The organism is Streptomyces sp. NPDC058145 (assembly GCF_042884245.1).
Lineage (GTDB): Bacteria > Actinomycetota > Actinomycetes > Streptomycetales > Streptomycetaceae > Streptomyces.
Genome location: NZ_JBHVUH010000013.1, coordinates 266817 through 322768, shown reverse-complemented (window position 1 = coordinate 322768; position 55952 = coordinate 266817). Strand labels below are relative to the sequence as shown.

The following is a 55952-nucleotide window of genomic DNA, read 5'->3' as shown; positions in this document are numbered from 1 at the left end:
GTGGCGGGGCCGGTCCGCGCGGGACGAAGGCAGGAGCGCGGACCGGCCCCGCCACCCCCGGCGCTGCTTCACAGAGCGGGAAGGCATGTGGGGCCGGCTCTGTCTTGAGAGGTCAGGCCTCAGGAGCGACTACGGATCACCACATGCCCACCCGCCCAGGATGCTCGGCCATGAGGCACCGCCAAGCGTCTTCCGGCGCCATTAGGAGCGCAGGCCCGGCCGGGGGTCGGGCCGCGCGCGGGGAGCGGAGCGAGCCGCCTTGAACCCGTGAAGAAAGTTGTTACTCAAGTGCCGTCTGGGATGCGCCACAAGGGCGCGTCGTACTGCTGCGGCCGGCTATCGATGAGCAGCCGCCGCAAGTCGTCGCGCTGAGAGCCGCTGAGATCCAGTGCCTCAGTGATGCGGCGGAACGTTGTGTGGCTGATGCCGTGGGCCCGGGCCTCGCGCTCGAACTCCTCGAGCTGCGGCCAGATAGCGGCTGGGTCCAGCTTGGTCGGCTCTCGGTCGTCGAGCCATAGGGCCTTGTTGCGCTCGTAGTCGATTTCCGACGAGCCGCAGATTTCGCGGCTATGAGCTTCGGCCTCATCCAAGTGCGCTGTTGCCATGATGGCTCGGGCCAGCTCGTTGCGGCTGATGGTGTCGTCCAGGTCGACTTCGTGCACCCGCGGGCTCTCATCCGTGAGCGGCACGGGGAGTCCTGCGTCTCGGATCTCGCATGTGCCTCGTACGCCCCGGGCCGCTGCCGCAAGGAGGGCCGTCGCTTCGGACGGGTGCCACTCCAGGACGGCGCTGATCGCGTCTGCGTCACTTGCGGTGAAGGTGTGGGCGACGGCACCCAGCACGTCCCTCATGTCTTCCGGCTTGAGCTCGCCGTCCATTCCCGGACCCGCGACCAGGAGTCGCACCGGTGCGTTCACCTGGCAGCATGAGGCAAGCGTGAGTGCGTCAGCTAGTGGGCTCCTGAGTGTCGGCTCGTCGCCCCGCGCGAGGATGTCCCCACCGACGTCCAGGAGGTCGATCGTCTCGGGCTCCATGTGGCTCACCAGGTCTTCGAGCTGATGGGTGAGGCCTTCGGCGCCCCCGGAGGGGTCGAGTAGCGCCAAGGTGTGCGGGAGCTCCGATGCGAGTCGGGGGAGCGTGGAGCCTGCGGGTGCGATGGGGCGGGCCCCCGCCGGTACTGCCCAGACGGCCGGGGTGAGACGTCGCAGGCCAGTGAAGTCGGCGGGCCGCCGCGGGCCCGGTAGCGGGTCGATCAGGAGGCGGTCCCAGGCGTACGTGAGGATCACCGCCTGGTCCTCCCCGCCGTAGAGAGCGGCGTGAAGCATTGCGGCGGCGACTGCGTCGCCCCCTCCTCCTGCTGCGACGATCAACCGCGTCATGCGTTCAGACTACGGGTTCACAGGTTGGCCACTCACTCTATAGTGGCTAAAGGCCATAGCCACTTGGACTAGGAGGGGAAGATGCCTCAGATCGAGGAGGCGCAACCGAAGTACCTTCAGATCGCTCACTACATCCGTGATCAGATCCTTCGGGGCGACCTGCGCCCGGGGGACGAGGTGCCCTCGGAGCGGCAGCTCGCCGTTGACTGGAAGGTGTCCCGCCCTACGGCGGCGCGGTCACTGGAGGCGTTGAGTCATCAGGGCCTGGTCGAGAAGCGTCAGGGCTCGGGAACCTATGTGCGCAGTCTGGAAGTGAACCGGCGCGCAAGAGAGTTGTACGGACGGGCGCGGCAGACTGGGAAGATCTATACGCCGGGGGAGTACGCGGTGATTACTTCGGCCGGCTGGCTGGAGGCACCGGACTACGTGGCCGAGGCACTGGGTCTGGTGAAGGATCGTCGAGCCGTGCACCGCCGTCGCGTGACGAACAACCAGGACGGTCCGATCACGCTGTCTACCTCCTGGTTCGCTCCGGAGGTCGGACAGCGAGCGCCCAAGCTCACGGATCCGGAGCGGATCCAGGAAGGGACGCTCATGTACGTCGAGAGGATGACAGGGCGTCAAGGCAGCTACGCCGAAGACCGCATGTGCGCTCGGGCTGCGACGGGCGAGGAGGCAGACGATCTGCGGCTGGAGCTGGGATCTGCGGTCCTCATCGTCCATCACGTCGTCTTCGACCTGCAGGATCGGCCCTTGGAGTTCGCCGAAGCCACCTACCCGCCGCACCGCTGGGCGTTCGAACAGGGATACCCGCTCACCTGACGACTCGCCAGTTACGGCGAACCGCTTGCACTCCACAAGTGGCCAATGCCACTATCCAGAAAGTGGCATTGGCCACTTGAGGAGAAGGGGGCACGACGTGACGAGTCGTCGGCCGGCGCAGGGTGCGCGGTTAGCTTGCCGGGGGTGTCGGGGGCGTGGGTGGAAGCGCGTCGGCTCTCGGACGGAGCTGGCGCTCTCCACGGCCAACGACCGCAGCCGTGCCACGTCGAAGCGGCGCTGCCTCGACTGCGACGGCAGCGGCAAGGAGTGAGCACCCATGGCGTACACGATCGACCGATACCCGTGCCAGGACTCACCGCGACTCGGAGCGATGACCTTGCATCCCGTTCCGGAGTCCGTGCCGCGGGCCCGGCGCTGGTTCCGGAAGTTCATCGCTCCTCACAACCCGAGCTGCTCGGTCGATGACTGCGCGCTGATGATTTCTGAGCTGGTGACCAACGCCATCAGCTACGGCACGTCGGATGACCCCTGGATGGTACGAGTCGAGTGGTTCCGGGAGGGAACCTCGCTCCGCGTCGAGGTGCACAACCCGGGCTTTCCGGCGAACGTGCGGCTGCGGCACCCTGACGCGAACGACGCACACGGGCGGGGGCTGGTTCTGGTCGACTCCATCGCCGACTCCTGGCACTCGGGGCCCAGCTACTTCGGTGGAACTGTCGTCTCCTTCGTGGTGGCCGATGCCTGGCCGGCGTGATGGGATAGCCCACCCCTCCTACTGTCGGTGTGCAAGTGTCGCTAGTCTGGTTGACCAGTTGACTTGGCCAATCCCGACAGGCGGCGTTCATGGCGTATGAAGTGGAGCCACCGAAGTACGTGCGCCTCGCGCAGACGCTTCAGCGTCGTATCGAGGATGGCACCTACGCGCCGGGTACTCGTGTGCCGAGCGAGAATCAGCTGGTGCAGGCCTTCGGGATGTCTCGCCCGACCGTCGTCCGGGCGCTGGAGCTGCTGAAGCGGGACGGTTGGCTCGAGTCCCGGCAGGGGTACGGCACGATCGTCCGCGGTCGTCCGGAGGTCGTCGAGCACAAAGACCGGCGGGGGCGCGAGGCGCTCGAACGCGACGAGTCGCAGGATGCGGGCCGGCTGATCGAAGTCGGACACGTGGCTGTCCCGGCTCGGGTCGCTTCTGCGCTTGGCCTCCCGAGGGGAACTGACGTGCTCGTGCGCCGCTTCCTGGTCGAAGAGGGCGGCGAGGCGGTCGAGTTGGTCTCCTCGTACTTTCCCGCCGGCTTGGCTGAAGGTACTGAACTGGGTTCCGACAAGCCCTTGAGTGGAAGTACCCGTGAGCTCCTCGAGACACGTAAAAAGATCCGTTTTGATCACGTGATCGAGCGGGTGTCGGCTCGGCTGCCCGAAGAGCGTGAGGCCGAACTGCTGGGGCTGCCGGACGGTGTCCCTGTTCTGAGCGTCCTGGTTATCGCCTGCGACGCCTCTGGTCGTTCCCTGCAGGTCTCCGACGTGCTCCTCCCGGCTGACCAGCACGAACTCGAAGACACCTACCGCCTGAGCTGATGCCGCCCTTCGGGCGAACCTCTGGCGGTAGCAACTTGACAAGTCAACCTGGCAACTCTAACTTCGAACTTGCTAAGTCAACCTGTCAGGCCGACAGGTTGATCGACTCTCAGAGGGAGAATCCCTGTGCGTGTGATCCGCATTGACGCCTCCGCCGCCACGATCTTGCTTACTGAGGCCCCGGCGCCGAAGGTGCGCGACCGGCAGACCGGGGAGATCGCCAAGGATGCGTTGACCGGCGAGGCGCTGATGACCGTCGGCGTCGTCTACATCGACGAAGGCGAGTCGTCGCTGATCCAGGTCACCGTTCCGGAAAGCGGAGTGACCGAGGGCCTGACGGTAGGTGCTCCGGTCTCGCTCCCGGGCCTGGTGGCGCGGCCGTGGCAGAGCGTCTTCAACGGCCAGGAGCGACACGGGATCGCCTACCGGGCGACCGCTATCGCTTCGGGTGCCTTCCCGACGGCCCAGGCAGGCTGATCGCTGTGACGGACCTGATGACGTTGGCGGAGCTGGGCGGTCCGCTCGCCGTGATAGGCGGCGCCGACTACGCCCGGCACGCCTACCCGGCGGTGTACTGGTCCACGGTCGGGCTGCCGCTCTCGGTGGCCCGGCTGCTGGCCTCGTACTCCTCGACAATGGATGCCTGCGGCCTCACCGTGGAGCCGTCCCGGTGGCGGGCTCTGGCTGTCCGGGCGACCACCCGCCGTGAGGTGCGGCCGGTGCCTCCTCGTCGGGGGATCATCCGGCCTACGTCGACTGGTCTGCGCATGCGGCTCCGGCTGGTTCCTGGACAGGAGCCGGCGGACGTGGCGGCTTCGGCCGAACGACTTCGGCATGCCTGGGGCGTCCACGCAGTTCATGTCCGGGATGTGAAGCCGGGTGTCGTCGAGTTGCGGCTCGTCGGCTTCGACGTCCTGCAGCAGGTGAGGATGCCCCGCTCCGACAGTCGCCCGCTTCAGGTGCCCGTGGCGTTACGGGAAGACGCGACCGCCTTCGTGCGGGACTACCGGACCGTTCCGCATGAGCTTGTGCTCGGTGCCACGCTCTCGGGCAAGTCCATGTACCTGCGGAACCTGGTGACCGGGCTGGCTGCTCAACCGGTTGTCCTGGTCGGCATCGACTGCAAGCGGGGGGTTGAGCTGGCTCCCTTCGCGTCACGGCTCTCCGCCCTGGCAACCGACCCGGATCAAGCGGCTGAGCTGCTCCCCGTGCTCGTCAAGGAAATGGAGGACCGATACGACCTGATCAAGACGCGACAGGGCATCGCGCCCGGCACCGCTGAAGAACTGATCACCTCGGACATCTGGGGACTTCCGGAGGACGAACGCCCCGCTCCGCTGGTTCTCTTCATCGACGAGGTTGCCGAGCTCTTCATGGTCGCCGCGCGGAAGGAGGAGGAACGGCGGGACGAGATGGTCACCCAGCTCATCCGGCTCGCCCAACTCGGCCGGGCCGCCGGCATCTACCTCGAGGTTTGCGGGCAGCGCTTCGGCGCCGAACTCGGCAAGGGCGCGACCATGCTCCGAGCGCAGCTCACCGGTCGTGTCTGTCACCGCGTGAACGATGAAGCGTCGGCCAAGATGGCGCTCGGTGACATCGCCCCTGAGGCCGTCCAAGCGTCGTGCGCCATCGCCCCCGAGCTGCCCGGCCTGGCTGTCGTCGGCGACACCTCCGGCGGCTGGTCCCGCATCCGTACTCCCTACCTCTCCCTAGCCGACGCTGCGGCCACCTGTCGTGCGACGGCTCACCTTGCGCCCGACGCCCCGGCGCTCAATCCCTTCCGGCCCTACGTCCCGCCGCTGCCGGATGTGGCGCCTGGCTCCATGGCCACAGCTCGCCCGGTCACCGAGTAACCGCACTCACTCCCACGGCTGGCACGGCCGCTCCGTGCCAGGTCCCTACCCCCTCCATGCCTGGAACCGGAAGGAGTCGCGCCGTGCGTGCCCTGCCCATCCGCCTCGACGCCGTACTCGTCCAAGCGGTAATCGCCGCCGCGCTGTCCTTTGCCCACCTGCACGATCTGGCCTCGGCCGCCGGACAGCACGGATGGAAGGCGTGGGCCTACCCGGTCTCCGTCGACCTGCTTCTCGTGGCCGCCTGGCGGCGGCTCCGGTGCGGTGGGGCAAAAGCGGCCGGCTGGTGCTGGTTCCTCGTCGCCCTGACCGCCTCGCTCGGCGCCAATGTCTCCACGGCCGGGCTGCTCGATCTGGGCGCCGTACCCGCCTGGCTGCGCATCCTCGTAGCCGGATGGCCCGCGGTCGCCTTCCTTGGCGGAACGCTGCTCGCTCACGGTGCAACCTCCGTCACCCGGGCGGAGGGGCGCGAGTCGGCCCCGGATCCCATGGCATCAGAAGCTTCCGCCTCTACCTCTCAATTGCCCGCTGCAGAGCCGGAACCGGCTCCGCCCTCGGCTTCTGCGGTTCCGCCGGCGCTCATCACACTCGCGCGCAAGGTCGCCGACGAACACCGGGCCCGGACCGGAACGCCGATCGACATCTCAACCCTTCGAGCCCGGCTCGGCGTTCCGCTGCCGCTGGCCGAAGCCATCGCCACCCAACTCACCTGACCCGGAGGACTCTCCACCGTGCGCCCGTCCACGCTCCGCGCGCTGCAACGCGCCGCCGAGCTGACCCGACAGAACCGCCTCACCGAAGCCGTGCTCATCGCCGAACCGGTGATTCTCGCCGCCGACAGCTACGAGGGCGACGAGATCTTGCGCTGGCTGGCCGAGCACGCCACCGACTTCACCGGCGTAGATCCGAAGGAGACCCGCTGATGACTGCCAATCGCCGCTTCCGCAACGTCATCCGCATAGGGCCAGTCCAGGTTGCCACCTACTACGACGGCCGGGGCCGCGAGAAGCACACCGCAGCCTGTACGGCTCCTCGCTGCGGCTTCGCCACTGACTACGACAGCCGTGCCGCCGCCGAGCTGGCCGCCCGGACCCACCGCTGCGCCGTCCGCTGAGGGAGCTCCCGTGACCGTCTCACTGCCGCTCGTCTTCGTCCTGGGCGTCATCACCTGGGCCGCGATCAAGTTTCTCGGTGTCCGGCTCTGGGTCGCCGTTGCGATCGCGTTGTTCGGCTTCTGGCTCTCGCACACCTTCCTCGCCCCCGCCATCGAATCCGGCACTCGCTCCGGGGTCGGCGTCGTCGACAGCACCCACAAGTGACAAGGAGGTACGCCGTGCTCCGCCCCAAGCTGCCCGACATCCCGACCCTGCCGACGACCGCCATCGCGCCTCAGCCGACGCAGGTTCCGCCCTCCTCGGTCGGCCGCTCGGCCGCCCCGTTCGTGAGCGTCGGTGTCGGCGCGGTCGCCGCCGTGGTCGTCGTCGGAATCGTGCTCACCGCACTCTTGGCGGCAGTCGCCGTCTCGGCCGTATCCGTGGCCATCGCCGCCGTGGTCCTGCGCTCTCTCATCAGCAGCGCCAACAAGCGCTGACCGGCCGCCGGGGCGGCAACAAGCCGCCAAGCATCCCGCCGCCCCGGGGCCGTCCCTCCCAACCGTCGGAACAGCCGAAAGGAACTCCCATCATCTCCCGGCAGACTCCGCCACTGGCGGAACTCTCCATGCTGGCCTCCCTCGGCACCATGCCCGAACTGGCCCGCCAACTGTCCGGACTGGGCGGCTGTACCCGCCCGGTACGCCTCGACGGACACCGCACCGAACATGCGGTGGACCAGACGACCGGCGAAATCGGCCGCGTCCTGCACCACCTGGACTCGTCGAACCTTCCTGCCGGCCAACTGCTCGTCCGCTGCAACAACCGCCGCGCCACCCGATGCGGGGCCTGCGCCGAGACCTACCGCCGCGACACCTACCACCTCATCACCGCCGGACTCCGAGGCGGCAAGGGCACTCCGGAACGGGTCGCCACACACCCGCGCGTCTTCGCCACCTTCACCGCTCCCGGCTTCGGCGCGGTCCACAACCGGCGCTCTGACGGTCGGAACTGCCGTTGCGGCGTCCAGCACGAGGAAGGTGACGCAGTCCTGGGGACGCCCCTCGACCTGGAGACCTACGACTATGAAGCGGCCGTGCTGTGGAACGCGCACGCAGGGGCGCTCTGGCGGCGGTTCTCGATCTACCTCCGCCGCGAAGTCGCCAAGCGGGCCGGCCTCACTCAGCGGGCGTTCCGAGACCACGCCCGGGTCTCTTTCGCGAAGGTGGCCGAATACCAGAAGCGGGGTGCCGTCCACTTCCACGCCGTGATCCGCATCGACGGCCCGGAGGGTGGTGAATCTCCGCCTCCCGCCTGGGCCACAGCCGAGCTGCTGACCGACGCCGTCCGGGCTGCTGCCACCACGGCGCGAATCGATGGACCGGTGATCGGCGAACGGGCCCACGCCTTCGGGTTCGGTCGTCAGCTCGACGTCCGCACCATCCGCTCCGCTGACTTCGACGGCGGCCAGGAGCTGACCGAGCGAGCTGTAGCGTCGTATATCGCCAAGTACGCCACCAAGGGCGCCGAAACTGCCACAGGCACCCTGGACCGGCCCATCAAGTTCCTCGCCGAGCTGGCCCAAGCACGGATCACGGAACACGCACGGCGCATGATCCGCACTGCCTGGGCCCTGGGCGCACGCCCCGAGCTGGCTGACCTCCGTCTCCGGGCCTGGGCCCACATGCTCGGCTTCCGCGGCCACTTCTCCACCAAGTCACGCCGCTACTCCACCACCCTGGGCGCGCTCCGTGAGGCCCGCGCCGACTGGCGTCGGGCTCAGGCGGCTCCGCCCGTACCGCAGGACGGCGAGACCACGCTCGTCCTCGCTCACTGGGTCTTCGCCGGCACTGGCCTGTCCCGCGCCGGAGCCTGGCTTGCCGCATCCCTCGAACCGGCCCCCGGAACGGAAGGAGAACCGACATGGACGCCCGCCGCGACGAACTGATGACCGTTCGCCAAGTCCTGGACGAGCTGGGCGGTGTTTCTCGCCGCACGTTCTACCGCTGGCGTGAGTTGGGACTGGGGCCGGCCGCATTCAAGCTCCCCAATGGTGAGCTGCGGGTGTGGCGTAGTGATTTCGCGTCGTGGCTCCGGCAGATGGAGGAGGCGGCGTGAAGTCTCTCGACGTCAAGGTCTGGGGCGTACGTAAGCGGGACACCAAGACGCCCTCTTACGGAGTGCGCTGGTCTGTGGCGGGCAACGTCTTCTCGGACTCGTTCCGTACCAAGGCGCTCGCTGATCACTACCGAGCGAAGCTCATGAGTGCCATGCGGGGCGGCGAAGAATTCGACACGGAGACTGGCCTCCCGGCCTCGATGGAACAGAAGAAGTCGCCGTTGTCCTGGTACGACTTCGCCCTCAGGTACCTCGCGATGAAGTGGCCCCACGCTGCGCCCAATACGCGCGACGGCATCAACGAATCTCTTACGAGCGTGACCATGGAACTTCTTCTGGAGCGGCCAGGGCGGCCGTTCGACGAGGAGATCCGCAAGGCCTTACGCAACTGGGCCTTCGTGCTGCCAGGGCCCAAAGACCGGGAGGTTCCAGATAACGTCCGAAACGTTCTGCACTGGGTGGCAAAGGCCTGTCGGCCGCTTGCGGATCTCGCCGAACCGGCAACGGCCCGTGCGGTGCTCGACGGGCTGACGCTGAAGCTCGACGGCACCGCGGCAGCCGCCGAGACAGTGCGGCGGAAGCGGCGGACTCTCGTCAACGCCGCGAACTACGCGGTCGACCTGGGGGAACTGCGGGAGAATCCGATCACGGCGGTTCGCTGGCAGAAGCCGAAGGTCTCGAACCAGGTCGATCCGCGCGTTGTTGCCAATCCGGAGCAGGCACGCAACCTCCTGGCGGCAGTGTCCTACGTGGGCGGCTACCGGCGTGCTCGCGGCCGGCGCCTCGTCGGGCTGTTCGCGGCGATGTACTTCGGCGGCCTCCGGCCCGCTGAGGCGGTCGGCCTGGTCGAGACTGACCTTGTCCTCCCGGAGCAGGGCTGGGGCTCGGCGCTGCTCCACCGAACCCGTCCTTCGGTCGGCAAGCAGTGGACAGACTCGGGGGAGACCCACGACGACCGCGGGCTCAAGAATCGTCCGGCTGAGGACGTTCGGCGTGTGCCCATCCCGCCCCAGCTCGTCGCCGTGCTGCGCGAGCACCTGGCCACATTCGGCACGGCGGAGGATGGGCGGCTCTTCTTCAGTGAGAAGGGTTCGGTCGTCCCGTCCTCGACCTACTACCGGGTGTGGCAGGAGGCTCGGCTCCTGGCGCTTCCGCCGGCCGTCGCCGCCTCGCCGCTCGCGAGTAGGCCGTACGACCTTCGGCACTCGGCGCTGTCGACGTGGCTCAATGCGGGTGTGGATCCCACCGAAGTTGCCGAGCGCGCCGGCAACAGCGTTGAGGTCCTGCTGACCCGATACGCGAAGTGCCTCGACGGACGGCAGGACGTCGCCAACCGGCGCATCGAGGACCTGCTCCGCGAGTACGAGTGAAATTCGCTTGAACGAGTCTGAGGCCCTTGGCACTGCCAGGGGCCTCGTCGTTCGTACTACGCGTCAACGTGAACTGGCGCCCTGGGTGCGCTCTGCGGCGAGTAGGCGCTCAAGATTTCCCCTCGCGCTATTGAGCGCCGTAAGCATCTGCCTGCGAGTCTGCTCGAAGTGGGGGTCGACCTCCACGCCGAGATCATGTCGCAGGGTGACCCGTAGCAGCCACACACCATCGGATAGCGGGCCGCTGAACCACGCCTTCGCCCGCTCATAAGCTTCGTTGTGGTCAGGACTGCTAGGCAACTGCTTGACGACTGAGTACCCGACTCCAAGTGCCCTGTTCAGCTTTGAGGCTACTTCCAGGACGTCCTTCGTCAGCGCCATCTGCGCGTGAGAGTACTGGACGGACCAGGCTTCCTTGGCAGCGTCGAGAACCGCCGGGTCGCTGCTTTCACCGCGCTCGGCTGCCTGGACGACGTCTCGGGCAGCGACACGGTACGCACGCGCCGTCGTATTCAAATCGGCGTAGAGATCGCGCTTGGTTTGCAGTACCTGCTCGCGGCGGTCTCGTTCCCGCTCACGATCAGCACGCTCGTCTTGGTCCCTGCTAGCGCGCTGGCTGAGCACTGCCCCACCCAGAGTTCCGCCTAGCGTTCCTCCGACGCTGATGAGCGTGACTGCAAGAGTGGTCACATCCACGAGATCCCCCAACTTGTCCATTCGCTGACCCACTGGCCGCTGGCTGTGACTGTAGAGAGCACGACATCCAGTCGGTCATGCTCGCCATCCACCGCATGGTCTGAGACCGGGACGAAGATAGCGAGGGGTAGGCCTGTACGGCTTCAGCGGGTGGCTTCACCTGCGACAACGCCCCAAGATCTCGTCCACGCCTCGTCCGCAGACCCCGACGTACAACCGCTCCGGGCTGCATACGCCTGCACATACGCGAAGATCCCGGCCCCAGCGTTTCCGCTGGTGATGGGGCCTTTGGGCACCTCATGCTGGGTGCCCCCGGCAGGATTGGCCTGACGCGGCGATGCGCATGCGCAGGCCCCTTCGTCAGTCAGATGGGCTGACCTGGGTAATCGCTCGGCCGCGACCGGCTCCCCGTCGACCCGCGGACGAGCCGGATGTCGCAGTCGCAGGTGATCGCGAGAGGTTTCCTTCGAAACCTGCCGAAAGGTTATTGACTTATGGCACCTGGTGTGCATCGTGGTTAGTAGGCCATAACACCGAAAGAGTTGCAAAGTCGATGAGGACGTCTAGCCGGCTAGTGACTTGGACAGGATGTGGTTCAGGCCCCCAGCAAGCCGGCGCGATACCGATGCAACAGTGACGACTGAAGCTCCAGGACACGAGCAGTACTACTGGGGACTGTTTTTTGCCCTCAAGGCGCGGCTACTGCACTGTGCTCTACCGCGACGGTCAGCCGACCGAGATCGGCTACTGCGGGGCACCGCCGATGAACCCACCCTCAGGCCCCTGGACTCGTCCCGGGGCCTCGCCGTTTGTCGGGGCTGACCTGGGCAGACGCCTCAAGATCCCGTCCACGCCTCGTCCACAGACCCCGGCATACGGTCGTTCCAGGCCGCATACGCCTGCACATACGCGAAGACCCCGGCCTCAGCGTTTCCGCTGGTGACGGGGTCTTTGGGCACCTCATGCTGGGTGCCCCCGGCAGGATTCGAACCTGCGCACACGGCTCCGGAGGCCGTTGCTCTATCCCCTGAGCTACGGGGGCGTGTCGGGCGCTGAGCTGTTCGCTTGCGGCGACGGGTAGAACACTAGCAGGTCCGCAGGGGTGATCAGGAACGGGTTTCCGGGGTGCGTCGGGGGTGGGTTGGGCGGAGGCGGTCAGGGCCGGACGGCGGTGTCGCTCGCGCGGGGTGGAAGTGGGGAAAAGCCGGACGCGGTGGCCGGTGCCGACCTACTCTCGAGTTGTGCCAGGCGCGTCGGGCCGGGTGCTTGTTGTGGACGACAACAAGGTCATCCGGCAGCTGATCAGGGTCAACCTCGAGCTGGAGGGGCTTGAGGTCGTGACCGCGGCCGATGGTGCCGAGTGTCTGGATGTCGTGCATCGGGTTCAGCCCGATGTCGTCACGCTCGATGTCGTCATGCCCCGGCTGGACGGGCTCCGGACCGCCGCGCGGCTGCGTGCGGATCCTCGTACGCACGATCTTCCGCTCGCCATCATCAGCGCGTGCACGCAGTACGAGGTGGAGAACGGGCTCGACGTCGGTGTCGACGCCTTCCTCGCCAAGCCCTTCGAACCCGCGGAGCTCGTCCGGCTCGTCAAGCAGCTGATCGAGCGGAAGCCCGGCCGTGGCCGGCGCGGGGAGGGCGAGGGGGAGGAAGAGGGGGACGGCGACGAGGGCAGTGGCGGAGAGGGCGGGGGCGGTGATGGAGCGGGGGTAGCAGTGGGGTGAATGGGGTGATGGGGAAACGGGTGGGGCGCCCCCTACCCGGGCGCCCCCCGCCCCCTTCCCGTCTCGCACCGTAAAACCGCCTCGCGTACCCACCCCCCACCTCCCCTACGCTTGTCCCGTGACCCCCGTCGAGCTCTCCCGCACCGTGTTGCACTCGGTGCGTGCTGCAGTGGACAGCGGGGAGCTGTGTGTGGACGTGGTGCCCGAGCGGGTTGTCGTGACCGAGCCGGGGCCCGGGGGGTGTGGGGACTACGCCACCAATGTCGCCCTTCAGCTCGCTCGGGCGGCCGGACGGCCACCCTTGGACGTCGCTGAGGTGCTGCGCAAGCGGCTCCTGGAGGCCGACGGCATCGATGACGTCGTCATCACGGGGCCCGGGTTCCTCAACCTCACACTCGCCGACAGCGGTGAGACGGCCGTCGGCCTCGTCACCGAGATTCGCCGGCTCGGCGCCGCCTACGGTCACGGTGACACGCTCGCCGGACAGGTCGTGCTGTTGCGCGTGCCGTACGAGGTGCGGGCCGAGGTCGTGGCCGACGCCGTCGCGCGGATCGTGGCCACCCAGGGCGGCCGGGCCGAGGTCGAGCACGGGGAGCCGGTGAACCTGCGGCCCGTGCCGGCGCCGGAGGATCCCGCGCCGCTCGGGGCCGACGCCGCCCAGTGGGCGCTGCTGTATCCCGCGCAGCACGACCGGCCCCGGATCACCGCCGACCATCTGGTGCAGCGGGAGGGCAATCCGCTGTTCCGGGTGCGGTACGCGCACGCCCGTACCCGGGCCCTGTCCCGCAATGCCGCCCGCCTCGGGTTCGGTGCCGAGCCCGGACCCGTGGCGGCCCGCGAGGTCGTCGCCGCCCTCGCCGACCACCCCCGCATCCTCACCGCGGCCGCCACCCATCGCGCCCCGGACCGTCTTGCCCGGCATCTCGTCACCGTCGCCGATGCCGTGCTGCCCTTTCTGCCCACCGTGCTGCCGCGCGGCGAGGAGAAACCCTCGGCCGCCCACCGTGCCCGGCTCGCCCTCGCCGAAGCCGCCGGGACGGTGCTGGCCGGCGGCCTGTCCCAGCTCGGCATCGACGCACCCGAACACCTCTGAGGCAACCCCAGGACGCCCGGAGAGAGACAGAGAGTCTGAGAGTCACGTCATGAGCCGTTCCGCCCACCCTGCCGGGCCCCGTCACGCCGATGTCCTTCCCGAGGGGCACTACTCCGCCCCGCCCGCCGACCTCAACGCCCTCGACCCCAAGGTGTGGGCGCAGACCGTCGGCCGGGACGAGGACGGTGTCCTCACCGTCGGCGGGATTCCCGCGACCCGGCTCGCCGAGGAGTTCGGCACCCCCGCCTACATCCTCGACGAGGCCGACTTCCGGGCCCGGGCGCGCGCCTGGCGCACCGCGTTCGGCGCCGACGCCGACGTCTTCTACGCCGGGAAGGCGTTCCTGTCCCGGGCCGTCGTGCGGTGGCTGAACGAGGAGGGGCTCAATCTCGACGTGTGTTCCGGTGGGGAGCTCGCCACCGCGCTGTCGGCCGGGATGCCCGCCGAGCGCATCGCCTTCCACGGCAACAACAAGTCCGTGGCGGAGATCGAGCGGGCGGTCGAGGCCGGGGTCGGGCGGATCGTGATCGACTCCTTCCAGGAGATCGTGCGGGTCGCGCACGTCGCGCGGTCGCTGGGCACGCGGCAGCGGGTGCAGATCCGGATCACCGTCGGGGTCGAGGCGCACACCCACGAGTTCATCGCCACCGCCCACGAGGACCAGAAGTTCGGCATCCCGCTCGCGGGCGGTCAGGCCGCCGAGGCGGTGCGGCGGGCGCTCCAGCTCGACGGGCTCGAGGTCATCGGCATCCACAGCCACATCGGCTCGCAGATCTTCGACATGTCCGGCTTCGAGGTCGCCGCCCACCGGGTGGTCGGCCTGCTGAAGGAGATCCGGGACGAGCACGGGGTCGAGCTGCCCGAGATCGACCTCGGCGGCGGGCTCGGCATCGCGTACACCAGTGCCGACGACCCGCGCGAGCCGCACGAGATCGCCAAGGCGCTGACCGAGATCGTCGGCCGGGAGTGCGAGGCCGCCAGGCTGCGCACGCCCCGCATCTCGGTCGAGCCCGGCCGTGCCATCGTCGGGCCGACGGCGTTCACGCTGTACGAGGTCGGCACCGTCAAGCCGCTCGACGGGCTGCGGACGTACGTCTCCGTGGACGGCGGGATGTCCGACAACATCCGTACCGCGCTGTACGACGCGGAGTACAGCGTCGCCCTCGTCTCGCGAGCCAGTGACGCCGAGCCCGTGCTCAGCCGTGTCGTCGGCAAGCACTGCGAGAGCGGGGACATCGTGGTCAAGGACGCGTTCCTGCCCGCCGACCTGGCGCCGGGCGACCTGCTCGCCGTACCCGCCACCGGTGCCTACTGCCGGTCCATGGCCAGCAACTACAACCACGTGCTGCGCCCGCCCGTCGTCGCGGTGCGGGACGGCGAGGCTCGGGTGATCGTGCGGCGTGAGACGGAGGAGGACCTGCTGCGTCTCGACGTCGGCTGACGTACGCCGACGGCGCGGAGGGCGGCTGACGTCGGCGGGGAGGGAGAGCCCGGGGTGCCGGAACCCCTGATTCCGCGGGCGTCGGTGAACCGCGGGAGAAGGGCCGGAAGATCTTCGGTCTTCCCATCCCGGGAAAATGAAATACATGTCTCACGATCCGGACGAAGGGTAGAAACTCCCGTCCGGTGAGTGAGACTGGTCCAACCGTAGACGGTAAGAGGAAACGAGGTCGGATGATGCGTACGCGTCCGCTGAAGGTGGCGCTGCTGGGCTGTGGAGTGGTCGGCTCAGAGGTGGCGCGCATCATGACGACGCACGCCGACGACCTCGCCGCCCGGATCGGGGCCCCGGTGGAACTGGCCGGAGTCGCCGTGCGCCGGCCCGGCAAGGTGCGTGAGGGCATCGACCCGGACCTGGTCACCACCGACGCCACCGCCCTCGTCAAACGCGGCGACATCGACGTCGTCGTCGAGGTCATCGGCGGCATCGAGCCCGCGCGGAGCCTCATCACCACCGCCTTCGAGCACGGCGCGTCCGTGGTCAGCGCCAACAAGGCGCTGCTCGCCCAGGACGGGGCCGCGCTGCACGCCGCCGCCGAGGAGCACGGCCGGGACCTGTACTACGAGGCCGCCGTCGCCGGTGCCATCCCGCTGATCCGGCCGCTGCGCGAGTCCCTCGCCGGTGACAAGGTCAACCGGGTGCTCGGCATCGTCAACGGCACGACCAACTTCATCCTCGACAAGATGGGCTCCACCGGCGCCGGGTACCAGGAGGCGCTGGACGAGGCCACCGCGCTCGGATACGCGGAGGCCGACCCGACCGCCGACGTCGAGGGGTTCGACGCCGCCGCCAAGGCCGCCATCCTGGCCGGTATCGCCTTCCACACCCGGGTGCGGCTCGACGACGTCTACCGCGAGGGCATGAGCGAGGTCACCGCCGCCGACTTCCGTTCGGCCTCGGAGATGGGCTGCACGATCAAGCTGCTCGCCATCTGCGAGCGGGCCGCCGACGGCGGCTCGGTGACCGCGCGGGTGCATCCCGCGATGATCCCGCTGAGCCACCCGCTCGCCTCCGTGCGCGGCGCCTACAACGCGGTCTTCGTGGAGTCCGACGCCTCCGGGCAGCTCATGTTCTACGGCCCCGGCGCCGGCGGTTCCCCGACCGCCTCCGCCGTGCTCGGCGACCTGGTCGCCGTCTGCCGCAACCGGCTCAACGGCGCAACGGGGCCCGGTGAGTCGGCGTACGCGGCCCTGCGGGTCTCGCCCATGGGCGAGGTCGTCACGCGCTACCACATCAGCCTCGACGTCGCGGACAAGCCGGGTGTACTGGCCCAGGTCGCGACCGTGTTCGCCGAGCACGGGGTGTCGATCGATACGGTTCGCCAGCAGGGCAAGGACGGCGAGGCCTCCCTCGTCGTCGTCACCCACCGCGCGTCCGACGCCTCCCTGACCGGGACCGTCGAGGCGCTGCGCAAGCTCGACACCGTGCGGGGTGTCGCCAGCATCATGCGGGTTGAAGGAGAGTAACCAGCAATGACTCACCAGTGGCGCGGAATCATCGAGGAGTACCGGGACAGGCTGCCGGTATCCGACACCACGCCGGTCGTGACGCTCCGCGAGGGCGGCACTCCCCTCGTGCCCGCGCAGGTGCTCTCCGAGCGCACGGGCTGTGAGGTCCACCTGAAGGTGGAGGGGGCCAACCCCACCGGATCCTTCAAGGACCGCGGCATGACCATGGCCATCTCCAAGGCCAAGGAGGAGGGCGCGAAGGCGGTCATCTGCGCCTCCACCGGCAACACCTCCGCCTCGGCCGCCGCCTACGGGGTGCGGGCCGGGATGGTCTCGGCCGTCCTCGTGCCGCAGGGCAAGATCGCCCTCGGCAAGATGGGCCAGGCCCTGGTGCACGGCGCCAAGATCCTCCAGGTCGACGGAAACTTCGACGACTGCCTCACGCTCGCCCGCAGTCTGAGCGAGAACTACCCGGTGGCGCTGGTCAATTCGGTCAACCCGGTGCGTATCGAGGGGCAGAAGACGGCCGCCTTCGAGATCGTGGACATGCTCGGCGACGCCCCCGACATCCACGTCCTGCCGGTCGGCAACGCGGGCAACATCACCGCCTACTGGAAGGGCTACAAGGAGTACGCCGCCGACGGCGTCTCCGCCCGGACCCCGCGCATGTGGGGCTTCCAGGCCTCCGGCAGTGCGCCGATCGTGCGCGGCGAGGTCGTCAAGGACCCGTCGACCATCGCCACCGCGATCCGTATCGGCAACCCCGCCTCCTGGCACTACGCCCTCGCCGCCCGCGACGAGTCCGGCGGTGCCATCGACGAGGTGACGGACCGTGAAATCCTGCGCGCCTACCGGCTGTTGGCCGCACAGGAGGGTGTCTTCGTGGAGCCCGCCTCCGCCGCCTCGGTGGCCGGTCTGCTCAAGGCCGCCGAGCAGGGCAAGGTGGACCCGGGGCAGCGCATCGTGTGCACCGTCACCGGCAACGGGCTGAAGGACCCGGACTGGGCCGTCGCCGGCGCGCCGCAGCCGGTCACGGTCCCGGTCGACGCGGCCACCGCGGCGGAGCGCCTCGGCCTGGCCTGAGCGCCCGCGGCCCGGGAGACCGGGCTCGCGAACCCCGCCCCGCCGGGGCGACCCGCGGCAGGGTGCACGGGAGGTCCACGACACGCATCGTGCGCCTCCTGTGCGCCCTATGTCGCCGCGGAACCTTCCTTCGATAGGCTGTACTGAACCCGCCTACCGCATATGCCCCCGCGTGTGGGCACGGGCCGCGTCGTCTCCGCGACCCGACGGGTCTTCGTACGTCATCGAATGTTCATCGAACCGATCGAGCGGCATTCGACTCCATCGGATGTCCTTCGACACTCACGCAGCTCAAGGAGAGTCTTCGAGCGATGGCCGGTCCAGCCTTCCGCGCCGCCGCCGTCCGGGTGCGCGTCCCCGCCACCAGCGCCAACCTCGGCCCGGGCTTCGACGCCCTGGGCCTCGCGCTGGGGCTCTACGACGACGTCGTCGTCCGGGTGGCCGACTCCGGTCTGCACATCGACATCGCGGGTGAGGGCAGCGAGACCCTGCCCCGGGACGAGAGCCACCTGCTCGTCCGCTCCCTGCGCACCGCCTTCGACCTGCTGGGCGGACAGCCCCGCGGCCTGGAGATCGTCTGCGCCAACCGCATCCCGCACGGCCGTGGCCTCGGCTCCTCCTCCGCCGCCATCTGCGCCGGCGTCGTCGCCGCCCGCGCGGTGACCATAGGCGGCGAGGCCCGGCTCGACGACGCGGCGGTGCTCGAGCTGGCCACCGAGATCGAGGGCCACCCCGACAACGTGGCCGCCTGTCTGCTCGGCGGTTTCACCCTGTCCTGGATGGAGGCCGGCGCCGCCCGGGCCATCAGGATGGAGCCCGACGATTCCATCGTTCCGGTGGTTTTCGTGCCGGGGAAGCCGGTGCTCACCGAGACCGCGCGCGGCCTGCTGCCGCGCACCGTGCCGCATGTCGACGCCGCCGTCAACGCGGGCCGCGCCGCCCTGCTCGTCGAGGCCCTCACCAGGCGCCCCGAACTGCTGCTGCCCGCCACCGAGGACCGTCTGCACCAGGAGTACCGCGCCCCGGCCATGCCGGAGAGTGTCGCGCTGGTGGAGCGGTTGCGGGCCGACGGGATCCCGGCCGTCATCTCCGGCGCCGGACCCACCGTCATGGCGCTGGCCGACACCGACAGCGCCGACAAGGTGTCCCACCTCGCGGGTGCGGGCTGGGCCGCCAACCGGCTGGACCTCGATGTCCAGGGCGCGAGCGTGCTGCCGCTTGCGACCTGAGACACGGTTGCCGGATTTGGAGAGGGGGAATGTTTGTTGGATCCGGTAGTGTTAACCTCAAGTCTGCACCCGACCCCACCATGGCGAGGTGCTTCGTGTCCCCGTCCGGGACAGACATCCTTCCGGGAGCCTCCCACACCACTCCGTGTCTCGTGCGCCGTACCTGGGCAGTACGACGTACGCGGACACTGAGCGGGACGTCGGGCACGCTCCGGAATCGGTGCTACCACGCCACGTGACACTGGATGCCACGGCTCGCGGAAGCGCCATCACCAGAAATTCTCTTTCCGCCGCTTTGGCGGACCACCGCCCCGGCACGGTTCATCGAAGACAGGACCGTAGCCGGACAGCACAACCGGTCGCCGAGCCAGACAGGCCGACGTCCGCTCCAGGGAAGGACCCTTCGTGAGCGACACCACCGATCTGATGGGCGCACGTGTCGAGGAGACCGCTGCCGCGCCCGCCACGGACGCCTCCGCGCCTGCCAGCGGTGCCGGCTCCCGGCGGCGCCGCGGTACCGGCCTCGAGGGCATGGTGCTGGCCGAGCTGCAGCAGGTCGCATCCGGCCTCGGCATCAGGGGCACCGCGCGTATGCGCAAGAGCCAGCTGATCGAGGTCATCAAGGAGGCCCAGGCTGGGGGCACCTCCCAGGCCCTTTCGGGCTCTGGGGGAGGGGGCGCCGCTCCCAAGGCGGAGGCGGCCACCGAGACCAAGCCCAAGCGCCGGGCCACCTCCAAGGCCCGTACCGGTGAGGACGCCGCCGAGAAGAAGGCGGACAAGGCGGCCGAGGCTCCCGCCGAGAAGGCCGTGGCCCAGCAGCAGATCGAGATCCCCGGTCAGCCGGCCGGTGGCGCCGCCCGCGCGAGCGAGGCCGAGCGTGGCGGAGACGAGGCCCCGGCCGAGCGGCGTCGCCGTCGTGCCACCGCCGAGGCGGGCAGCCCGGCCGCCGGCGCCGAGAGCGTCGCCGCCGAGGCGAAGGGTGAGTCCAAGGGCGAGACGGCCGCGCAGCAGCAGGGCGAGGCCCGTGGCGACGCCGGTGACGGCGAGGGCCGTGGCCGTCGTGACCGCCGCGAGCGCGGTCGTGACCGCGACCGCCGGGGCAAGGGCGACGACCAGCAGGGCGGCGGTCGTCAGGACCGTCAGCAGCAGGGCCAGCAGCAGGGCGGCCGGCAGGACCGCAGCAGCGGCCCGCAGGACGACGACGACTTCGAGGGTGGCCGCCGTGGCCGTCGCGGCCGCTACCGCGACCGCCGTGGCCGCCGTGGCCGCGACGACATCGCCGAGCCGCAGGTCGCCGAGGACGACGTCCTGATCCCCGTCGCGGGCATCCTGGACATCCTCGACAACTACGCCTTCATCCGGACCTCCGGCTACCTGCCCGGCCCGAACGACGTGTACGTCTCCCTCGCCCAGGTCCGCAAGAACGGCCTGCGCAAGGGTGACCACATCACCGGCGCGGTCCGCCAGCCGAAGGAGGGCGAGCGCCGCGAGAAGTTCAACGCGCTGGTCCGCCTCGACTCCGTCAACGGCATGGCGCCCGAACACGGCCGTGGCCGCCCGGAGTTCAACAAGCTGACCCCGCTGTACCCGCAGGACCGCCTCCGTCTGGAGACGGACCCGGGCGTGCTGACCACCCGCATCATCGACCTCGTGTCGCCGATCGGTAAGGGCCAGCGCGGTCTGATCGTGGCCCCGCCGAAGACCGGCAAGACCATGATCATGCAGGCGATCGCCAACGCGATCACGCACAACAACCCCGAGTGCCACCTGATGGTCGTCCTGGTCGACGAGCGTCCGGAAGAGGTCACCGACATGCAGCGGTCGGTCAAGGGCGAGGTCATCTCCTCGACCTTCGACCGTCCGGCCGAGGACCACACCACGGTCGCCGAGCTCGCCATCGAGCGCGCCAAGCGTCTGGTGGAGCTGGGTCACGACGTCGTTGTGCTGCTCGACTCGATCACGCGTCTGGGCCGTGCGTACAACCTCGCCGCCCCGGCCTCCGGCCGCATCCTGTCCGGTGGTGTCGACTCGACGGCCCTGTACCCGCCGAAGCGCTTCTTCGGTGCGGCCCGCAACATCGAGGACGGCGGCTCGCTCACCATCCTCGCCACCGCCCTGGTGGACACCGGGTCCCGCATGGACGAGGTGATCTTCGAGGAGTTCAAGGGCACCGGCAACGCCGAGCTCAAGCTCGACCGCAAGCTCGCCGACAAGCGCATCTTCCCGGCGGTGGACGTGGACGCGTCCGGCACCCGCAAGGAAGAGATCCTGCTCGGCAACGACGAGCTCGCGGTCACCTGGAAGCTGCGCCGGGTGCTGCACGCGCTCGACCAGCAGCAGGCGATCGAGCTGCTTCTCGACAAGATGAAGCAGACGAAGTCGAACGGCGAGTTCCTCATGCAGATCCAGAAGACGACGCCGACGCCCGGCAACGGCGACTGACCGGTAGGTACTGGGTAGGAAACGAAGGCCGCCCCCCGTCACCACGTGACGGGGGGCGGCCTTTTGGCGCTGAGAGGTAGGGGAGCGCATCACGCGTCCCACTCACCACATCTCTCCCTGGGGGGAACCGCCTTGCCCACGCCCGAGCCCGGGCGGCACAGACGCCGGATACGTCTTGCCGTCCCCCTTGCCGCGGCCGGTGTCGCCGCCGCCGTGACCGCCGCGCTGATGACGGCCTCCGCCGGTGCGGCCACCGCGCTGCCGAAGCCCGGCACCGCCCCCGCCGTCGCCCAGCCGTCCCAGGCCACGCTGGAGAAGCGCATCGCGGGCGCCTCCGGCACCGAGCAGCCGGCGAAGACCAGCAGCCCCTCGGCCGTCTCGCCGAAGATCATCGGTGGCAGCGAGACCACCATCTCCTCGGCGCCCTGGATGGCCCAGCTCTGGTACTACGACGACAAGAACACCACCGACACCGGCGACGACGTCGGCTTCTTCTGCGGCGGCTCGGTCGTCTCGCCGACGAAGATCCTCACCGCCGCGCACTGTCTCAGGGAAGACAACAGGAACTACGACTGGGCGGCTCACGGCGCCGTCGTGACGGGTACCGACCAGCTGCCCACCACCGACGCCGGCGGCACCACCGACCTGCACGGCGGCCAGGCCACGGGCGTACTGCGTCAGTGGTGGCAACCGGGGTACGACCCGGTGGACAAAGAGACGGGGAAGTACGAGAGCGACCTCGGGGTGCTCACCCTGGGCGTCCCGGTCAAGGCCACGCCGATCCGCATGGTCACCTCCGGCGACACCGCGTCCTACGTCACCGGCACCAGCGCCAAGGTGTACGGCTGGGGCCGCACCAGCTCCACCAGCCAGGACATCTCGCAGACGCTGAGGACGACCGCGCTGACCCTGCACTCCGACAGCGCCTGCGCCGGCGCCTACGACACGGCCTTCGTCGCGGGGCACATGGTCTGCGCGGGCACCCAGAGCGGAAGCGACACCGGTACCAGCGCGACGTGCAACGGCGACTCCGGTGGCCCGCTCGTGGTGGGCGGCCGGATCGTCGGAGTGGTCTCCTGGGGCGTCACGGACTGCGTGAAGAAGGGCTACTACAGCGTCTTCACCAAGGTCGGCGCCTACGTCGGCTCGGCCTACCCCCAGATCGACGACAGCAACCTGAGCTACAAGGACAACAAGGCCGACCTCTTCGTGCGCGCCTCGTCCACGAAGACCGGCTACGAGAAGGACTCCAAGGGCACGTCCTTCGGCTCCCGCATCTCCTGGGGCGACTGGGGCGGGGTCAACCTCGCACTCCAGGCCGACCTGAACCGGGACGGCTACCAGGACGTCGTCTACCGGGTCAGCTCCACCGGCGACGTGTACTGGGAGCACTTCGTCCTCAACAGCGCCCGCACCAGCGGTAGCTGGACCGAGACGAAGATCTTCACCGGCTGGAAGACCCGCACCCGGATCATCATCCCGGGCGACGTCACCGGCGACTATCTGCCCGACGTGGTCTCCGTCGACTCGGGCGGCACGCTGTGGCTGTACGCGGGCAAGGGCAACGGGACCTTCGCCTCCAAGGTGAAGGTGAGCACCGGCTGGGACCAGTACAACTCGGTGCGCGGCCACGGGGACTTCAACGGCGACGGCAAGGCCGACCTGCTCGCCCGCAAGTCGAGCAACGGCGACCTGTACCTGTACAAGGGCACCGGCAAGTCCGGCTCCGGCGCCTTCTCCACCCGGGTCAAGGTGCGCAGCGGCTGGACCGGCTACAACGCCTTCGACGCGGTCGGCGACGTGAGCGGCGACGGCAAGGCCGACTTCCTGGCCCGCACCCCCGGCGGAACCCTGTACCTGTACAAGGGCACCGGAAAGGGCACAAGCGAGATCTTTGCCACAAGGGTCTCGGTCGGCACCGGCTTCCAGGCCTACGACCTCTGGGGCTGAAACCGCAGGTGAGCATGGCTCACCGAGGACCACGCGGTCACGCACGGTGCCCGTCGCCGCACGCGGTGGGCACCGTGCGCTGTGCAACCCTGTGCCGAGTTTCTCCGTCTGACCAGGCAGAGCGACGATGGAGCGGTGACGACCGCGCCTGACCCTGAAAGCAGGGGGTAACCGACAGGACGAGACCTAGGAGTGACGTGTCCGCCGAGAGCACGCCGGAGCCCGGCATAACGGAGCCGGTCACCACCGGCCCGCAGCAGCGAGGCGGGGGCCGCCGCCGCAAGGCCGCCCCCAGCAAGCGTCGCAAGGCCCTGCTCGCCACCGCATGGGCGGCCGCCGGCGTGGTCGTGCTGGGCGGTACGGGTTTCGGGTACGTCTACTTCAAGCTCAACGGCAACCTGAAGAGCGTCGACATCAACCAGGCCCTCGGCGACGAGCGGCCCACGAAGATCGACAACGGTTCCGAGAACATCCTGGTGCTCGGCTCGGACACCCGCTCGGGGAAGAACCGGAAGCTGGGCGGCGGCACGGACGACGGCAGCGCCCGCTCCGACACCGCGATGATCGTCCACGTGTACAAGGGGCACAAGAAGGCCAGCGTGGTCTCCGTCCCGCGCGACACCCTCATCGACCGCCCCGCCTGCACCGACACCAAGGGCGGCAGCCACCCGGCCGCGTCCGGCGTGATGTTCAACTCCGCCTACTCCACCGGCGGCGCCGCCTGTGCCGTGAAGACGGTCGAGTCCCTCAGCGGGATCCGCATGGACCACTATCTGGAGGTCGACTTCGCCGGCTTCCAGAAGCTCATCGACGACCTCGGCGGGGTCCCGGTCACCACGACCAAGGCCATCGCCGACCCGCAGAGCCACCTGAACCTCAAGGCCGGCACCCACACCCTCGACGGTCAGCGGGCGCTCGCCCTGGTCCGCACCCGGCACGGCGTCGGCGACGGCTCCGACCTGGGCCGCATCCAGCTCCAGCAGTCCTTCGTCAAGGCGCTGCTCGACCAGGTCGAGCACGTCGGCGTGCTCAGCAACCCCAAGGAGCTGTACGACCTCGCCGACACCGCCACCAAGGCCGTCACCACCGACTCCGACCTCGGCTCGGTCACCTCCCTCGCGGACTTCGCGGGCGGCCTGAAGGGCATCGGCTCCTCCCACATGAGGATGGTCACGATGCCGGTCCAGTACGACCCGGCCAACCCCAACCGGGTCCTCCTGCAGAAGGCCAAGGCCGAGCTGATCTGGAAGGCCCTGGAGAACGACAGGCCCATTCCCGCGTCGGCCACGAAGGGCACGGCGGCGGGCGAGGCCAAGGGCGTCGTCAGCGGCTGACCCCCGCACCCGGCCGACCCCGCAGCCGGCCGGCCCCAGTCCCTGGGGTTCCCGCAAGCGGCTCCGGAAAGCCGCCGGGAAACGCCCGGGGAATAGAAGGTCCCGCCCCCCGGTTTTGGGGGATGGCGCCAGTCCTGGCAGACTGGTACGTCGGCTCCGGTTCACGCTCTCGCATCCCGCGGCTGCGACCCGGCGCCCTCCCGAAACCTAGGAGACACCTTGAAGCGCGACATCCACCCCGAGTACGTCGAGACGCAGGTCAGCTGCACCTGTGGCGCGTCGTTCACCACCCGCAGCACCATCGAGTCCGGCGCCATCCGGGCCGAGGTCTGCTCCGAGTGCCACCCGTTCTACACGGGTAAGCAGAAGATCCTCGACACCGGTGGCCGTGTGGCCCGCTTCGAGGCCCGCTTCGGCAAGGCCGCCGGCTCCAAGAAGTAGCGAGCCCCAAATCGCCGGTCCACGGTCGCGTCCTCTAGCGGGGCGTGCCCGGGACCGGCGTTTTTGGTCGCCCGCCCTGCCCTCACCGCCGTATCAGGAGCCGAAAGATGTTCGAGGCCGTCGATGAACTCGTCGCCGAGCACGCCGACCTGGAGAAGAAGCTCGCCGACCCGTCGGTCCACGCCGACCAGGCCAACGCGCGCAAGCTGAACAAGCGCTACGCCGAGCTCACCCCGATCGTCGCCACGTACCGCTCCTGGAAGCAGAACGGCGACGACATCGAGACCGCGCGGGAATTCGCCGCCGACGACCCCGACTTCGCCGCCGAGGCCAAGGATCTCGAGAAGCAGCGCGAGGAGCTGACCGAGAAGCTGCGCCTGCTGCTCGTCCCGCGCGACCCCAGTGACGACAAGGACGTCATCCTGGAGATCAAGGCCGGCGCCGGCGGCGACGAGTCCGCGCTGTTCGCAGGTGACCTGCTGCGCATGTACCTGCGCTACGCCGAGCGGATCGGCTGGAAGACCGAGATCATCGACGCCACCGAGTCCGAGCTGGGCGGTTACAAGGACGTCCAGGTCGCGGTGAAGGCCCGCGGGCAGATCGAACCCGGTCAGGGCGTGTGGGCCCGGCTGAAGTACGAGGGCGGCGTGCACCGGGTGCAGCGCGTGCCGGCCACCGAGTCGCAGGGCCGCATCCACACCTCCGCCGCCGGTGTCCTCGTGACCCCCGAGGCCGAGGAGGTCGACGTCGAGATCAACCAGAACGACCTGCGGATCGACGTCTACCGGTCCTCCGGGCCCGGCGGCCAGTCGGTCAACACCACCGACTCCGCGGTGCGCATCACGCACCTGCCGACCGGAGTCGTCGCCTCCTGCCAGAACGAGAAGAGCCAGCTGCAGAACAAGGAGCAGGCGCTGCGTATCCTGCGCTCCCGGCTGCTCGCGGCGGCGCAGGAGGAGGCGGAGCGGGAGGCGGCCGACGCCCGCCGCAGCCAGGTCCGCACCGTCGACCGTTCAGAGAAGATCCGCACCTACAACTTCCCGGAGAACCGCATCTCGGACCACCGAGTCGGCTTCAAGGCGTACAACCTGGACCAGGTCCTGGACGGCGACCTCGCCGCGCTGATCCAGGCCTGCGTCGACGCCGACTCGGCGGCGAAGCTGGCGGCCGCGTAAGAGGCGCGTACGAGTTACACGGAGGACTTGCGTGCAGTCACCAACTGGGGGGCGACCCCCAAGCCCCCGCAGTCTGCTGCTCGCCGAGGTGGCCCAGGCCACCCAGCGGCTGGCCGACGCCGGCGTGCCCTCGCCGCGTACCGACGCGGAGGAGCTCGCCGCGTTCGTGCACGGCGTGAAGCGTGGCCAGCTGCACTCCGTGAAGGACTCCGACTTCGACGCCCGCTACTGGGAGGTCATCGCCCGGCGTGAGCAGCGCGAGCCGCTGCAGCACATCACCGGGCGGGCCTACTTCCGGTACCTGGAGCTCCAGGTCGGGCCGGGTGTGTTCGTGCCCCGGCCGGAGACCGAGTCCGTGGTCGGCTGGGCCATAGACGCCGTGCGCGCCATGGACGTGGTCGAGCCCTGCATCGTCGACCTGTGCACCGGCTCCGGCGCCATCGCGCTCGCGCTCGCCCAGGAGGTGCCGCGCTCGCGCGTGCACGCCGTGGAGCTGAGCGAGGAAGCGCTCCAGTGGACCCGCAAGAACGTCGAGGGGTCCAGGGTCGACCTGCGCCAGGGCGACGCCCTGTCCGCCTTCCCGGACCTCGACGGCCAGGTCGACCTGGTCGTCTCCAACCCGCCGTACATCCCGCTCACCGAGTGGGAGTACGTCGCGCCCGAGGCCCGTGACTACGACCCGGGGATGGCGTTGTTCTCCGGCGAGGACGGCCTCGACCTCATCCGCGGCATCGAGCGCACCGCGCACCGGCTGCTGCGGCCCGGCGGGGTCGTCGTCATCGAGCACGCCGACACCCAGGGCGGCCAGGTGCCCTGGATCTTCACCGAGGAGCGGGGCTGGGCCGACGCGGCCGACCACCCGGACCTCAACAACCGCCCCCGGTTCGCGACCGCCCGCAAGGCGCTGCCGTGAGCACCCCGACGACTTCCAGCTCGCAGTACCCGCATGAGGAGGCTCGCTAGACATGGCACGGCGATACGACACCAACGACGCGACCGACCGTGTGACGGGTCTGCGCGAGGCCGCGTCCGCCGTCCGCCGGGGCGAGCTCGTGGTGCTGCCGACCGACACGGTCTACGGCATCGGCGCCGACGCGTTCTCCGCGGAGGCGGTCGCCGACGTGCTGGCCGCCAAGGGCCGGGGCCGCAACATGCCCACCCCCGTCCTGATCGGCTCCCCGAACACCCTGCACGGCCTCGTGACGGACTTCTCCGAGCTGGCCTGGGAGCTGGTGGACGCCTTCTGGCCGGGCGCCCTCACGCTCGTCGCCCGGCACCAGCCGTCCCTGCAGTGGGACCTGGGCGACACCCGCGGCACGGTGGCCGTGCGCATGCCGCTGCACCCGGTCGCCATCGAGCTGCTCACCGAGGTCGGCCCGATGGCCGTGACCTCGGCCAACCTCACCGGTCACCCGGCGCCGGAGGACTGCGACGCCGCCCAGCGGATGCTCGGCGACTCCGTCTCCGTCTACCTCGACGGCGGCCCGACGCCCGGCAACGTGCCGTCGTCCATCGTGGACGTCACCGGCGAGGTGCCGGTGCTGCTGCGGGAGGGCGCGCTCTCCCCGGAGGAGCTGCGGAAGGTCGTACCCGACCTCGAGGTGGCGAATTGACGGCCCCTGACGCGGGGCGTGGCATAGGCAGGGAGAGCGCCGCGGAGATCACGACGACGTTCGTCGGGCTTCCGCGTGACTGCTTCCGCATCCTCCACGTCAGCACCGGCAACGTGTGCCGCTCACCGATCACCGAGCGGCTGACCCGTCATTTCGTGACGGAGCGGCTCGGTGTGCTCGGCGGCGGGCTGATCGTGGAGAGCGCCGGAACCTGGGGTCACGAAGGCGCGCCCATGGAGGCCAACGCGGAGACCGTGCTGGCCGAGTTCGGCGCCGACGCCTCCGGGTTCACCGGCCGGGAGCTGCTGGACGAGCACGTCATCATGGCCGACCTCGTCCTCACGGCCACCCGCGACCACCGCGCCCAGGTCATCTCCATGGGCCACTCGGCGGGCCTGCGCACCTTCACTTTGAAGGAGTTCACCCGCCTGGTGCGCGCCATAGACCCCGCCACGCTGCCTCCGCTGGAGGACGGCGTGGTGGCGCGTGCGCGCGCCCTGGTGCGCGCGGCGGCCGCGCTGCGCGGCTGGCTGCTGGCGCCGACCGCGGAGGCGGACGAGGTGTACGACCCGTACGGGGCGCCGCTGACCTTCTTCCGCTCGGTCGGCGACGAGATACACGAGGCGCTCGATCCCGTGGTGACCGCTCTGACCGGGGTCCCCGCCCGCGCGTGACGCGGGCGGGCGGCCCCGACCCGCGGGCGCGGAGGGCGGGGCAACCCGCGCGTACCGGACATCGCGGGCCTACATTGGACTCACGTCACCGTCGACCGCCCGGAGCCCGCCATGTCGGTCACCCGCACCCTCGAGACCGATGTACTGCGGGACCAGGATCCCGAGCTCGCCGACATCCTGCTCGGAGAGCTGGACCGGCAGGCGACGACGCTTCAGCTCATCGCCGCCGAGAACTTCACCTCCCCGGCCGTGCTGGCCGCCCTGGGCTCACCGCTCGCCAACAAGTACGCCGAGGGCTATCCCGGTGCCCGGTACCACGGCGGCTGCGAGATCGTCGACGTCGCCGAACGCCTGGCCGTCGAGCGGGCCACGGCGCTGTTCGGCGCCGAGCACGCCAATGTGCAGTCCCACTCGGGCTCCTCGGCCGTTCTGGCCGCCTACGCCGCCCTGCTGCGCCCCGGCGACACCGTCCTGGCCCTGGGGCTGCCCTACGGCGGCCATCTCACCCATGGCTCGCCCGCGAACTTCTCCGGCCGCTGGTTCGACTTCGTCGGCTACGGCGTCGACGCCGAGACCGGGCTCATCGACCGCGACCAGGTCCGCCACCTGGCCCGCAACCACCGCCCCAAGGCCATCGTCTGCGGCTCCATCGCCTATCCCCGCCACCTCGACTACGCCTTCTTCCGGGACGTCGCCGACGAGGTGGGGGCGTATCTGATCGCCGACGCCGCGCACCCGATCGGCCTGGTCGCCGGGGGAGCGGCACCCAGCCCGGTGCCCTACGCGGACATCGTCTGCGCCACCACGCACAAGGTGCTGCGCGGCCCGCGCGGCGGGATGATCCTGTGCGGGGCCGAGCTGGCCGAGCGGGTGGACCGGGCCGTGTTCCCCTTCACCCAGGGCGGCGCGCAGATGCACACCATCGCCGCCAAGGCCGTCGCCTTCGGGGAGGCGGCGACCCCTGCCTTCGGCGCCTACGCGCACCAGGTGGTCGCCAACGCGACGGTGCTGGCCGGCCATCTGACCGCCGAGGGGCTCCATGTGATCACCGGCGGCACCGACACCCACATGATCACCGCCGATCCGGCCCCGCTCGGTGTGGACGGGCGCACCGCGCGCGGGCGGCTCGCGGCCGCCGGGATCGTGCTGGACTGCTGTGTCCTTCCCCACGGTGACGGCCGCGGGCTGCGCCTGGGCACGGCCGCGGTGACGACGCAGGGCATGGGAGAATCCGAGATGGTCCGGATCGCCGCGCTCATGGCCACCACCCTGCGGGGCGAGGCGGAGCCGGCCGCGACGCGGGCCGAGGTGCGTGAGCTGACCGGCGGATTCCCGCCGTATCCGGGGTGAACAGGGGTAGGCGAAAAGTGCGTGCACCCGGACGCGCGCGGTGGCACACAGCCACCCGTGCAACCATCGTCGCTACCCGGAAGTCCTCATCCATATGCGTCCGTCGCTAGGGTGTGGGGCTGTGATGGCCAGCGAGACCTGTGGGGAAGCCCGTGCGTGAATACCTGCTGACGCTCTGCATCACGGCCGCGGTGACGTACCTGCTGACAGGGCCGGTACGGAAGTTCGCGATCGTGGCGGGGGCGATGCCGGAGATCCGGGCACGTGACGTGCACCGGGAACCCACTCCGCGTCTCGGCGGGATCGCGATGTTCTTCGGACTGTGCGCGGGCCTGCTGGTCGCGGACCACATGACCAACCTCAACGAGGTCTTCGCCAAGTCCAACGAGCCGCGGGCGCTGCTCTCCGGGGCCGCGCTGATCTGGCTGATCGGTGTCCTCGACGACAAGTTCGAGATCGACGCGCTGATCAAGCTCGGCGGACAGATGATCGCCGCCGGCGTCATGGTCATGCAGGGTCTGACGATCCTGTGGCTGCCCGTCCCGGGCGTCGGCAACGTGGCGCTGACCCAGTGGCAGGGCACCCTGCTGACGGTGGCGCTGGTCGTCATCACGATCAACGCGGTGAACTTCGTGGACGGTCTCGACGGCCTGGCCTCCGGCATGGTCTGCATCGCGGCGGCCGCGTTCTTCCTGTACGCCTACCGGATCTGGTACTCGTACGGCATCGAGGCCGCCGCCCCGGCGACGCTGTTCTCGGCCATCCTGATGGGCATGTGCCTGGGCTTCCTGCCGCACAACATGCATCCGGCGCGGATCTTCATGGGCGACTCCGGCTCGATGCTGATCGGGCTGGTGCTGGCCGCCGGCGCGATCTCCATCACCGGTCAGGTGGACCCGGACGCGCTGGCCCTGTTCACGGGTTCGGAGAAGGCGGCGGTGCACCAGACCGTGCCCGTCTACATCCCGCTGCTGCTGCCCCTGACGATCATCGCCGTGCCGGCCGCGGACCTGGTGCTGGCCATCGTCCGCCGCACCTGGCGCGGCCAGTCGCCGTTCGCCGCGGACCGTGGCCATCTGCACCACCGCCTGCTGGAGATCGGCCACTCCCACAGCAGGGCGGTGCTGATCATGTACTTCTGGTCGGCGCTGATCGGTTTCGGCGCGCTCGCCTACTCGGTCAACTCGGCGTCGATGTGGATCGTGCTCGGCGTGGTCTTCCTGAGCGCCATCGGCCTGGTCCTGCTCCTGCTGCCCCGCTTCAGGCCCCGGGTACCCGCCTGGGCACAGCACTTCGTACCGCCCCGCTACCGCAGGCGCCGCGGCGCGGCCGAGGACCTGGCGCTGCCCGCGGAGTCCACGGAGACCGCGGCGCGGGAGCCGGCGGCGGCCGAGGAGCGGACCCCCGTCACAGCCGGTACGACAGGGGTCAACGGGGCGACCGCCATCGGCCCTCGTTCGCGTATCGGCAAGGCCACAAGGTAAGAATCTGACTAGAGCATTGCCATCTCGTGGGGGAGCAAAGACCCCCAATACCAGACAAACAGGCCGGGTTTTTGCACAAACGCGCGCCATCACACTCATGTGTGACAGCAAGCACACCCAGCAGGTAAAGACCTCATCAAATAGTTTGTGATACGGTTCACGAGAACCCCGGATAGAGCCGAAGGACCGTAGTGCGACGGTCCGCCGGTGTGAGGTCTCGACTACTCAGCCCGGGACTACGCTCGTCCATGACGACACCTGCCCCCCTGTGAAAGCGGAGTTGCCGCCATGCCGTCCAAAGACGCCCGGAACCTACTGCAGATCGCTGTGCCCGCAGCGGCCGCCGGCGTGATCGCCGTCGCCGTGAGCGCCGCGGTCGCGGGAGGCAAGGGTGCTCTGGGTGCGGCCGTCGGCACGCTGCTGGCCATCCTGTTCATGGGGATCGGCCTCTACGTGCTGCAGTGGACGGCAAAGACGCTCCCGCAGTTGTTCCAGGCCATGGGGCTGATGCTCTACATGGCTCAGTTGCTCCTCCTCCTGATCTTCGTCGCCGTCTTCAAGGGCACCTCTCTCTTCAACGCCAAGGCGTTCGCCGTGTCGCTCGTCGTCACGACCGTCGTGTGGATGGCCGCGCAGGCGCGCGCACACATGAAGGCCAAGATCTTCTACGTCGATCCCGACCCCGCGAAGAGTGAGAAGCACGAGAAGACGGGGCCGCCGTCGTGAGGGGTAGGGGCGGGATAAAGGCCTGTGAGATCTCCTGCTATCGTCCGGTGCCAACTGCGGCATCGCGGGCGCGGGCATCCGAGCTGACGCCTGCTCAAACGCGAGGCTTGATGCCCCTCAGCCGCCCCCACATCCGTAACACCAGTCCGGTGCCGATCAGCGGCCCTGTGCCGCGCCGACACAACGAGGTTGCCGTACCCATGCGTCACGCCGAAGGAGCCCGCGGTGAGTGCTGACCAGACCCAGCTCGCCTTTGACTGGAGTTGTCGGATCATGTCCGACAACGGGTGTGGCTTCCCGGCTCCGGGCCTGCACTCGTTCCTGTTCAAGCCGATGGCCACGGTCGGCGGCTTCGAATTCAACAAGGTGATGCTGCTCGCGCTCGTCACCACGGTCGTCGTCATCGCCTTCTTCTGGGCCGCCTTCGGCAACGCCAAGGTCATCCCCGGCAAGCTGCAGATGGTCGGCGAGGCCGGCTACGACTTCGTGCGCCGCGGCATCGTCTACGAGACGCTCGGCAAGCGCGAGGGCGAGAAGTGGGTGCCGCTCATGGTCTCCCTCTTCTTCTTCATCTGGCTGATGAACATCTGGTCCGTGATCCCGCTGGCCCAGTTCCCGGTCGCCTCGGTCTTCGCCTTCCCGCTCGTGCTCGCCCTGCTCGTCTGGGTCCTGTGGGTCGGACTGACCTTCAAGCGCCACGGCTTCGTCGGGTTCTTCAAGAACATCACCGGCTACGACAAGTCGCTCGGTGCGGTGCTGCCGCTGGTCATGCTCATCGAGTTCTTCTCGAACCTGTTCGTCCGCCCGTTCACGCACGCGGTGCGACTCTTCGCCAACATGTTCGCCGGTCACCTGATGCTGGTGATGTTCACCGTCGCCTCCTGGTACCTGCTGAACAGCTGGATGATCCCGGCCGCCGGCATCTCGTTCGTGATGACCATGGCCATGATCTGCTTCGAACTTTTCGTGCAGGCCGTCCAGGCGTACGTCTTCGTACTGCTGGCCTGTTCGTACATTCAGGGCGCTCTCGCCGAGCACCACTGAGCCCCAACACACCCCCCGGTCGTCCGGTGGTCAACCCCCACCGGTCCGTAAAGAGAAGGAAGAATCAGCATGGCTGCCACTGAGACCCTTGCCGCTGTCACCGGTTCCATCGGTTCCGTCGGTTACGGCCTCTCGGCCATCGGCCCCGGCATCGGCGTTGGCATCATCTTCGGCAACGGCACCCAGGCCCTCGCCCGTCAGCCCGAGGCCGCCGGCCTGATCCGTGCCAACCAGATCCTGGGCTTCGCCTTCTGTGAGGCGCTCGCCCTCATCGGCATCGTCATGCCGTTCGTGTTCGGTGTGAAGTAAGACTCCATACCGACACGCATCGACGAAAGGCACTGATGTGATCGCCAACCTGGCACAGCTGGCGGCCGAGAAGGAGCAGAACCCGCTCATTCCGGCCGGTCCCGAGATGCTCGTCGGCACCATCGCCTTCGCCATCGTGTTCTTCTTCTTCTGGAAGAAGCTGCTTCCGAACATCAACAAGGTTCTGGAGGAGCGTCGCGCGGCGATCGAAGGCGGCATCGAAGAGGCCGACGCCATGAAGGTCGAGGCCCAGAGCGTCCTTGAGCAGTACAAGGCTCAGCTCGCCGAGGCCCGGCACGAGGCCGCGCGTCTGCGCCAGGAGGCGCAGGAGCAGGGTGCCACGCTCATCGCCGAGATGCGGGCCGAGGGCCAGCGTCAGCGCGAGGAGATCGTCGCCGCCGGTCACTCCCAGATCGAGGCCGACCGCAAGGCCGCCGCGGGCGCGCTCCGTCAGGACGTCGGCAAGCTCGCCACCGACCTGGCCGGCAAGCTCGTCGGCGAGTCCCTCGAGGACCACGCCCGGCAGAGCCGTGTGATCGACCGCTTCCTCGACGAGCTCGAGGAGAAGGCCGAGGCCGCGCGATGAACGGAGCGAGCCGCGAGGCCCTGGCAGCCGCACGTGAGCGTCTCGACGCGCTGACGGACTCCACGTCCGTGGACGCGACGAAGCTCGCGGACGAGCTGGCGGCCGTCACCGCGCTGCTCGACCGGGAGCCCAGCCTGCGTCGGGTCTTCACCGACCCGGCGCAGCCCGGTGAGGCCAAGGCCGAGCTGGTCCGGAGGCTGATCGGCGGTCAGGTCGGCACGACCACCGTCGACCTGGTGTCCGGCATGGTCCGTGTCCGCTGGTCGCAGCCGCGCGACCTGGTGGACGCCCTGGAGGAGCTGGCGAACGTCGCCGACCTCACCTCGGCGCAGAAGACGGGCACGCTCGACGACGTCGAGGACGAGCTGTTCCGGTTCGGCCGGATCGTCTCCTCGAACACCGAGCTGCGTGCCGCGCTCACCGACCGTTCGGCGAGCGCCTCGGCCAAGGCCGAGCTGCTGCGCCGGCTCCTCGGCGGCCGGGCCAAGCCCGCCACCGAGCGTCTGGTCGCGCGCCTCGTGATCGCGTCGCGGGGACGTAGCCTGGAAGCGGGACTGGAGTCCCTGTCCAAGCTCGCCGCCGACCGCCGGGACCGCATGGTCGCCGTCGTCACGTCGGCCGTGCCGCTCAGCGACGGACAGAGGCAGCGCCTCGGCGCCGCCCTGACCAAGCTCTACGGCCGCCCGATGCACCTCAACCTGGACGTCGACCCCGAGGTCGTCGGCGGGATGCGGGTGCAGGTCGGTGACGAGGTCATCAACGGTTCCCTCGCGGACCGGCTGGAGGACGCGGCCCGCCGCATGGCGAGCTAGCCGCACCTCGGCAATCGAGAAAACGCAAGACGTGCTTACGGCCCTGGTTGGGCCGTGCAGAGGATTCACCTCATTCAGGGGGGAGTCCCCATCCCCCCAAAGTGAAACTTCGGGCCCAACAAGGAGAGCAGGGAACCCAGATGGCGGAGCTCACGATCCGGCCGGAGGAGATCCGGGACGCGCTGGAGAACTTCGTCCAGTCGTACAAGCCGGACGCGGCCTCGCGCGAGGAGGTCGGTACGGTCACCGTCGCCGGCGACGGTATCGCCAAGATCGAGGGCCTGCCCTCGGCCATGGCGAACGAGCTGCTGAAGTTCGAGGATGGCTCCCTCGGTCTCGCGCTGAACCTGGAAGAGCGCGAGATCGGTGCTGTCGTACTCGGTGAGTTCAGCGGCATCGAGGAGGGTCAGCCGGTGCACCGCACCGGTGAGGTCCTCTCCGTCGCGGTCGGCGAGGGCTACCTCGGCCGCGTCGTCGACCCGCTCGGCAACCCGATCGACGGCCTCGGCGAGATCGAGACGTCCGGCCGCCGCGCCCTCGAGCTGCAGGCCCCCACGGTCATGCAGCGCAAGTCGGTGCACGAGCCGATGGAGACCGGCTACAAGGCCGTCGACGCGATGACCCCGATCGGCCGTGGTCAGCGTCAGCTGATCATCGGTGACCGCCAGACCGGCAAGACCGCCCTGGCCGTCGACACGATCATCAACCAGCGCGACAACTGGCGCTCGGGCGACCCGAAGAAGCAGGTCCGCTGCATCTACGTCGCCATCGGCCAGAAGGGCTCCACCATCGCCGGTGTGCGCCGCGCGCTGGAGGAGAACGGCGCTCTGGAGTACACGACCATCGTCGCCGCCCCGGCGTCCGACCCGGCCGGCTTCAAGTACCTGGCGCCGTACACCGGTTCGGCCATCGGTCAGCAGTGGATGTACGAGGGCAAGCACGTCCTGATCATCTTCGACGACCTGTCGAAGCAGGCCGACGCCTACCGCGCCGTGTCGCTGCTGCTGCGCCGCCCGCCGGGCCGTGAGGCCTACCCGGGTGACGTCTTCTACCTGCACTCCCGCCTGCTGGAGCGCTGCGCCAAGCTCTCCGACGAGATGGGTGCCGGCTCGATGACCGGTCTGCCGATCGTCGAGACCAAGGCCAACGACGTCTCGGCGTTCATCCCGACCAACGTCATCTCCATCACCGACGGCCAGTGCTTCCTGGAGTCGGACCTGTTCAACGCCGGTCAGCGCCCCGCGCTGAACGTCGGTATCTCCGTCTCCCGAGTCGGTGGTTCCGCGCAGCACAAGGCGATGCGCCAGGTCTCCGGCCGCCTCCGTGTGGACCTCGCCCAGTTCCGTGAGCTCGAGGCGTTCGCCGCCTTCGGTTCCGACCTGGACGCGGCCTCCAAGGCCCAGCTGGAGCGCGGCCAGCGCATGGTCGAGCTGCTGAAGCAGGACCAGTACCAGCCGATGTCGACCGAGGACCAGGTCGTCTCCGTCTGGGCCGGCACCAACGGCCGCATGGACGAGGTCCCGGTCGCCGACATCCGCCGCTTCGAGCGGGAGCTGCTGGACTACCTGCACCGCAAGGAGTCGGGCCTGCTCACCTCCATCCGTGAGGGCGCCAAGATGTCGAACGACACGATCCAGGCGATCGACGACGCCGTCGCGGAGTTCAAGAAGCAGTTCGAGACCTCGGACGGCAAGCTGCTCGGCGAGGACACTCCTGCCGCTGCCGCCAAGTGACGTAAGGAAGGGACCTGACTCATGGGAGCCCAGCTCCGGGTCTACAAGCGTCGCATCCGATCCGTCAGCGCGACCAAGAAGATCACCAAGGCGATGGAGATGATCGCCGCCTCGCGCGTCGTCAAGGCGCAGCGCAAGGTGGCGGCCTCCACTCCGTACGCGACCGAGCTGACGCGTGCGGTCACGGCGGTCGGTACGGGTTCGAACACCAAGCACCCGCTCACCACGGAGGCGGACAACCCGACCCGTGCCGCGGTCCTGCTCCTCACGAGCGACCGCGGTCTGGCCGGCGCCTTCAACTCCAACGCCATCAAGGCGGCGGAGCGGCTGACCGAGCGCCTGGAGCGCGACGGCAAGCAGGTCGACACGTACATCGTCGGCCGGCGTGGTGTCGCCCACTACAACTTCCGTGAGCGCAAGGTCGCGGAGTCGTTCACGGGCTTCACCGACGAGCCCTCGTACGCGGACGCCAAGAAGGTCGCGGCGCCCCTGATCGAGGCCATCGAGAAGGAGACGGCGGACGGCGGCGTGGACGAACTCCACATCGTCTACACCGAGTTCGTCTCGATGATGACGCAGACCGCGCTCGACTCAAGGCTGCTGCCGCTGCGTCTCGAAGAGGTCGCCGAGACGGATCGATCTGCCGCTGACGCGGCGGGCGCCCCCAAGGGCGAGATCCTCCCGCTGTACGACTTCGAGCCGTCGGCGGAGGACGTCCTCGACGCCCTGCTGCCGCGGTACGTGGAAAGCCGGATCTACAACGCGCTGCTCCAGTCGGCCGCTTCGAAGCACGCCGCCACGCGGCGCGCGATGAAGTCGGCCACCGACAACGCGGGCGAGCTGATCAACACGCTCTCCCGTCTTGCCAACGCGGCCCGCCAGGCCGAAATCACCCAGGAAATCAGCGAGATCGTCGGTGGCGCCAGCGCCCTGGCCGACGCGACCGCGGGGAGTGACCGATAATGACCACCACTGTTGAGACCGCGACGGCCACGGGCCGCGTCGCCCGGGTCATCGGCCCGGTCGTCGACGTGGAGTTCCCCGTCGACGCGATGCCGGACATCTACAACGCCCTTCACGTCGAGGTGGCCGACCCGGCCAACGCCGGCGAGAAGAAGACGCTGACCCTGGAGGTCGCCCAGCACCTGGGTGACGGCCTGGTCCGCACCATCTCCATGCAGCCCACCGACGGTCTGGTCCGCCAGGCCGCGGTCACCGACACCGGCAACTCCATCACGGTGCCGGTCGGCGACTTCACCAAGGGCAAGGTGTTCAACACCCTCGGTGAGGTGCTGAACGTCGACGAGCAGTACGAGGGCGAGCGCTGGGGCATCCACCGCAAGGCCCCGAACTTCGACGAGCTCGAGTCGAAGACCGAGATGTTCGAGACCGGCGTCAAGGTCATCGACCTGCTGACCCCGTACGTCAAGGGCGGCAAGATCGGTCTGTTCGGCGGTGCCGGCGTCGGCAAGACGGTGCTCATCCAGGAGATGATCTACCGTGTCGCCAACAACCACGACGGTGTCTCCGTGTTCGCCGGTGTCGGTGAGCGCACTCGTGAGGGCAACGACCTGATCGAGGAGATGTCGGACTCCGGCGTCATCGACAAGACCGCGCTGGTCTTCGGCCAGATGGACGAGCCCCCGGGCACCCGTCTGCGCGTCGCGCTGGCCGGCCTCACCATGGCCGAGTACTTCCGTGACGTCCAGAAGCAGGACGTGCTGTTCTTCATCGACAACATCTTCCGCTTCACGCAGGCCGGTTCCGAGGTCTCCACCCTGCTCGGCCGTATGCCGTCCGCGGTGGGTTACCAGCCGAACCTGGCCGACGAGATGGGCCTCCTGCAGGAGCGCATCACCTCGACCCGCGGTCACTCGATCACCTCGATGCAGGCGATCTACGTCCCCGCCGACGACCTGACCGACCCGGCCCCGGCGACCACCTTCGCCCACCTCGACGCGACGACGGTTCTGTCCCGTCCGATCTCCGAGAAGGGCATCTACCCGGCCGTGGACCCGCTGGACTCCACGTCCCGGATCCTGGACCCGCGCTACATCGCCGCGGATCACTACAACGCGGCCATGCGCGTGAAGACGATCCTGCAGAAGTACAAGGACCTCCAGGACATCATCGCGATCCTCGGTATCGACGAGCTCGGCGAGGAGGACAAGCTCGTCGTCCACCGTGCCCGTCGCGTGGAGCGCTTCCTGTCCCAGAACACCCACGTCGCCAAGCAGTTCACCGGCGTGGACGGTTCGGACGTGCCGCTGGACGAGTCGATCGCCGCGTTCAACGCGATCTGCGACGGCGAGTACGACCACTTCCCGGAGCAGGCGTTCTTCATGTGCGGTGGTCTTGAGGACCTCAAGAACAACGCCAAGGAGCTGGGCGTCTCCTGAGCCCCGTGCTCTCGGTGAGGGGGCGGGTGCGTCCCGCCCCCTCACTCACGCCCCCTAGAATTGACCCCAACACCCGGCACCCCCGCCGGGTGGTGACCCGAGGAGCCACCCTTGGCTGCTGAGCTGCACGTCGAGCTGGTCGCCGCCGACCGTCAGGTCTGGTCCGGCGAGGCCACCCTGGTCGTCGCGCGTACCACGTCCGGCGACATCGGCGTCATGCCCGGTCACCAGCCGCTGCTCGGTGTGCTGGAGTCGGGCCCCGTGACCATCCGTACGAGTGATGGTGGAACGGTCGTCGCCGCGGTGCACGGCGGTTTCATCTCGTTCGCGGACAACAAGCTGTCGCTGCTGGCGGAGATCGCCGAACTGTCGGACGAGATCGATGTCCAGCGCACGGAGCGCGAGCTCGAGCGCGCGAAGGCGGAGGACGACGCGGAGGCACAGCGCCGCGCCGACGTCCGTCTGCGGGCGGCGACGGCGGCGCGTTGATCCAGCGCGCGGTGTGATGACGTCACTCAGCCGCGGTCGGTCCGGAGCAATCCGGTACCGACCGCGGCTGAGGCAGATGTGGGTGTTTTTTGGGTTTCATTACTGAGTTGTTAGCGCAGTGACACTGTCTGGGAGACGAGGAGGTCGGTGCCGATGGTCCTCGCTCTGACTGTGTGCGGGATCGTGGTCGCGCTCGTGGTGGTGGCACTGTTCCTGTTCGGGCTGCGGCGCAGACTGATCCAGCGCTCCGGCGGAACCTTCGACTGTTCCCTGCGCTGGGACGTGCCCGAGAAACCGGACACGGGCGGCAAGGGCTGGAGCTACGGCGTCGCCCGCTACAACGGCGACCGGATCGAGTGGTACCGGGTCTTCTCCTACGCCCTGCGCCCGCGCCGTGTCCTGGAGCGCGCCGCCATCGAGGTGGCCGGCCGCCGGCTCCCCGAGGGCGAGGAGGAACTGGCGCTGCTCTCCGACGCGGTGATCCTCGCCTGTGCCCACCGCGGCACGCGCCTCGAACTGGCGATGAGTGAGGACGCGCTGACCGGATTCCTCGCCTGGCTGGAAGCGGCTCCGCCCGGTCAGCGAGTGAACGTGGCGTAGCGACATTGACGCTCCCCCGGACGAGATCCGGGGGAGCGTCAATGTCGCTTCAGAGTACTTACAGGTTGTTGCTGATGGCGCTCACCAGCTCGCCGTTGCTGGTGTCACCGCTGAACTCCCAGAAGAACGCGCCGCCCAGGCCCTGGTTCTTGGCCCAGGTCATCTTGCCGGCGATGGTGGCGGGGGTGTCGTAGGACCACCAGTTGCCGCCGCAGTGCGCGTACGCCGTACCCGCGACGGTGCCGGTGGCCGGGCAGGACGTCTTGAGCACCTTGTAGTCCTCGATGCCCTGCTCGTAGGTGCCCGCCGCCGGGCCCGTGGCCGTGCCGCCCGGGGCGTCCTGGGTGACACCGGTCCAGCCGCGGCCGTAGAAGCCGATGCCGATGAGCAGCTTCTTCGCGGGGACGCCGATCGCCTTGAACTTGGCCAGCGCGTCGGCGGTGGTGAAGCCCTCCTTAGGGATGCCGGAGTACGAGCTGAGCGGGGAGTGCGGGGCGGTCGGGCCCTTGGCGTCCCAGGCGCCGAAGAAGTCGTAGGTCATCACGTTGTACCAGTCGACGGAGCTCGCGGCGCCGGCGTAGTCGGCGGCCTCGATCTTGCCGCCGTTCGAGCCGTCGGCGGTGGTGGCTGCGGTGACCAGGTTGCCGGCGCCGAACTTGGCGCGCAGCGCGGCCATCACGTTCTTGAAGGCGGCCGCCCCGCTGGTGTCGCAGCTGAGCCCGCAGGCGTTCGGGTACTCCCAGTCGATGTCGATGCCGTCGAAGACGTCGGCCCAGCGCGGGTCCTCGACCAGGTCGTAGCAGGACTGCGCGAAGGCGGCCGGGTTCTTCGCGGCCTCGCCGAAGCCACCGGACCAGGTCCAGCCGCCGAAGGACCACAGCACCTTGATGTTCGGGTACTTGGCCTTGAGCTGACGGAGCTGGTTGAAGTTGCCGCGCAGCGGCTGGTCCCAGGTGTCGGCGGCGCCGCTGACGGACTGGTCGGCGGTGAACGCCTTGTCGTAGTCGGCGTAGGAGTCGCCGATCGCGCACTTGCCGCCGGTCACGTTGCCGAAGGCGTAGTTGATGTGCGTGATCTTCGAGGCGGAGCCGGACGTCACCAGGTTCTTGACGTTGTAGTTGCGCCCGTAGATGCCCCACTCGGTGAAGTAGCCGAGCTTGACCTTGTCGCCGGTGGGCGGGGGAGTGGTGCCGCCGCCGGTGGTGTGCACGGCGGCCGCGCCGCTCACCGGTCCGGTCTGGTCGGCGGTGTCGCGGGCCCGCACGGTGTAGGAGTAGTCGGTGCCGGCGCTCAGCGCGGTGTCGGTGTACGAGGTGGCCGTCACCGTGGAGACGACCTTGCCGTCGCGCAGGACGTCGTAGTTCTTGACGCCCTTGTCGTCGGTGGCCGCGCCCCAGGCGAGTTTCACCGAGGTGTCGGTGATGCCGGAGGCGGTCGGGGTGCCTGGGGCGGAGGGCGCCGCGTCACCGGGGACGGTGGTGCCGTCGCAGCTGTCACCGTTCAGCTTGCAGTTGGACGGGGAGCCGGGGCCCGCGCCGTTGAAGCCGAAGGAGACGGAGGCACCGGGGGCGATGCCGCCGTTGTAGGACTTGTTCTTGGCGGTCCAGTGGGTGCCGGAGTTCGTGACGTCCGCGTCCCACGCGGAGGTGACGGACGTACCGGAGGGGAAGTCCCACTCGACGGTCCAGGAACTGATCGCGCTGGTACCGGTGTTCTTCACGGTCCACTGACCGCCGAAGCCGGTGCCCCAGTCGCTGGTCTTGGTGAAGCTCGCCGTCGCGTTGGCCGCGGCCTGGGCGGGGCTCGCGAGACCGACCAGGCCGGCCAGGGGGAGCAACAGGGTCGCGAACCCTGCCGCGGCTCTGTGTCTGAAGCGCATGCTGCGCCTCCCTCTTCGTTGGGGGTGTCAGGGGCATGACTGAGCCTTCACGCCCACAGTGCCGCGAGAATAGAAAGGTCTGGACCACATGGTCAATAGGTCTGGACCACTTGTCCCCGGCTCCGGCTGGATCCCCAACTCCTCGGCCAGGACCGCCGCTTGCGCCGACTGCGCGGCTCCAGATTCCCCAGCGGACGGCTGACGTGCGTCTTCACCGTGCCCGGCCTCCTGTGGGGCGCCGGGGACACGGCGCGGCCCGCGCCCTCCAGGAGTGGAGGGTCGCGGGCCGCTGGGTCCTCGCCGTGCCGGTCGTCCCGGCCCTGCCGCAGGGGGCAGGTTCGGTCAGCGTTCGCCGCCCGGCACCCACAGGACGTCGCCCTCGGCCTTGTTCGCCGTCCGGGCCAGGATGAACAGCAGGTCGGACAGGCGGTTGAGGTAGGTCGCGGTCAGCGGGTTCATCACCTCGCCGTGCGCCTCCAGCGCCGCCCAGGTGGAGCGCTCGGCCCGGCGGACCACCGTGCACGCCTGGTGCAGCAGGGCGGCGCCGGCGGTGCCGCCCGGGAGGATGAAGGAGCGCAGCTTCTCCAGCCGCTCGTTGAAGCGGTCGCAGTCCGCCTCCAGTCGGTCGATGTAGAACTGCTCGACCCGCAGCGGCGGGAACTCCGGGCTCTCCTTCACCGGCGTCGACAGGTCCGCGCCCACGTCGAACAGGTCGTTCTGGACGCGGGTGAGGACCTGGACGATCTCCGCGTCCAGGCCGCCCAGTGCGATCGCCGTGCCGAGCACCGCGTTCGCCTCGTTGGCGTCGGCGTACGCCGAGATCCTGAGGTCCGTCTTGGCGACCCTGCTCATGTCGCCGAGGGCGGTGGTGCCCCGGTCGCCGGTCCTGGTGTAGATGCGCGTCAGATTGACCATGTGACCAGCGTAGTTATGCCCCGGCCGTCCGGAACACGCGTGTGCCCACTGTCACGGTCAGCACGGCGAAACCGACCGCGACGAGACCGCCGTACAGCATGTGCGCGCTCGTGTACCGGCCGATATAGGCGTCGCGGACCGCGTCCACCAGATAGCGGAACGGCACGCAGTGCGAGAGCACGTCCAGCCAGGCCGGCGCGAGGGTCATCGGGAGCATCAGGCCGGACAGCAGCATCGACGGCATCGACACCGCGTTGATCAGCGGCCCGAACTCCTGCGGGGTGCGCACCTTCATCGCCAGCGCGTACGACAGCGAGGCCAGCGACACGGTGAGCAGGGCGACGAAGGCGAAGCCGATGAGGACGCCCGGCAGGGGTGCGCGCAGGCCCATCACCAGCGCGGCCAGCACCAGCAGCACCGCCTGAAGGACGAAGACCGTGGCGTCCCGCAGGACCCGGCCGAGGAGCAGGGCGAGACGGCTGACGGGGGTCACCCGCATCCGCTCCAGCACCCCCTGGGCGTTCTCCATGATGACCGTGAAGCCCGCGAACAGGGCTCCGAACAGGCCGAGTTGGAGCAGCAGTCCGGGCACCAGCACCTGCCAGGAGCTGCCGTCGCCGCCCAGCGGCAGGCCGGTGAGCAGCGGGCCGAAGAAGAGGAGGTACAGCAGAGGCGTCAGTACACCGAAGAGCAGGGCGAAACGCGAGCGCAGGGACTGACGGAGATAGCGGCCGTAGACGAGGGCCGTGTCGTGCAGGAGCATGCGGGCGTCCTATACGGCGATGGGGGCGGCGTCGGCAGGGGCGGGGCCGCGGCCGGTGATGGCGAGGAAGGTGTCCTGGAGGGTGGCGTCGATCGAGCCGCCGTGCGCCAGCTTGAGCGCGCCCGGCGTGCCGTCGGCCACCACGACACCCCGGTCGACGACGACCAGGCGGTCGGCGAGGGCGTCGGCCTCGTCCAGGTAGTGGGTGGTCAGGCAGACGGTCGTGCCGTGCCGGTCGCGCAGCCCGCGGACCAGGTCCCACAGGTCGGCGCGGCTGCCGGGGTCGAGGCCGGTCGTCGGCTCGTCCAGGAACAGCACCTTCGGGCGGTGGGTGAGCGCCATCGCGATGTCCAGACGGCGCCGCTGGCCGCCGGAGAGCGCGGCCGTCCTGCGGTCGAGCAGCTCGGTGAGATCCAGCTCGCGGGCGAGTTCGGCGGTGCGCCGCACCGCCTCGGCCTTCGGCAGACGGTACATCCGGGCCTGGGTGACCAGCTCCTCCCGGACGGTGATCTGCGGGTCGACCCCGCCGGACTGGGCGACGTAGCCGGAGACCCGGCGCACTCCGGCCGGGTCGGTGGCCAGGTCGTGCCCGGCGACGGTCGCCGCGCCGCCGGTGGGCTTCAGCAGGGTGGTGAGCATCCGCAGGGTGGTGGTCTTGCCGGCGCCGTTGGGTCCGAGGAGGCCGAGGACCTCGCCCTCGCGGACGACGAGGTCGACGCACCGTACGGCCTCGACCGGTCCGGCTTTCGTCTGGAAGGTGCGGGCCAGGCCGGCCGCGCTGATGACTGCTGCCATGGCGTACAGAAAAACAGAGTCCCTGAAATTTTGCAATGACCCCAAGTTTTCATCGGACCCAGCGAAGTTAGGATGCGGGCATGGCTGAGGGACTCAGGGAGCGGAAGAAACGGCAGACCAGGCAGTACATCTCGGATGTCGCCACGGGACTGTTCGTCGAGCGCGGGTTCGACACGGTGACGGTCGCGGAGATCGCCGAGGCGGCCGATGTCTCCGTCAACACCGTCTACAACTACTTCCCCGCCAAGGAGGACCTGTTCTTCGACCGCTCCGCCGGCATGGTCGACCGGCTCGCCCGCTGGGTGCGCGGCCGCCCGGCCGGTGAGTCGGCGGTCGCCGCGGTGCTGCGCGAACTGCGCGAGGAGGTCGAGGCCGTGTCCCCGCGGGTCGGGCTCATCCCCGGATACGCGGCGTTCATGAGGGTCATCGAGGAGGCGCCCGCCCTGCGCTCCCGGCTGTGGGCCATCGGCCAGGAGGTGCAGTCCACCCTGGAGCGGGAGCTGCGCGCGGAGACCGGCGCCGCGGACGAGGACGACCTGCCGCACCTGATGGCCGGCCAGATCGGCTGGGCGCACAGCACGGTCATGGCGGTCATCGGCCGCGAGATGGTCAAGGGGCGCGAACCGCGCGAGGTATCGCGGGAGGTGCTCGCCCTCCTCGACGACATCGAGGACCTGCTGAGCGAGAAGGTTTTCGCGTACGCGGTGCGCCCCGGGTCCTGAGCGGCCTGAGGGGTCCTGAGCGACCTGGGTCCGGCGACCGGCCGCCTCAGCCGATGGCGATGCGCGGGTGGGCGGCGGGCCGGATCCAGGACATGATGCCGTCCATCGTGGCGCGCGGCACCGACACACAGCCGGCCGTCGCCCCCGACCCGTTGACGTGCAGGAAGATCCCCGCACCCCGGCCCGGGGTGGCCGGCCACCGGTTGAAGTTGACGACGAGGGCCTTGGCGTACTGGGTCGGGTAGTTGATCAGGTGCTCGCTGCCCCGGTCGCCGGACTCCGTGAGCGGGAAGTCGGCGCCCGCATCGCTGTGCATCGAGTTGTAGTACTTCGACTCCGGGTCCTCCACCCACCAGTCATGGGACCCGACCACGTGGTACGGCATGCTCGTGCCGCCCGCCTGGACGCCGAACCCCTCGGTGATGGTGTAGGTCCCGGACGGCGTCGTGTACGTGCCCTGCCGCCGGGTCGACCCGTTCGTCACGCCGTTCGACCCGACCCGCCCGGCACTCGTGCTGAACTGCGCCTTCCAGCCGGAGGCTCCCTTGGCCCAGGCCGTGACCGTGGCGTAGGAGCCGCTCGCCTTGACGGTGATGACCTGGGTGGCGTCGCCGACCTCGACGGGGACGGGAAAGTCTGGCGCGCTCCCGGTGGCCGAAGTCCGCGTACCTCCGTCGGAGCCGCCGCCGGAGCGGGCGGAGGCGCCGGAGGCGGGCGCCGTCTCCTTCGAGGAGGCACCGGTGCTCGGTCCGGCCGACGCGGACGACGAGGTGGAGGCCGAAGCGGAGGCGGATGCCGACGCCGAAGCGGACGCGGACGCGCTCGCGGACCCGGTGGCCGAGGCGCCGGGCGTGGCGGTGGCCTCGGCGGCGACCTGCTCGGCGGGGCCGGCGGCGGCGTCGCCGCTTCCGCAACCCGGCACGAGGAGCAGCGCACCGCCGGCCGCGGCCGTGGCGAGGAGCCTGCGAGAGCGGGCCGGGGCGGGCCGAGAGGCGAACGGAACGGATGTTTCGGGCAGCACGAGGTGACCCTTCATCGAGGTGAGGGTGGGGGAGGCGGGGAGCGCGGCGGCGGCCGGCGCGGTGGGGCTCAGCCCTGCTTCGGGCCTTCCGGGGCGGGAAGGGCGCCGGAGCAGGTGGCACGGCCGAAGTTCCCCGTGGCGGTGGCGCTCTGGACGTGGTGGCCGCGGACGGCGAGTGCGCAGCGCGCGGTGCCGCCGTCCTTACCGAGCACGATGCTGATGAGCGGGTCCCGGCCGACCGGGACCTCGACGGTCCGGTGCCAGGGCAGCCGGGCGGCCCGGACCACGGTGGCCGTCCCGGACTCGCTGCGGGCCTGGAAGGTGAGGTCGGCGGTGCCGGTGCCGGTCACCTCGTAGGTGACTGAGGCGGTGGGGGTCCGGTGCCGGGCCGGGGTGCCGTCCCCGTCGCCGCCGAGGACGCCGTACAGCACGAGCCCGCCGCACGCGGCCAGTACGCCACCGGCGACGAGCAGGCCGGCCCGGTCCGGGCGGCGGCCGGCACCGGTGGACGGCGACTGGTCCTTCTCCGGTGTGCTCGCGGACTCCGCGCTTTCCTCGCCGGTTTCCGTATTTTCCTCGGCAGGCTCCGCCGACGGCTTTTCCTCGCCCATGAACAATCCCTTTCAGCTCCGGAATCGGCCCCTTATACGTGATGGCGAGCGGCGGTCGCAAGCGAGGAGACAAATCGGGCGGCGAAATTGCGCGAGTGCCGAAGTTTCGGACTTGCGAAGTTACTTGACACAGCATCACCCGGCTGATTACAACCACGGCGCCGCTATGTCTGACCTGCCTCTTCTTAGAAGTCTGGTCTGCACGTTGCCGGTTTTTACGACGTCAAACACGATGAAAGGGTTGCGGTGAAACCCAAATTGGGCAGGCTTGTCGCGTGCCTTGTGGTCTCCGCGGTGGTCAGTACCGCGTTGCCGCAGGTCGCATATGCGGCAACGGACTCCGGCGACGGTGGTGGAAAGGGGATAGTCGACACCGTAAAGGGCTGGTTCGGTGCTGACGACGACGACGAGCACGAGCTCGCGGCGCCCCCGTCGCACGACGAGCTGGAGGTCGCCGACCGGCAGAAGCTGCCGAGGGGCAAGCGGGCGGTGAAGGCGAAGCGGGTCGCGGAGCTGAAGAACCGGCGTACGTCGAGTGCGCGGTTCTGGCGGATGTCGGACGGCCGGGTGCAGGCGGAGCTGTCGGCGGTGCCGACGTCGTACCGTTCGGGCTCGGGCGGGAAGGCTTCCTGGAAGCCGATCGACACCGCCGTCCACGCGACGGGTGCGGAGGGCTTCGATTTCGCCAACACGGCGAACGAGGGCCGGAGCTGGTTCGGTTCGCGTGCGGACCGGTTGGTGAGGTTCCAGTCGCCGGACGGCCGTTCGGTCACCCTCGGGCTCAGGGGCGCCGACGCCTTGAGGCCGACGGTGAAGGGCTCCACGGTCACGTACAAGGACGCGGTCGACGGGGCCGATCTGGAGTACGGCGTGGGCCGGGGCCGGGTGAAGGAGAACATCACCCTGGCGAAGCGCCCGAGTGGTCCGGTGCGGTTCACGTTCACGCTGGACACCGACGGGCTGGTGCCGAAGGCACGCGAGGACGGTTCGATCGCGCTGTTCGGTGAGCTGCCGAACACGCCGGTGATGGTGATCCCGGCGCCGTTCATGACGGACGCGAAGAAGGCCGGCAAGTCGGTCTTCGGTAAGACCTACAGCACGCGCGTCTCGCAGAAGCTCACGAAGGACGGCAAGTCCTGGAAGCTGACCGTCACCCCGGACGCGAAGTGGCTGGCGTCGAAGGACCGTCAGTACCCGGTCGTGATCGATCCGACGATCACGATCGCCCCGTCGCCGACGGACTCGCAGGACACGATGGTCCTGTCGGACCAGGCGTCGACGAACTTCAACACCACGTGGAAGCTGTCGGCGGGCAAGACGGACACGGGTATCTCGCGTTCGCTGATCAAGTTCCCGCTGAATGAGATCCCGTCGGGTACGGAGGTCGACTCGGCCCGGTTGGAGATGTACTTCGACCAGGCGCACACCACGAACGCCAACGATGTCACGATCGGTGCGTATCGGGCGACGGGTGCGTGGGACGAGTCGACGGCGAACTGGACCAACACCAGTGGCCTGGTGGGCGAGCTGTCCGGTACCAGCGTCCAGGTGGACGACGGGGACGCGGGGACGACGGCCGCGGTGGGTTCCTGGAAGCCAGGGTCGACTTCGTACGGCATCGACGGCGACTACCTGTACAACAAGGACGCGGTCCTCGGGGACTCCTACACCTGGCAGCCGAATCTGCCGGAGGCCGCGTCGTACCGGGTGGACACGCATTACGTGCAGGCCTCCGACCGGTCGACGGCCGCTCCGTTCACGGTGACGAGCAGTGATCCGTCCGCGACGTACACGGTGAACCAGACGGCCGGTACGAACGGTGTGTGGGCGTCGCTGAACGGCGGCTCGCAGATCAACTTCGCCAAGGGCACCGCGGGCAAGGTCGTCCTGAAGGACACCGACAGCACGCATGCGGTGATCGCGGACGCGATGCGCTTCGTGAACCCGGCGTCGATCGTGAAGAACACCGGTGAGTACAACCAGTGGCACAAGTTCCCGGTGACCGACACGGTCCAGCAGTGGGTGGACGGCACGTCCACCAACAACGGCTTCGTGCTGAAGGCCACCGACGAGTCGGCGACCGCGCCGACCGGCGGCCCCCGCTACGAGTCGGGTGATGGTGACTACGGCGGCGAGACGGCGACGATCCCGCGGCTGACGGTGACCTACGGCAAGGTCGGCACCACGCTGAACTCGCCGACCGTGGTCCACGGCACGGGCCCGGAGCTGTCCTGGAAGGCGTACTCCAACACCACCGGTGACACCGGTCTCGACATCGCCGAGTACCAGCTCCACCGCTCCACGCAGCAGACGTTCACGCCGTCCGCGGCCACTTTGGTGGCGCCGATCGACAAGTCGACGACGGCGTACACGGACACCACCGCGACCCCGACGCCGGACTCGTCGTCGGCGGAGATCGGCCGGTCGTACTACTACCAGCTCGCCGTGAAGACGAAGAACGGCCAGCTTCTGGGCTCGCCGACCCGCATCGTGGGTGTGCCGAAGGCGGGCCGCACGATGCGGCTGATCCAGGGCACCTCCGGGGTGACGGACACGACCCTCTCCTCCGGGCAGCCGACCACCAACGAGGACACCATTTCCTCCTTCGGTGTGGGGCAGAAGTGGCTGGAGGTGGGCAACAACTCCACCACCTACGGCAAGGCCCGCGCGGGCCTGAAGTTCTCCACCAGCGCGATCCCGGCCACGGCCACCGTGCTGGAGTCCCGGCTGTTCATGTGGGGCGCGGAGACGACGACCGATACGAACGGCGCGATCTACGAACTGCACGGCCTGAGCAAGGACTTCAACGAGACCCAGGCCACCTGGAACAACGCCACCTCCACCACGGCGTGGACGACGGCCGGCGGTGACTACTCGGGCACGGTGTCGGACACGATCGCGCAGGTCTCCGAGGTCGGCCGGCACTGGTGGGACGCGACGTCCCTGACCCAGGGCTGGGTCAAGACGCCCACCAGCAATCACGGCGCGCTGGTCAAGCTGAAGGACGAGACGACCACCGGGCCGCAGGAGCGGTCGCTGTTCCTGTCCTCGGAGGCGCCCGACCCGCAGCTCGGCCCGCTGCTCCGGGTGATCTACGTCGACTCCACGACCGCGGACACCTACTACGCGCCGCAGACCCCGGCCCGGATGACCCCGAACTCCACGTACACGGTGGACTTCACGGTCACCAACACCACGTCGAGCGCGTGGGCGGCCGGTGAGCGACAGCTGTCCTACACCTGGCAGCTCCCGGACGGCACGGACGTGACGACGGGCGGCAACCAGGCCGCGACCGCGATCCCGGCGCTCAGCCCCGGTCAGTCGGCGACGATCCAGGCGACGGTGAAGACGCCGATCAACTCCGACTCCGGCAACAAGCGCACGGACTACGTCCTCGGCTGGGACGTCAAGAAGGTCTCCGACGGCACCTGGCTGTCGGCAGGCACGGGTGGCATACCGCCGCTGAAGCAGAACGTGGCGGTGGAGGACCCCACCTCCAACGCGCTGGGCCTGGAGAAGTTCTACTCCTACACGGGCAAGAACACCGGTGCCGGTTCGACGGTGATGAACAACCTCGGCTCCGGCAACAGCGTGTGGTCCTACAACGCGTTCACCAACCCCGGCCGGGGTCTGACCACGTTCGCCCGTGTCTCGTACAACTCGCTGGACACGTCCGACACGGTGTCCGGTGCGGGCTGGTCCGCGCAGCTCGCCGGGCCCATCCGACTGGGCGCCGCGTTGGACTTCCACCCCAACCCGGTGCAGAACGCCACCGAGATCCGTCTGCCGGACGGGGACGGCACCACGCACGTCTTCACCAAGCAGGCGGACGGCAGCTGGAAGGCCCCGGCGGGCGTCCACTACCGCATCACGATGAAGGCGGGCCTGGACTGCACGCCGAACAAGGACCCGATCCCGGACGCCTGGACGCTGCTGCGCCCGGACGGCACCCGTTTCCTGTTCGGCTGTGACGGTTACATGACGTCGGTTGTCGACAAGAACGGCAACACGCAGTCGTACACCTATGAGGAACGGAAGTCGAACAACAAGCCGACCAAGTTCCTGACCTACATCACGGATCCGGCCGGCCGGCAGTCGCTGACGGTCGACTACTACGAGAAGGGCGACGCGTCGTACGACTACATCGACGACACGGGCGCCAAGGTCAGCGACACCAACCTGACCAACTCCAAGATCTACGACCACGTGAAGTCCATGACGGACATCTCGGGCCGGAAGGTCTCCTTCTTCTACACGACGAAGGGCCTGCTCGGTCAGTTCACCGACGGTGACGGCTCGTCCCAGCCGAAGGTGTTCAAGTTCACCTACGACGCCACCCAGGGCAACAAGAACGTCAAGCTGGTCAAGGCCACCGACCCGCGCGGCCACGGCACCCAGCTCGCGTACTTCGAGCCGAAGGCGGGTGATGACCCGAAGTACCACTGGTGGACGAAGACCGTCACCGACCGCCTCGGCGGTGACACCGGCTTCGCCTACGCGGCCGACACGGCGAACACCAAGTTCACCGACACCACGGTCACGGACGCAGAGACGCACGCCACCAGCTACGTCACGGACGACTTCGGCCGTCCGGTCCAGACGACCAACGCCAAGTCCGAGACGTCGAAGATGTCGTGGGACGCGGACAACAACGTCACGTACCTGGAGGAGGACAACGGAGCGAAGACCGCGTACTGCTACGACCAGAAGACGGGCTACCCGCTCTGGCAGCGCGACGCGGAGAACAACAAGGCGGGCGTACCGGACCAGACGACCACCTGCGTGACGGACAGCTCCAAGTGGCCGGCGAACGCGTCGAAGTACGAGTACCAGACGCGTGCGGACGGCTTCTCGGCGGACCTGTTCCGCAAGACGTCACCGGAGGGCCGCGCCTGGCAGTTCGGCTACGACTCGTTCGGCAACATGAAGACGGTCACGGACCCGAAGGGTGTCGCGACGACGTCGGTGCCTGACGACTACACGACCAAGTACGACTACGACAGCTACGGGCAGCTGACCAGGGCCACCGACGCCAATGGCAATGCCACCGTCAACTCCGACTTCGACGTCGTCGGCTACCCCAAGACGATCACCGACGCGGAGAGCCACGCCACCTCGTTCGTCTACGACGAGCGCGGTGAGGTCACGTCGGTGACCGACGCGCTGGGTACTACCACCACCCAGACCTACGACACCTTCAAGCGTCCGCTGGCCAACAAGCTGCCCAAGGAGCAGGCACAGGGGGTGTTCATCACCACTCCGGCCCCGGTGTACGACGCCAACGACAACGTCACCACCAGCACCGCCGCGGACGGCGTGGTGTCCACCGCGCTCTATGACTCCGCGGACCAGGTGACCGAGATGACCGGCCCGGACAACAACCTGAGCGGTCGCACGACGCGCTACACCTACGACAAGGTCGGCAACCTCAAGACCACGACCGAGCCCAAGGGTGTGGCGACGACCTCCGTCCCGGACGACTACGTCACCACCAACAACTACAACGAGATCTACCAGCTCATGTCGGTGGTGAACGCCCAGGGCGACAAGGTCTCCTACGAGTACGACAACGTCGGCAACGCGGTCACGGTCATCGACCCGAAGAAGAACGCCACCGCCTACACCACCGACTACACCAGCAAGAGCGCCTACGACCTCAACCACCGCGTCACCAAGGTCACCGACGCGGCGGGCAAGTACGCCACGCGCGAGTACGACAAGGACTCGCTGATGGTCAGGAGCACCGACAAGGAGGGCAACACCAGCGAGGTCGTCTACGACGAGCGCGGCAAGACGATCGAGCAGCGGGTCCCGTACTCGGGCACCACTCTTCGCACCACGAAGTTCGAGTACGACCAGATGGGCAACACCACCAAGGTGATCAGCCCGCGCGGCACCGCCACCGCGGCCGCGGACGACTTCACCAGCCGCACCGAGTACGACAAGCTCAACCGTCCGGCCAAGCAGTACCAGCCCTACGACCCGGCGGACTCCCGCTACAACGACCCCAACGTCTACACCCAGACGACGTACGACGAGGTCGGCCGCGTCTCGCGGGTCTCCGCGCCGCCGTCGGCGGGTCAGACGGTCCGCAACGACACCGACTACACCTACTTCGACAACGGTTGGACCAGGACGTCCACCGACCCGTGGGACATCGTCACCTCCTACGGCTACAACCAGACCGGCCAGCAGGTCTCGCGCACCCTTACCTCCGCCGGCGGCTCGAGCTCCCGGACCCAGGGCTGGGCGTACTACCCCGACGGCAGCATCCAGGCCCGCTCCGATGACGGCGTGCCGGTCGGCGCCCACGTGGTGGTGGCCGACAACTCCGACACCCAGACCACTTCGGCGACCGGCACCTGGGCCACGGCTTCGGCCACCGGCCAGCAGGGTTACGACCACCGCACCCACGCGGCGGGGACGTCGACGGACACGTTCACCTGGACTCTGAACGTTCCGCAGGACGGCAGCTACACCGCCTATGCGAAGTACCCGACGACCTCGGGCGCCTCCACGGCGGCGAAGTACACCGTCACCCACGACGGCGGCACCACCGACAAGACGGTCAACCAGACCACCGGCGGCGGCACCTGGGTCTCCCTGGGCTCGTTCACCTTCAAGCAGGGGAACACGTCCAAGATCACCCTGGCGCCCGACGCCTCCGGCAAGGTCGTCGCCGACGCGGTGAAGATCGTCCGCACCGTCACCGAGACGGACAACGAGAAGAAGGACTTCACCTACTCGTACGACCTCAACGGCAACCTCGCCTCGATCGCGGACGCCTCCTCGGGTGCCAAGATCGACAAGTACACGATGACCTACACCGGGCTGAACCAGGTCCAGAAGGTCAGCGAGTCGCTGTCCGGCACCGAGAAGAAGGCCACGTCGTTCACCTACGACGCCAACGGCCAGAAGGAGACGACGAGCCACTCGGACCAGTACGCGCAGTACTTCTACGACGTGCGTGACCTGGTCAAGACGGTGAAGATCGGCAAGTCCGCCTCGGACGCCTCGCCGGAGACCACCGACTACACCTACACCGACCGCGGCCTGCGGCTGAAGGAGACCAAGGCCAACGGCAACGCGGTCGACTACACCTACTACCTGAACGCGGCGCTGAAGACCCAGACCGAGAAGAAGCCCAACGGCACCCTGGTCTCCTCGCACACCTACGCCTACGACGCCAACGGCAACCAGGCGCAGGACGTCGCGTCCAAGATGAACGCCGACAACCACGGCGCGTACCTGAACTCCACCACGGACTACACCTACGACCCGGTCAACCGGCTCGCCCAGTCCGTGAAGACGGGAACTGGCGCGGGCACTGAGACCTACGTTCACGACGCCAACGCCAACGTCGTCACCCAGACGATCAAGAACGTCACGACCAACTACACGTACGACCGCAACCGGCTCCTCAGCTCGAGCATCGGAGCCGCCACCAACAACTACAACTACGACCCGTACGGCCGACTGGACACGGTCGTCGCGGGTGGCAAGATCGTCGAGGACCGGGACTACGACGGCTTCGACCACGTGGTCAAGAACGCCAAGCTGCAGACCGACGGGGTCACGACGAAGACCACCACCTATGTCTTCGACCCCCTGGACCGCACGGCATCCAAGACGGAGGCCGGCAAGACCACCGACTTCAACTACCTCGGTACCTCCAGCGAGGTTCTCAACGAGGCCGTTGCCGGCGAGGTCACCAAGTCCTACCAGTACAGCCCGTGGGGCGAACGCCTGACACAGCTGAAGCACAACACCGACGGCTCCGAGGAGCTCGGCGTCTACGGCTACAACGGCCACACCGACGTCGAAACCCTCACCGACAGCAGCGGTGACACCAAGTCCACCTACGGCTACACGGCCTACGGCACCAACAACGACGCCGAGTTCACCGGCATCGACAAGCCCGACACCGCCCAGCCGGACAAGGAGGCGTACAACCCCTACCGCTTCAACGCCAAGCGCTGGGACGCCGCCAGCGGCACGTACGACATGGGCTTCCGTGACTACAGCCCCGGCCTGAACCGCTTCACCAGCCGGGACATGTACAACGGCGCCCTGGCCGACATGCAGCTGGGATCGGATCCCTTCACCGGGAACCGCTACGCCTTCACCGGCGGCAACCCGATCAGCAGTGTCGAGCTCGACGGACACAACTGGTGCGAAGGGGGCGCCCTCTGCCCCTGGGACGACAACTTCGCCTCTGCCTGGGTCGGTACCGTCGAGACCGTCGCCGACACGCTTGCCAGCCCCGTGATCGCCGCGGAGCCGATTCTTCGGGAGAAGTGCCCTGGGTGCTTCGGAACCCCCGGCGATCCCAATGGAGTGGATCTGGGATTCGAATGGGTCTCGGGCCGCGGCCCCAAGCATCGGGACTTCGGCGGAAACGACGCCTTCACGCAGTCGCTCATGGACCACTACCACGTCCAGCGGGTGCGGGAGATCGCGGCTGACAACATCAACGGCGGAAACTACAATCTGGGCAAGAATGTCCACCAGTACACAGATGATTCGGGGGTCGTGCAGAACAACGGCCTGGATCAATCGCTGAACACCAAGTCCCTCATCAAGGACTTCACGTCGAACATGTCCGCGGCGTTCCTCGGTTCCTACACCATGGACTACACGGTCAAGTCGGTCGACAAGAAGGCGGGGACGGCGACCATCCAGTTCCATGCGCACAACAGCAGCACCATGAACTCTGGAACGCATATTGCCCCGGCGCTCGGCGGGTACAGTGATTGGTGGACTGAGCACATCGCCAAACCCCTCAACAAGTATTACGATACGGGGCGTTTCAGCACGAAAACGCAGGACATCACGTGGACGGAGACGGTGGACCTCGACCATCCCAAGGCTCCGTCGGCGTCCTCGGGGTCATCGGGCTCATCGAGCTCATCGAGCTCATCGGACTCGTCGTCCGGCTTGCTGGAAGGCATCACAAGTTGGGTCTCCAGTCTCTTCTGACGGCAGCCTGACGCGCTCGTCCCGCCGGTCGTCCGGCCGGGATGCGCCCTGAAAAACGGCGGGGCCGCGCCCCCGGATGCCGGGGGGCGGCCCCCCCGCCCCGGACGGCGGGGAGCCGAAGGGGGGGAGCTCGGCGGCTTTGGCCACGGGGCAGGGCGGGCAG

At 68.8% G+C, this 55952-nt stretch carries 49 protein-coding genes and 1 tRNA gene; 41 read left to right on the top strand and 9 right to left on the bottom strand.

Annotated features, from left to right (window positions below; genetic code table 11):
• Window positions 1-284 precede the first annotated feature (284 nt).
• Complete coding sequence (locus ACFVVO_RS28925) at window positions 285-1379, bottom strand: DUF1152 domain-containing protein (protein WP_390058723.1); 1095 nt, start codon at window positions 1377-1379, stop codon at window positions 285-287.
• An 81-nt stretch (window positions 1380-1460) separates the two neighbouring features.
• Here ACFVVO_RS28925 and ACFVVO_RS28920 point away from each other — a divergent pair, with 81 nt between their 5' ends.
• The 13 genes from ACFVVO_RS28920 (at window position 1461) to ACFVVO_RS28860 (ending at window position 10166) form a co-directional block, all read left to right on the top strand.
• Complete coding sequence (locus tag ACFVVO_RS28920) at window positions 1461-2201, top strand: GntR family transcriptional regulator (RefSeq protein ID WP_390058721.1); 741 nt, start codon at window positions 1461-1463, stop codon at window positions 2199-2201.
• Window positions 2202-2478: 277 nt separating this feature from the next.
• A complete protein-coding gene (locus tag ACFVVO_RS28915) occupies window positions 2479-2916 on the top strand; it encodes an ATP-binding protein (protein ID WP_390058720.1) in 438 nt (145 codons plus the stop codon).
• A gap of 89 nt (window positions 2917-3005) precedes the next feature.
• Window positions 3006-3734, top strand: coding sequence for a GntR family transcriptional regulator (locus ACFVVO_RS28910; protein ID WP_390058719.1), 729 nt, complete (start codon window positions 3006-3008; stop codon window positions 3732-3734).
• Window positions 3735-3860: 126 nt separating this feature from the next.
• Window positions 3861-4211, top strand: coding sequence for a hypothetical protein (locus tag ACFVVO_RS28905; RefSeq protein WP_390058718.1), 351 nt, complete (start codon window positions 3861-3863; stop codon window positions 4209-4211).
• Between the two features lie 5 nt (window positions 4212-4216).
• Window positions 4217-5587: an FtsK/SpoIIIE domain-containing protein gene (locus tag ACFVVO_RS28900; protein ID WP_390058716.1), complete on the top strand. Its 1371-nt coding sequence runs from the start codon at window positions 4217-4219 to the stop codon at window positions 5585-5587.
• 83 nt (window positions 5588-5670) lie between these two features.
• Window positions 5671-6300 (top strand): DUF2637 domain-containing protein, encoded by a 630-nt coding sequence (locus ACFVVO_RS28895; RefSeq protein WP_390058714.1) that lies wholly within the window; start codon window positions 5671-5673, stop codon window positions 6298-6300.
• A gap of 18 nt (window positions 6301-6318) precedes the next feature.
• Window positions 6319-6510: a hypothetical protein gene (locus ACFVVO_RS28890; RefSeq protein WP_123436666.1), complete on the top strand. Its 192-nt coding sequence runs from the start codon at window positions 6319-6321 to the stop codon at window positions 6508-6510.
• Window positions 6510-6701, top strand: coding sequence for a mobile element transfer protein (locus tag ACFVVO_RS28885; RefSeq protein ID WP_390058712.1), 192 nt, complete (start codon window positions 6510-6512; stop codon window positions 6699-6701). The genes ACFVVO_RS28890 and ACFVVO_RS28885 overlap by 1 nt, the downstream gene beginning before the upstream one ends.
• Window positions 6702-6711: 10 nt before the next feature.
• Window positions 6712-6906, top strand: a complete 195-nt coding sequence (locus tag ACFVVO_RS28880; RefSeq protein WP_333772390.1) for a hypothetical protein — start codon at window positions 6712-6714, stop codon at window positions 6904-6906.
• 14 nt (window positions 6907-6920) lie between these two features.
• On the top strand, window positions 6921-7178 hold the full coding sequence (locus ACFVVO_RS28875; RefSeq protein WP_390058711.1) for a SpdD protein: 258 nt from the start codon (window positions 6921-6923) through the stop codon (window positions 7176-7178).
• A 128-nt stretch (window positions 7179-7306) separates the two neighbouring features.
• A complete protein-coding gene (locus ACFVVO_RS28870) occupies window positions 7307-8626 on the top strand; it encodes a replication initiator (RefSeq protein ID WP_390058709.1) in 1320 nt (439 codons plus the stop codon).
• A complete protein-coding gene (locus tag ACFVVO_RS28865; RefSeq protein WP_390058708.1) occupies window positions 8602-8796 on the top strand; it encodes a helix-turn-helix transcriptional regulator in 195 nt (64 codons plus the stop codon). The genes ACFVVO_RS28870 and ACFVVO_RS28865 overlap by 25 nt, the downstream gene beginning before the upstream one ends.
• Window positions 8793-10166, top strand: a complete 1374-nt coding sequence (locus ACFVVO_RS28860; RefSeq protein WP_390058707.1) for a tyrosine-type recombinase/integrase — start codon at window positions 8793-8795, stop codon at window positions 10164-10166. Before ACFVVO_RS28865 ends, ACFVVO_RS28860 begins: the two co-directional genes overlap by 4 nt.
• 63 nt (window positions 10167-10229) lie before the next feature.
• On the opposite strand, the gene ACFVVO_RS28855 is transcribed toward ACFVVO_RS28860, so the two are convergent.
• On the bottom strand, window positions 10230-10883 hold the full coding sequence (locus ACFVVO_RS28855; protein WP_390058706.1) for a hypothetical protein: 654 nt from the start codon (window positions 10881-10883) through the stop codon (window positions 10230-10232).
• Between the two features lie 949 nt (window positions 10884-11832).
• A tRNA-Arg gene (locus ACFVVO_RS28850) sits at window positions 11833-11904 on the bottom strand.
• A gap of 151 nt (window positions 11905-12055) precedes the next feature.
• Between ACFVVO_RS28850 and ACFVVO_RS28845 the strand changes: the two genes are divergently transcribed.
• The 26 genes from ACFVVO_RS28845 to ACFVVO_RS28720 all read left to right on the top strand — a co-directional run bounded on the left by ACFVVO_RS28845 (window position 12056) and on the right by ACFVVO_RS28720 (window position 40104).
• Entirely contained in the window at window positions 12056-12589 is a 534-nt protein-coding gene (locus tag ACFVVO_RS28845; RefSeq protein WP_390058741.1) for a response regulator, read from the top strand.
• A 118-nt stretch (window positions 12590-12707) separates the two neighbouring features.
• Window positions 12708-13682 (top strand): ArgS-related anticodon-binding protein NrtL, encoded by a 975-nt coding sequence (gene nrtL / locus ACFVVO_RS28840; protein WP_390058704.1) that lies wholly within the window; start codon window positions 12708-12710, stop codon window positions 13680-13682.
• A 49-nt stretch (window positions 13683-13731) separates the two neighbouring features.
• Window positions 13732-15123: a diaminopimelate decarboxylase gene (gene lysA, locus ACFVVO_RS28835; protein ID WP_390058702.1), complete on the top strand. Its 1392-nt coding sequence runs from the start codon at window positions 13732-13734 to the stop codon at window positions 15121-15123.
• A 233-nt stretch (window positions 15124-15356) separates the two neighbouring features.
• Window positions 15357-16649 (top strand): homoserine dehydrogenase, encoded by a 1293-nt coding sequence (locus ACFVVO_RS28830; RefSeq protein WP_390058701.1) that lies wholly within the window; start codon window positions 15357-15359, stop codon window positions 16647-16649.
• A 6-nt stretch (window positions 16650-16655) separates the two neighbouring features.
• Entirely contained in the window at window positions 16656-17714 is a 1059-nt protein-coding gene (gene thrC / locus ACFVVO_RS28825) for a threonine synthase (RefSeq protein ID WP_390058700.1), read from the top strand.
• A 311-nt stretch (window positions 17715-18025) separates the two neighbouring features.
• Complete coding sequence (gene thrB, locus ACFVVO_RS28820) at window positions 18026-18943, top strand: homoserine kinase (protein ID WP_390058698.1); 918 nt, start codon at window positions 18026-18028, stop codon at window positions 18941-18943.
• 405 nt (window positions 18944-19348) lie between these two features.
• Window positions 19349-21385, top strand: coding sequence for a transcription termination factor Rho (gene rho / locus ACFVVO_RS28815; RefSeq protein WP_390058697.1), 2037 nt, complete (start codon window positions 19349-19351; stop codon window positions 21383-21385).
• A gap of 228 nt (window positions 21386-21613) precedes the next feature.
• On the top strand, window positions 21614-23335 hold the full coding sequence (locus tag ACFVVO_RS28810; RefSeq protein ID WP_390058740.1) for a trypsin-like serine protease: 1722 nt from the start codon (window positions 21614-21616) through the stop codon (window positions 23333-23335).
• Window positions 23336-23532: 197 nt separating this feature from the next.
• Window positions 23533-24669: an LCP family protein gene (locus tag ACFVVO_RS28805; protein WP_390058696.1), complete on the top strand. Its 1137-nt coding sequence runs from the start codon at window positions 23533-23535 to the stop codon at window positions 24667-24669.
• Between the two features lie 219 nt (window positions 24670-24888).
• Window positions 24889-25110 (top strand): 50S ribosomal protein L31, encoded by a 222-nt coding sequence (rpmE, locus tag ACFVVO_RS28800; RefSeq protein ID WP_161291551.1) that lies wholly within the window; start codon window positions 24889-24891, stop codon window positions 25108-25110.
• A 107-nt stretch (window positions 25111-25217) separates the two neighbouring features.
• A complete protein-coding gene (prfA, locus tag ACFVVO_RS28795; RefSeq protein WP_390058695.1) occupies window positions 25218-26285 on the top strand; it encodes a peptide chain release factor 1 in 1068 nt (355 codons plus the stop codon).
• 73 nt (window positions 26286-26358) lie between these two features.
• Window positions 26359-27198, top strand: a complete 840-nt coding sequence (prmC, locus tag ACFVVO_RS28790) for a peptide chain release factor N(5)-glutamine methyltransferase (RefSeq protein ID WP_390058738.1) — start codon at window positions 26359-26361, stop codon at window positions 27196-27198.
• 52 nt (window positions 27199-27250) lie between these two features.
• Window positions 27251-27898, top strand: coding sequence for an L-threonylcarbamoyladenylate synthase (locus tag ACFVVO_RS28785; RefSeq protein ID WP_250400766.1), 648 nt, complete (start codon window positions 27251-27253; stop codon window positions 27896-27898).
• The gene (locus tag ACFVVO_RS28780) at window positions 27895-28572 is read left to right on the top strand and encodes a protein-tyrosine-phosphatase (RefSeq protein WP_390058693.1); all 678 of its coding nucleotides are present in this window, start codon (window positions 27895-27897) and stop codon (window positions 28570-28572) included. The genes ACFVVO_RS28785 and ACFVVO_RS28780 overlap by 4 nt, the downstream gene beginning before the upstream one ends.
• Window positions 28573-28683: 111 nt before the next feature.
• Entirely contained in the window at window positions 28684-29922 is a 1239-nt protein-coding gene (gene glyA, locus ACFVVO_RS28775; RefSeq protein WP_390058692.1) for a serine hydroxymethyltransferase, read from the top strand.
• A 152-nt stretch (window positions 29923-30074) separates the two neighbouring features.
• Window positions 30075-31406, top strand: a complete 1332-nt coding sequence (locus ACFVVO_RS28770; RefSeq protein ID WP_390058690.1) for an MraY family glycosyltransferase — start codon at window positions 30075-30077, stop codon at window positions 31404-31406.
• Between the two features lie 288 nt (window positions 31407-31694).
• On the top strand, window positions 31695-32132 hold the full coding sequence (locus ACFVVO_RS28765) for a hypothetical protein (protein WP_390058689.1): 438 nt from the start codon (window positions 31695-31697) through the stop codon (window positions 32130-32132).
• Window positions 32133-32405: 273 nt separating this feature from the next.
• Entirely contained in the window at window positions 32406-33176 is a 771-nt protein-coding gene (gene atpB / locus ACFVVO_RS28760) for a F0F1 ATP synthase subunit A (protein ID WP_390058737.1), read from the top strand.
• Window positions 33177-33245: 69 nt separating this feature from the next.
• On the top strand, window positions 33246-33485 hold the full coding sequence (locus tag ACFVVO_RS28755; RefSeq protein ID WP_333776138.1) for a F0F1 ATP synthase subunit C: 240 nt from the start codon (window positions 33246-33248) through the stop codon (window positions 33483-33485).
• Window positions 33486-33522: 37 nt separating this feature from the next.
• On the top strand, window positions 33523-34071 hold the full coding sequence (locus tag ACFVVO_RS28750; protein WP_390058688.1) for a F0F1 ATP synthase subunit B: 549 nt from the start codon (window positions 33523-33525) through the stop codon (window positions 34069-34071).
• Entirely contained in the window at window positions 34068-34883 is an 816-nt protein-coding gene (locus ACFVVO_RS28745; RefSeq protein WP_390058686.1) for a F0F1 ATP synthase subunit delta, read from the top strand. The genes ACFVVO_RS28750 and ACFVVO_RS28745 overlap by 4 nt, the downstream gene beginning before the upstream one ends.
• A gap of 140 nt (window positions 34884-35023) precedes the next feature.
• A complete protein-coding gene (atpA, locus tag ACFVVO_RS28740; protein ID WP_390058685.1) occupies window positions 35024-36616 on the top strand; it encodes a F0F1 ATP synthase subunit alpha in 1593 nt (530 codons plus the stop codon).
• Window positions 36617-36637: 21 nt separating this feature from the next.
• Entirely contained in the window at window positions 36638-37579 is a 942-nt protein-coding gene (locus tag ACFVVO_RS28735) for a F0F1 ATP synthase subunit gamma (RefSeq protein ID WP_390058683.1), read from the top strand.
• Window positions 37579-39015, top strand: coding sequence for a F0F1 ATP synthase subunit beta (gene atpD, locus ACFVVO_RS28730; protein ID WP_390058682.1), 1437 nt, complete (start codon window positions 37579-37581; stop codon window positions 39013-39015). Before ACFVVO_RS28735 ends, atpD begins: the two co-directional genes overlap by 1 nt.
• A gap of 111 nt (window positions 39016-39126) precedes the next feature.
• Window positions 39127-39504: a F0F1 ATP synthase subunit epsilon gene (locus ACFVVO_RS28725; RefSeq protein ID WP_061927131.1), complete on the top strand. Its 378-nt coding sequence runs from the start codon at window positions 39127-39129 to the stop codon at window positions 39502-39504.
• Window positions 39505-39657: 153 nt separating this feature from the next.
• On the top strand, window positions 39658-40104 hold the full coding sequence (locus tag ACFVVO_RS28720) for a DUF2550 domain-containing protein (protein ID WP_390058680.1): 447 nt from the start codon (window positions 39658-39660) through the stop codon (window positions 40102-40104).
• Between the two features lie 58 nt (window positions 40105-40162).
• Here the strand turns inward: ACFVVO_RS28720 and ACFVVO_RS28715 are convergent, their stop codons facing one another.
• From ACFVVO_RS28715 to ACFVVO_RS28700, 4 genes are all read right to left on the bottom strand, one after another.
• Entirely contained in the window at window positions 40163-41983 is a 1821-nt protein-coding gene (locus ACFVVO_RS28715) for a glycosyl hydrolase family 18 protein (protein ID WP_390058678.1), read from the bottom strand.
• Window positions 41984-42325: 342 nt separating this feature from the next.
• Window positions 42326-42898: a cob(I)yrinic acid a,c-diamide adenosyltransferase gene (locus tag ACFVVO_RS28710; RefSeq protein ID WP_390058677.1), complete on the bottom strand. Its 573-nt coding sequence runs from the start codon at window positions 42896-42898 to the stop codon at window positions 42326-42328.
• A gap of 13 nt (window positions 42899-42911) precedes the next feature.
• Window positions 42912-43661 (bottom strand): ABC transporter permease, encoded by a 750-nt coding sequence (locus tag ACFVVO_RS28705; protein WP_390058675.1) that lies wholly within the window; start codon window positions 43659-43661, stop codon window positions 42912-42914.
• A gap of 9 nt (window positions 43662-43670) precedes the next feature.
• A complete protein-coding gene (locus tag ACFVVO_RS28700; protein ID WP_390058674.1) occupies window positions 43671-44456 on the bottom strand; it encodes an ATP-binding cassette domain-containing protein in 786 nt (261 codons plus the stop codon).
• A gap of 80 nt (window positions 44457-44536) precedes the next feature.
• Between ACFVVO_RS28700 and ACFVVO_RS28695 the strand changes: the two genes are divergently transcribed.
• A complete protein-coding gene (locus ACFVVO_RS28695; RefSeq protein WP_390058673.1) occupies window positions 44537-45178 on the top strand; it encodes a TetR/AcrR family transcriptional regulator in 642 nt (213 codons plus the stop codon).
• A 46-nt stretch (window positions 45179-45224) separates the two neighbouring features.
• Here ACFVVO_RS28695 and ACFVVO_RS28690 read toward each other — a convergent pair whose 3' ends face one another.
• Both ACFVVO_RS28690 and ACFVVO_RS28685 read right to left on the bottom strand, forming a co-directional pair.
• Window positions 45225-46214: a L,D-transpeptidase family protein gene (locus ACFVVO_RS28690; protein ID WP_390058671.1), complete on the bottom strand. Its 990-nt coding sequence runs from the start codon at window positions 46212-46214 to the stop codon at window positions 45225-45227.
• A gap of 53 nt (window positions 46215-46267) precedes the next feature.
• On the bottom strand, window positions 46268-46810 hold the full coding sequence (locus ACFVVO_RS28685) for a hypothetical protein (protein WP_390058670.1): 543 nt from the start codon (window positions 46808-46810) through the stop codon (window positions 46268-46270).
• Window positions 46811-48064: 1254 nt separating this feature from the next.
• On the opposite strand from ACFVVO_RS28685, the gene ACFVVO_RS28680 reads away from it, so the two are divergent.
• Window positions 48065-55789 (top strand): DNRLRE domain-containing protein, encoded by a 7725-nt coding sequence (locus ACFVVO_RS28680; RefSeq protein WP_390058735.1) that lies wholly within the window; start codon window positions 48065-48067, stop codon window positions 55787-55789.
• Window positions 55790-55952 lie beyond the last annotated feature (163 nt).

Bases quoted from the DNA above. Each gene is read 5' to 3' on its own strand.
- ACFVVO_RS28925 (WP_390058723.1), bottom strand. From the start codon at position 1,379: ATGACGCGGTTGATCGTCGCAGCAGGAGGAGGGGGCGACGCAGTCGCC.
- ACFVVO_RS28920 (WP_390058721.1), top strand. From the start codon at position 1,461: ATGCCTCAGATCGAGGAGGCGCAACCGAAGTACCTTCAGATCGCTCAC.
- ACFVVO_RS28915 (WP_390058720.1), top strand. From the start codon at position 2,479: ATGGCGTACACGATCGACCGATACCCGTGCCAGGACTCACCGCGACTC.
- ACFVVO_RS28910 (WP_390058719.1), top strand. From the start codon at position 3,006: ATGGCGTATGAAGTGGAGCCACCGAAGTACGTGCGCCTCGCGCAGACG.
- ACFVVO_RS28885 (WP_390058712.1), top strand. From the start codon at position 6,510: ATGACTGCCAATCGCCGCTTCCGCAACGTCATCCGCATAGGGCCAGTC.
- ACFVVO_RS28870 (WP_390058709.1), top strand. From the start codon at position 7,307: ATGCTGGCCTCCCTCGGCACCATGCCCGAACTGGCCCGCCAACTGTCC.
- ACFVVO_RS28865 (WP_390058708.1), top strand. From the start codon at position 8,602: ATGGACGCCCGCCGCGACGAACTGATGACCGTTCGCCAAGTCCTGGAC.
- ACFVVO_RS28855 (WP_390058706.1), bottom strand. From the start codon at position 10,883: ATGGACAAGTTGGGGGATCTCGTGGATGTGACCACTCTTGCAGTCACG.
- lysA (WP_390058702.1), top strand. From the start codon at position 13,732: ATGAGCCGTTCCGCCCACCCTGCCGGGCCCCGTCACGCCGATGTCCTT.
- ACFVVO_RS28830 (WP_390058701.1), top strand. From the start codon at position 15,357: ATGATGCGTACGCGTCCGCTGAAGGTGGCGCTGCTGGGCTGTGGAGTG.
- thrC (WP_390058700.1), top strand. From the start codon at position 16,656: ATGACTCACCAGTGGCGCGGAATCATCGAGGAGTACCGGGACAGGCTG.
- thrB (WP_390058698.1), top strand. From the start codon at position 18,026: ATGGCCGGTCCAGCCTTCCGCGCCGCCGCCGTCCGGGTGCGCGTCCCC.
- ACFVVO_RS28810 (WP_390058740.1), top strand. From the start codon at position 21,614: ATGACGGCCTCCGCCGGTGCGGCCACCGCGCTGCCGAAGCCCGGCACC.
- prfA (WP_390058695.1), top strand. From the start codon at position 25,218: ATGTTCGAGGCCGTCGATGAACTCGTCGCCGAGCACGCCGACCTGGAG.
- ACFVVO_RS28785 (WP_250400766.1), top strand. From the start codon at position 27,251: ATGGCACGGCGATACGACACCAACGACGCGACCGACCGTGTGACGGGT.
- glyA (WP_390058692.1), top strand. From the start codon at position 28,684: ATGTCGGTCACCCGCACCCTCGAGACCGATGTACTGCGGGACCAGGAT.
- ACFVVO_RS28765 (WP_390058689.1), top strand. From the start codon at position 31,695: ATGCCGTCCAAAGACGCCCGGAACCTACTGCAGATCGCTGTGCCCGCA.
- atpB (WP_390058737.1), top strand. From the start codon at position 32,406: ATGTCCGACAACGGGTGTGGCTTCCCGGCTCCGGGCCTGCACTCGTTC.
- ACFVVO_RS28755 (WP_333776138.1), top strand. From the start codon at position 33,246: ATGGCTGCCACTGAGACCCTTGCCGCTGTCACCGGTTCCATCGGTTCC.
- ACFVVO_RS28745 (WP_390058686.1), top strand. From the start codon at position 34,068: ATGAACGGAGCGAGCCGCGAGGCCCTGGCAGCCGCACGTGAGCGTCTC.
- atpA (WP_390058685.1), top strand. From the start codon at position 35,024: ATGGCGGAGCTCACGATCCGGCCGGAGGAGATCCGGGACGCGCTGGAG.
- ACFVVO_RS28735 (WP_390058683.1), top strand. From the start codon at position 36,638: ATGGGAGCCCAGCTCCGGGTCTACAAGCGTCGCATCCGATCCGTCAGC.
- atpD (WP_390058682.1), top strand. From the start codon at position 37,579: ATGACCACCACTGTTGAGACCGCGACGGCCACGGGCCGCGTCGCCCGG.
- ACFVVO_RS28720 (WP_390058680.1), top strand. From the start codon at position 39,658: ATGGTCCTCGCTCTGACTGTGTGCGGGATCGTGGTCGCGCTCGTGGTG.
- ACFVVO_RS28715 (WP_390058678.1), bottom strand. From the start codon at position 41,983: ATGCGCTTCAGACACAGAGCCGCGGCAGGGTTCGCGACCCTGTTGCTC.
- ACFVVO_RS28710 (WP_390058677.1), bottom strand. From the start codon at position 42,898: ATGGTCAATCTGACGCGCATCTACACCAGGACCGGCGACCGGGGCACC.
- ACFVVO_RS28705 (WP_390058675.1), bottom strand. From the start codon at position 43,661: ATGCTCCTGCACGACACGGCCCTCGTCTACGGCCGCTATCTCCGTCAG.
- ACFVVO_RS28700 (WP_390058674.1), bottom strand. From the start codon at position 44,456: ATGGCAGCAGTCATCAGCGCGGCCGGCCTGGCCCGCACCTTCCAGACG.
- ACFVVO_RS28695 (WP_390058673.1), top strand. From the start codon at position 44,537: ATGGCTGAGGGACTCAGGGAGCGGAAGAAACGGCAGACCAGGCAGTAC.
- ACFVVO_RS28690 (WP_390058671.1), bottom strand. From the start codon at position 46,214: ATGAAGGGTCACCTCGTGCTGCCCGAAACATCCGTTCCGTTCGCCTCT.
- ACFVVO_RS28685 (WP_390058670.1), bottom strand. From the start codon at position 46,810: ATGGGCGAGGAAAAGCCGTCGGCGGAGCCTGCCGAGGAAAATACGGAA.
- ACFVVO_RS28680 (WP_390058735.1), top strand. From the start codon at position 48,065: ATGGTCCTGTCGGACCAGGCGTCGACGAACTTCAACACCACGTGGAAG.